Below are 57,440 nucleotides of genomic sequence, written 5' to 3'. Positions count from 1 at the left end.
GGGTCCATCGGCAGTCAGGCAGGCCATGCCCGGCCAGGGCATCCTGCCAGTCGTGCCAGAGAAAGTCGCGGTGCAGCCCGGCGCCGATGTGGTCCCAGGGCAGCACCTCGTGCTCGCCTCGATGGCGATACACGTACCAGTCGAGGCTGAGGCCGCTCGCTGCCATGGCCTCTTCCCACAAGCTCAAGTCGAAGCGCTCGCTCCACTCCTGGAACGTGCCGCCCTTGCGCCAGACGTACTCGATGACCGCCCCGACGCGGCGATCACCCCGGCTGACGATGCCCTCCGCTGTCGAAGCGGCCGGGTCGTGCCACTTCAGCTGCACTCGCCGGTTGCGACCCAGCGCCGAGCGCACCAACCGCACCTTGCGCGCCAACTCTTCGGGCGGGTTCTGCCCGAACCACTGGAACGGCGTATGCGGTTTGGGCACGAAGCCCCCCAACGACACCGTCACCGATGCGCGCTTGGTGTATTCCTGCCCGATCTGGGTGCAGGCAGCGGCCAAGTGGGCGATGGCCTCGGTGTCAGGGTCCATCTCCGAAGGCAGCCCTGTGAGGAAGTACAGCTTCATGCGATGCCAGCCCTGGCTGTAGGCCGAGCGCACCGCCCCGTACAGGTCTTCTTCGGTGATGAGTTTGTTGATGATCTGGCGCAGCCGCCACGACCCCGCCTCCGGGGCAAAGGTGAGCCCCGTGCGCCGGGCGCGGGACACTTGCGCCGCCACATCGACGGTGAAGGCATCGACACGCATGCTGGGCAGCGAAACGCTGATCCGGTTGGCATCAGCGCCGCCTGAGCTGTTGCCACCGGCTCCGCCGTCTGTGCTGTTGCCACCGGTGACCGTGTCACGCACGAGCTCGGCGATCCCGCTGTAATCGGCCGTGGACAGCGACATCAGGCTGACTTCGTCGTAGCCGCTGCGCTCGAGGCCTGCCGTCACCATCTCGCGGACCTGCGCAGCAGGGCGCTCACGAACCGGACGGGTGATCATCCCCGCCTGGCAGAAGCGGCACCCCCGGGTGCATCCCCGGAACACCTCCACCGAGAGCCGGTCGTGGACGACCTCGGTCACCGGCACCAGCTGCCGGCGGGGATACGGCCACTCGGCAAGATCGGCGACCGTGCGCTTGGCAACCAGCGCCGGCACGTCCGGGTACTTCGGTGTGACGGCGGCAAGTGCCGGCCCGTCGTAGGCGACGTCGTACATCGCCGGCACGTACACGCCCTCGATTCCTGCGAGGTCTCGCAGGATGGTGGCGCGCGTGCCCGGCCGCTTGCCAGCTCGCTTCCAGGCACCGACGGCTTCGGTGATCTCGGAAACCACCTCCTCGCCATCGCCGATGACGAAGAAGTCCACGAAGTCCGCCATGGGCTCAGGGTTGTATGCGCAATGACCTCCGGCACCGATGAGCGGGTCGGCATCACTGCGATGGGCCGAACGCACCTCCAACCCCGCCAGGTCGATGCAGTTGAGCACGTTGGTGTACACGAGCTCTGCTGAGAGGTTGAAGGCGATGATGTCGAATTCGCCTGCCGCTCGATGCGTGTCCACGGAGAACAGCGGCAGCCCCACGGCTCGCATCTCGGCCTCCAGGTCGATCCACGGTGCGTAGGTGCGCTCGGCGCTGGCGTCCGGGCGCTCGTTCAGCAGCTCATAGAGGATCTGCAAGCCCTGGTTCGGCAGGCCGATCTCGTACGTGTCGGGATAGGCCAGAAGCCACGACGTGAGGTGCGGGCCGACGGTCGGTCGTTGCATCCCGTCCTCGCAGCCGATGTACCTCGCCGGCTTGGAGACACGTGGCAGCAAGGGCTCGAGCCGGGGCCACAGCGTTGTCATTGCAACCTCAACGCTACCGGCCCTTGTGCTGAGTCAAGCGGTGTACGCCCGCTGCGGCTAGAGGGTGTAGCGCCGCGCTCCGACACTGATGACGATGCCCACTGCCGCGAAGGCGGTGACCGTGCCCGAGCCGCCATGACTCATGAGCGGCAACGGGATGCCAGTGATGGGCATGATGCCGATGGTCATGCCGATGTTCTGAAACACCTGGAACAGCAGCATGGAGAGGATGCCAACGGTGAGTAATCGCCCGAATGGGTCGCTGGCGACGCGGGCGATCTGCCATATACGCAGGGACATGTACGCATAGAGCGCGAGCAGGAGCGTGCCGCCGACGAGACCGAATTCCTCGCCCAGCGCCGTGAAGATGAAGTCGTTGTGCTGCTCAGGAACCAAGTCCAGGTTGGTTTGGGTGCCTTGCTTCCAGCCTTGGCCCCAGATGCCGCCCGCCCCAATGGCAATCTGGCTCTGACGCAGGTTGTAGGAGGCCTCCAGGGGTTCGAATTCTTGATCCAGGAATGCCGTCAAGCGGTTTCGCTGCGTCTCACTCAGCAGGCGGGGGCCTTGGAACGCGTCGATGCTGAACACCAGCACGAGCGCCAGGATTCCGGTGAGCGAAATGACCACGATGTGACGCAGCTGCGCCCCTGCGACCAGCAGCATGCCCATGGCGACGGCCACGAAGACCAGCATCGTGCCGAGGTCGGGTTGCAGGTAGATCAGGCTCATGGGCACCACGAGCAGCAGGCCCGCATTGAACAACGTGTCGAAGCGCAGATATCCCTCGTGGCTGGCGACGAACGCCGCTAGCGACACGATCACGACGAGCTTGGCGAACTCGGAAGGCTGCACCTGGAATCCCACGCCGGGCAGCACAAACCAGGACCGCGCATTGCGAATCTCGGGCCCCCAGAACAGCAGCGCCCCCAGCGCTCCGAGCGCCAACAGGTAGGCCGGAGTCGCGTAGAAGCGCAGCACCCGGTAGTCGACGACGGCAGCGATGATCATCACCACGATGCCGACTCCCACGAAGATCGCCTGGCGTCGCGCCACCGTCCACGGGTCGCCGCCTTCGAAGGAGAGACTCCGCCATGTGGAGGAGTAGTTCATCGCTATTCCGAGCAGAGCTACCGCTATGGCAGCCAGTGCCAATGAGTAGTCGGCGAACCACGCTGGCGACTGCAGTTCTCGCCGCGTCTGTGAACGGTTCAGCAGCCGCGCAATCATGACCCGGCCCCAACGGTGGGGAATGCTTCATTGCGCCGCAGCGACCCGCTGCGGCGTGGGACATTTGCCGGCAGCGCACCCTCGATCTGGTCCACGTCGGGGATGCCGTCGCCGTCCGCATCCGACGGCGTGTTCGCACGCGGCAGCTGTATGCCCCACGGGCAGCCTTCGGGCACATAGCCCAAGAACGCCGGATCGCCTCGCAGCGCCTCGGGCACCTCAGGGCACTCCGGCTGGGGTGGCGAGAATGCGATCTGGGGCTCGGGCCAGCGCTGCTCGTAGGCCCGCACTGCCTCAAGGATCCGTCGGGCCACAGGCGCAGCCGCCTCACCGCCGTAGCCAGCTTCTTCCATGACGACAGCGACGGCATAGCGGGGGTCGTGTGACGGCGCCCACGCAACGAACACCGCTGTGTCCTCCTTCTTGCGCCGCAGCACCGCGTTCAAACCCTGCGCTTGGGCCGTGCCGGTCTTGCCCGACACCGGGTAGCCCTCATGGTCATAACCCTCGAAGGCCCTCGCGGCGGTGCCTCGCAACCGGGAGTTCGTGACGTTGCTCAACCCTTCCCGCACCACCGCGCTTCCTGCGGGGAAGTCCACCACATCGAGCACCCGCGGTTCGAACGTCAGCACCGGCTCACCGAACGACTCAGCGCGCCGCGAGACCACCGCTTCGACGATGTTCGGCGAGAAGAGCGTGCCGCCGTTGGCCATCGTGGCGTAGGCGTTGGCGAGCTGCATGGGAGTCACGGCGACAAACCCTTGGCCGATGCCGGTGTTGATGTTGTCGCCCGGGAACCATCGCGCTGGTTCGTCGTAGGGGTTGTACGCCTCGGGACTCAACTCGAAGAGCGTCTGCTTCACGTCGCCGTCGGGCACGCGGCCCGATTTCTCGAACGGCAGCTGCACGCCGGTCGGCGACCCGAATCCGAGCGAGCGGGCCATGTCCTGGATAGCCCATTGCTCAGGACCATCGATCCAGTACAGGTCGTCGGACACCTTGTAGAAGTACGCGTCGCTCGAGCGAGTCAATGCGCCGGACAGGTCCAAGGTGCCGAGGGGAGCCCGATCGGCATTGAAGAACGTGCAGCGGCCGGTGCAGCCACGCGCATCGGGGATGCTGTAGTAGCCCACGTCGTGGAAGGCCGCCCGCGGCGAGATGAGCCCCGCATCCAGACCGGCGAGCGCCGTCACCGGCTTGAACACCGAACCGGGCGAGTAGGTGCCCTGCACAGCGAGGTTGTTGAGCGCGCCCGGTGCGTAGGGATTCTCGAACACCGACCGGTACTCCGCCAACGACAGCCCCTCGACCATCCACGTGGGGTCGTAGGTCGGGTGCGACACCATGGCCAGCACATCGCCGTTGCGCACGTCCATCACCACAGCAGCTCCGGTGAGCGCCGGGTAGAAGAAGCCGGAGTCCTCGCTCACTGTCTTGCGTGCTGCGATCAGTCCCTGCCGCAGGTATGACTCGGTGGCAGCCTGCAATTCGACGTCTATGGACAGCACGATGTCGTGTCCCGGTTCGGGAGGGACATCAGCCAAGATCCGCTGCACGCGGTCTTGCCGGTCGACCTCGAGCTTGGTGCGCCCGGGTTCGCCGTGGAGCTCGGCTTCGAAGAGACCCTCGATGCCCGCCCTGCCGACCCGTTCATACGGCAGGTAGCCGTCATCGATCAGCTCGCGGTGCTGGCGCTCAGACATCGCCCCGACGTAGCCGACGATGTGCGCACCCACCTCGTTCTGCGGGTAGACGCGCACCCAGTCCCACCTGGCCTCCACTCCGGCGATCGAGCGCTCCGCGACGCGCAGCAGACCGTCTTCGTCGAGACCGGTCGCGACGACCTTCGGGGCCAGCGGGTGCGTGCGCTGGTCTGCAAATCCCTGGCTGAGCCGCTCTGCAGGCACATCGAGCAGGTCGGCCAACTCGGTGAGCACCGCTTCGGTGTGCTTGTCGCTGTACCTCGAATAGTCATAGGTGACCACGCCGGTGCGGACGTTGTCGGCCAGCACCACGCCGTGTCGGTCGAGGATGCGGCCGCGGGTGGGTGGCGTGATGATGATGCGGACCTGGTTCGACTCGGCGGCCACCGCGAACTGCTCGGTTTCGAGCACCTGCAGGTACCACAGGCGGGTGAACAGCGCCCCGAACAGGCCCACCATCACGATGCCGATGAAGGCCATCCGCCGGCGGACCCGGTCATCCACCGCGCGCCGTGCTTTCTGGAGTGACGGTCATGCGCGGGCGGATGATGAGAGCCCAGCGAGTCGCTCGCTCGAGCAGCGGATTGGTCAGCAGGGACGCAACGCCGGTCACGATGGCGATGCGGACGATCGGTGCCTCTGTCACGTAGACGAGATCCATCAGCCAGCCGGCGCCAGCGAAGAGGCCGATCCCGCCCGCTGCCAGCAATGACGCGATCGCGGCGCGGGCGAGCCTGCCGGCCGAGGGGATCTGCTCGGTGATGGCACCCGACAGGTATCCCACCAGCGTCAGCACGAGCAGCGACATGCCGAAGGGCGTGTGAAGGATGAGATCGGACGCGAGGCCGCAGCCCCCGCCGAAGGTCGCCCCCGTGCTGCGGCCGCCCATCATGCCGCCCGCGACGGCCAGCAGGACCAGCGGATCGACGATGACTCCCGCCGGTGTTATGTGCGCCAGCAGACCCACATGGACGACGACGGCAACAGCCAACACCAGGGTCGATCGGGCCAGCGGCCCAGCACCGGCCATCATCGTTCAGCCTCGGGAGGCTCGCGATCCACGATCACGGGCTCGGGGACGTTGGGTTCGTAGAGCAGCACCTGTACCCAGCGAAGGCGCTCAAGGTCGGCAGCAGGGTGCACGGTGACCCGTTGCGCGCCCCGCACCGCATCCGGCTCGACATCGGTGACCGTGCCCACCAGCAGCCCTGCGGGGAACGTGCTGCCTGCAAAGCCGCTCGTCACCACGGTCTCCCCGGGAATGACGACGGTCTCCAGCTCGATATAGCTCACCTCCAGGTAGCGGCCCGGCCCCTGCCCCGAGGCCAAACCGCCATCCCCGGACCGGACGATGCGCACGCCAACATCGAAATTCGGATCAGTGAGCAGCTCCACGCTCGCCCAGGACGGGTCCGCCTCCACAACCCGCCCGATCAACCCGTCGCCGCTCTCCACCGGCATGCCCTCGCGGATGCCGTCACGACGACCGCGGTCCAGAAGGATGGTGCGTTCGAAGTTCGACACAGGCGCATCAATGACCCGCGCGGTGACCCGCGGAATCGCGCGGACCACATCGCGGGCATCCAAGAGCGCAAGCAGTTCTTGGCGGTCCCGTTCCAGCTCGCCGACCCGAAGAACCGATGCACGCGCCTCAGCCAACTCTCCTCGCAGCTGCGCGTTCTCTGTCTCAAGTTCGTCGAAGCCAATCAAGCCCTGCCACGCATTGCGAATAGGACCGGTCACCCAGTCGCCGAATCGCCGCACCGGTCCCAGCACTTCCTGCGTTGCCCCGCGGGCAGTGTCCAGCACACCGCCCGAACCACGTGCGTCGAGCGTGAGCAATGCAATGGCTGTCACGACGAGCAGGGCCAAACGGAGCCAAGTGCGTCTCCGAATGCCGGCGCGTCGGGCCACAGCCGGGGGCGTCAGCGCCCCTCGGTGGAGGAGTACAGCACTCCGTGGAGGACGTCGAACTCTTCGAGCGTCTGGCCTGAACCGCGCACGACGGCAAACAGCGGGTCCTCCGCGATGTGGACTGCAACGCCTGTCTCCGAGCGCAGTCGATCCGGCAGACCGCGCAGCATCGCCCCGCCGCCCGCAAGCGTGATGCCGTAGTCCATGACATCGGCTGCTAACTCCGGCGCCGTGTCGTCGAGGGTCGCTTTCACCGAATCGACTATCGCACTGACCGGCCCAGCGATCGCTTCACGTATCTCCAGGCTGTCGACGCTGACCGATTCAGGCAGCCCGCTGACCATGTCGCGGCCGCGTACCTCGGCGTAGATCTCCTGCTCCAGCGGCCACGCCGAACCGAGTGCGAGCTTGATCTCCTCCGCGGTGCGCTCGCCCACGACGAGGCCATGTTCCTTCTTGACGTGGGCGACGATGGAGGCATCGATCATGTTGCCGCCGATGCGAGCCGAGCGAGCCGTCACGATGCCGCCGAGCGAGATCACGGCCACTTCCGTGGTGCCGCCGCCGATGTCGACGATCATGCTTCCCTGCGCCGATTGCACCGGCAGCCCGGCGCCGATCGCCGCGGCCATCGGTTCCTCGATGATGTACGCGCGGCGGGCGCCCGCGTATTCGGCCGCTTCCTGCACTGCGCGCTGCTCCACACCAGTGATCCCCGATGGCACGCAGATCACCATGCGCGGCTTGGGCCAGCGCGTCTGGCTGACTTCGTTGATGAAGTGCCGAAGCATCTTCTCGCAGATGTCGAAGTCAGCAATCACGCCGTCCTTGAGCGGGCTGATCGCGGTGATGTTGCCCGGCGTTCGACCGATCATCCGCTTGGCTTCGAGACCGACGGCCAGCGAGTTGCCGGTCATGGAGTCGACAGCGACCACCGAGGGCTCATTGAGCACGATTCCCCTGCCGCGGACAAAGACGATCGTGTTCGCAGTTCCGAGATCAACAGCAATGTCTCGGCCTCCGAACACCGATCCACGCCGGCGGGGTCGGGATGGTCCGTTCGACGCCATCAGCCGCTCACCTCACTGATCGAGGCAGCGCTCTCGGCGGCCCCGTTGTTCGCTGTGTTGCTGGCTTGCCCGAGTGACGGGAAGAACAGCGCGATCTCCCGCTGGGCAGAGGCTCCGCTGTCGGATCCGTGCACCAGATTCTCGGTCGGGGACAGCCCGTAGTCGCCCCGGATGGTGCCCGGCGCTGCCGAGGCGGGATTGGTGGCACCCATGAGGGTGCGCACAACGGCGAACACGTCGTCGCCTGCGTCAGCGGGACCCTCGAGCACCATGACCACCGATGGCGAGCGGGTGATGAACTCCAGAAGCGGCGCGTAGAAGCTCTTGCCGGCGTGTTCGGCGTAGTGCTGCTCGGCCGTGTCACGCTCGATGACCCCGTGCTCCAAGGCCGCGATGGCGAGCCCCTTGCGCTCGAACCTGCCAAGTATCTCGCCGACGAGGCCGCGCTCGACAGCGTCGGGCTTGCAGATCACCAGCGTTTGCCGCATCGCTGTCTCCCTCGGCCTGGCTCGCGTCGTGACGCGATGCGCCGTCGGCTGCGCGTCCGAGGCTAATGCGGGTCAGCCCCCAGAAGTCGCCGCGCTTCAGCGGCAACGTACAGCGAGCCACTCACCACCATGATTCCGTCGGAACCGGCCAGTTCACGGGCAACCTGCACAGCTTCCGAGACGCTGTCTGTGTTGATGATCTCGAGCGGGTGCCGGTGGCCGATGGATGCCCCGTCAGCGCCTGCAGCAGATTCCACGGCCGCTGCGATCTCAGCAGGCGGCAGCGCGCGCGGCCACTGCGCCGCGGTGGCGACGACCGCGTCGAAGGAGCCGAGGCCGAGCGCTTCGCAGAACGCAGCGGGATCGTGCGGCCTGTTCGCCCCGATGACCAGCACCCCAGCGCTGTCGGCCCTGTCGGGATCGACCAGCAGCGACTCCGCCAGCGTGTCGCGCAACGCTGCGGCGCCGGCGGGGTTGTGTGCGCCGTCGATGACCACTGTTGGCTGGCGGGCGACGATCTCGAAGCGGGCTGGCAGCGCGATGTCGTCGAGCGCGGCCGCTATGACGTCGTCGTCGAGAGGGCGACCGAAGAAGGCCTCTACTGAGGTGATGGCGGTGGCGGCATTTGTTGCTTGGTGGGCGCCGTGGAGTGGCACGAAAAGGTCAGCGTGCTCGCCGAAGGGGGTGCGAACGGTCACGAGCTGGCCGCCGACTGCGGGCTGACGTTCCGCAACGTCCCAGTCGACGCCCCGCCGCCACAGCTCGGCCCCCTCCTGTCTGGCGGCGGCAGCCACGATGTCGCTGAGCTCAGGTGTCGTCTCGCCGCAGACGACGGTCGACCCGGCGGAGATGATCCCGGCCTTCTCTTGGGCCACGTCTGCCAGCGTGGGTCCGATGATCTCGAGATGGTCGGCACCCACATTGGTGATGACCGCCACCGTGGCATCCACCACGTTGGTCGCATCCCAGCGCCCGCCCATGCCGACTTCGATCACGTTCACATGCGCCGCGGAGGCAAACCAGTTGTACGCGGCGGCGGCCATCACCTCGAAGTAGTTCGGCCGTTCACCGCAGCGCTCGGTCACCATCGGTTCGAAGACGGCAATCTCGCTGATCGCCATCGTGAACGAGTCGTCGTCGAGCGGCTCGTTGGCCACCGCGATCCTGTCGTTGACACGATTGATGTGCGGCGAGGTGTAGCTGCCCGCAGCGAGGCCGCACGCCCCGAGCAGTGCCACGGCCAGCCGTGCCGTGCTGCCCTTGCCGTTCGTTCCGGTGATGTGAATCGCTGGCACGCTGTCCTGCGGGTCGCCCAGGACACCCATGAGCGTCCACATGCGGTCCAGCGTGGGCGGCGTTGCCTCGGGGCTGCCGAGCAGACGTTCGAGGTCGATGTGGGAATCCAGCCAGTCGACAGCGGCCTCGTAGTCGCGCAGCGGGCCGGCTGCTGATGCTGGCGGCCCAGGCTTCAAGATGCGCGGCGCGTCACGGTCGAACGGGGTACCAGCGTCGGGTTCACCTTGTCCAGCACCACCTTCCGGTCGACGATGCATCGAGCAACGTCGTCGCGGCTCGGCAAGTCGTACATCAACCCCAGCAGCACCTCTTCGAGGATCGCGCGGAGGCCCCTGGCGCCGGTGTTGCGCAACATCGCCTGATCCACGATCGCCTCGAGCGCGTCAGAGGTGAATTCGAGCTCAACGTCGTCGAGTTCGAACATGCGGCGGTACTGGCGCACCAGCGCATTCTTCGGCTCGGTGAGGATGCGTCGCAATGCATCGGGACCCAGCGGGTCAACGACTCCCACCACCGGGAGCCTGCCGATGAACTCGGGAATCAGGCCGAAGTGCCGCAGATCTTCAGGCAGCACATCCGGAAGGATGTCGAGCGCTGAACTGTCCGTGACGTTGCGCAGCGTCGCTCCGAAGCCGACGCCGCGCTCGCCGACGCGGTCGGCAATGAGGCGCTCAAGCCCGTCGAATGCTCCCCCGCAGATGAACAGCACGTTGCTGGTGTCGATCTGCAAGAACTCCTGGTGCGGATGCTTGCGGCCGCCCTGCGGGGGAACCGACGCCACGGTGCCCTCCAGGATCTTGAGCAGCGCCTGCTGGACGCCCTCGCCCGAGACGTCGCGGGTGATCGATGCATTCTCGGCCTTGCGTGCGATCTTGTCAATCTCGTCGATGTAGACGATCCCGGTCTCGGCACGCTTCACGTCGAAGTCGGCCGCCTGCAACAGCTTCAGGAGGATGTTCTCGACGTCCTCGCCTACATAGCCGGCCTCGGTGAGCGCCGTGGCGTCAGCGATGGCGAACGGCACATTGAGCATGCGCGCCAGCGTCTGCGCCATCATCGTCTTGCCGCAGCCGGTGGGGCCGATCAACAGGATGTTCGACTTGGCGATCTCGACGTCTTCCGCTGCGCCCGGGCCGGAGGGCTCGAGGCGCATGCGCTTGTAGTGGTTGTAGACAGCCACCGAGAGAATCGTCTTGGTCCTGTCCTGATCGATGATGTAATCGTCGAGGAACGCGAAGATCTCGCGGGGTTTGGGCACCGCCTCAAACGGCGTCTCCGTCGTCGTCTCGATCTCGTCGTCGATGATCTCGTTGCACAGGTCGATGCACTCGTCGCAGATGTAGACGCCCGGACCCGCTATGAGCTTGCGCACTTGCTTCTGGGACTTACCGCAGAACGAGCACTTGAGCAGCTCGCCGCCTTCGCCGAACTTCGCCACGCTGCACCTCCCTCCTGCGAATGAGCTTGCCGACTCTTGCACAGCGGTGCAACACCGGGGCATGCACACGAGCCGTCCGCCAAGGATGGCACAGCACGCGCGACAACACGTGACCCGTGGGGCCGCTGCGGCGGTGGCACGACGGGTTGCAGCCCGTTGCTGCGGGCGACACCGAACGGGGCTTTGCCGGCGCGCCGGTAGGCTCCGCGCTTCGTGAAGACGACGCTGACGCCGCTCGATCCAGCGGATTTCATCGGGCCCGCGCCAGTTACTGAACCCGATCCGTCGACCAGGGCCGACGCACCGGCGGGTGACGACGCCGGGAGCGCAATCGCCGAGAATGCCGACGTCTCCAACGGCGAGGACAACCCGAGCGACAGCGAGGTCGCGAGCGAGAGGTTCATCGGGCCTCGCGTCAAGCTGACCGTCGAGGTCGACGCCGAGACATTCGACACCGACATCGAGGCCGCCTTCCGCAAGCTTGCCCGCGAGGTGCGCATTCCCGGTTTCCGTCCGGGCCGTGCACCGCGTCGCGTGCTCGAGTCGCACTTCGGATCTGAGATCGGTCGTGCTCAGGCGCTCGAAGAGGCGGTGCCCCGTTACTACGCAGAGGCGGTACGTGACAATCACGTTGACGTGGTGAACCAGCCCGAGCTGGAACTCACCCTCGACGGCAGCGACGGACCGGTGGCGTTCGAAGCGACCGTCGAGGTGCGGCCGGTGGTGTCTGTCTCGGGCTACGAAGGCCTGCGGATCGAGATTCCCAGTCCGGTGCCGACCGACGAGGAGATCGATGCCCGAATCGACGAGACGCGCCGCCAGTTCGCCGATATCGCCGAGGTGGATCGTGCCGCTGCGCAAGGCGATCGCGTCACGATCGACATCGAGGGATCGGTGGAGGGAGAACCGCTTCCCGGGCTCGCTGCGCAGGACTATCTCTACGAGGTCGGCAGCGGCGGCATCGTTCCCGAGGTCGACGAGCATCTGACCGGCTGCGAGGCCGGCGCCGACTTGTCGTTCAGCGCGCCGCATCCGGTGCAACCGGAGATGGAGATCGACTTCGAGATCACCGTCAACACGGTGTCGGAGCTGGTGCTGCCCGAACTCACCGACGACTGGGTGGATGAGAACACCGAGCACGACAGCGTTGCCGAATTGCGCGACGCCACCGCCCGCCAACTGAGCTTCGGCCGCATCATGCAGGCCAACATGGTGCTGCGGGATGAGGCGCAGAAGCAGATAGCAGAACTGGTGGAGGGACCGGTTCCTGACGCCATGGTCAGCGGAGCGATCGCGGACCGCATGCAGGAACTGGGCAGCGGGCTGCAGCAGCGGAACATGACGATCGAGGAGTGGCTGGAGGCAACCGGCCAGGAGCCGGCCTCGTTCATCGGGGAGCTGCGAGACGACGCCGAACGCGGCGTCCGTCTCGACTTGGCACTGCGCGCCGTGGCAACGGCCGAAGCGCTGGAAGCCGACGACGATGACATCGACGGAGAGCTGGAGCGCATGGCGGCGACTGACGGCCGCAGCGCCGCCCAGCTGCGTGAGGTCATCGCCGAGACCGACGGGCTTGCACACTTGACCTCAGCGATCTGCAAGAGCAAGGCGCTGCAATGGGCGATTGAAGCCGCCACACTCATCGGACCGGACGGCGACACCATCGAGCGTTCGGCGCTCGAACTTCCCACGGCTGACGATGTCGGGGGAGCAGACGACACCGACGACGATCTTGACGGCACAGACTCTGACGACAAAGGGGACACACCGTGACAGCCGAATTCTCCGCAAGTTCGCATGACGCTCGTCCTCAGGGAGACCACAGCGTCGATCGATACCGCGCCAGCAACTACCTGGTGCCCACCGTGGTGGAGCAGACCAATCGAGGCGAGCGGGCGTACGACCTGTACTCCCGGCTGCTCAAGGAGAACATCATCTTCCTGGGCACGCCGATCGACGACGTCGTGGCCAACTTGGTGTGCGCACAGATGATCCACCTCGAGTCGGAGAACCCCGACAAGGACATCAACATCTACATCAACTCGCCGGGCGGCGACATCAGCTCGCTGTTCGCCATCTACGACACCACCCAGTACATCCGCAACGACATCACCACGATCTGCCTGGGACAGGCGGCCTCGGCGGCCGCAGTGCTGCTGGCCGCGGGCACTCCGGGCAAGCGGATGGCGCTGCCCAATGCGAGGGTGCTGCTGCACCAGCCCTACGGGCAGGCGATAGGTCAGGCGACCGACATCGAGCTGGCGGCCCGGGAGATCGACCGCATGCGTGAGCGACTCGAGCGGATCATTGCGCACCACACCGGCCAGGATCTTGAGCGCATCCACACCGATACAGAGCGTGACTTCATCATGGATGCCGACGCGGCCAAGGACTACGGGATCATCGACGAGGTGATCGCGAACCGCCAGGTGCTCGAGGACGGTCCGATCCGCGCCGCCTAGCTGGAGCGGACGACGGGAATCACTGAGCCCCCCGCAGCACACCATGTGCTGCCAGCATCATCAGCTCGGAAGGCTGAGGTTCTCTGGAGCGGACGACGGGAATCGAACCCGCATCATCAGCTTGGAAGGCTGAGGTTCTAGCCATTGAACTACGTCCGCGGCGACGGCCGAGGGTAGCGGCGCGCGGCGATCCAGTCAGTCGAGGTTGAACGGCAGCGAGGTCGTGGTGGCCGTTCGGTTGGTGCTGTCGACGCTGACTTGGAGCTCGGTGTCGGGCTCGAACCAGGGTGGGTCGAGTAGTGCTAGGCCGATGTTGGCGTTGAAGCGTGGCGAGCGTGCGAGGGCTCGCAGCGTGCCGACCGGGTGGCCTTCGGGGCTCTGAACCGAGCGTGGTGATCGCAGTGGTGACGGGGGGTCGCCTTCGATGACGAGCCCGACGAGTCGTCGCTGGCGGCCTGATGCCCTCCGCGCCTGCAGTGCCGCTTTGCCGATGAAGTCGTGGCCCGATCCGCCGCCGTCGACATCATCCAAGCTGACGAAGCGGCCGATGCCTGCCTCATCGGGGTCGGTGTCGGGATCGGTGTCGCCGCCGAATGACAGCAGGAAGCTCTCGATGCGCTCGGGGTTGTTCGGCGCTCCCACGCCGAGCCCGAAGGGTTCGCCTGCTTCCCACAGCAGGTCCCAGAGCTGCTCGCCTTTGGTGCCGTCCATCAGGAAGAGCTCGAAGCCGTCCTGGCCGGACCAGCCGGAGCGGCACACCACTAGGGGGATGCAGTCCTCGTCGCTGCCGCCTTGGGGGCGGTGGTCGTGGCGGACGAAACGGAAGAAGCGGATGTCGCGTACCCACTCCCCCAGTGCGGCGGCGACGACATCTGTGGCGCGGGGTCCCTGGATCGCTAGCGGCCAGACATCCGGCTCGGTGACCTCGACGTTGTAGCCACCTTCGCCGGCCACCGCCCGTGCCCACAGCAGCACGTCGCTGTCGGCAATCGAGAGCCAGAACGTCGTTTCGTCAATGCGCAGTGCCATCGGGTCGTTCACCAAGCGACCGTCGTGATCGCACATCGGCGCATAGCGGGCCACGCCCACCGGCAGGTCGCGCAGGTCGCGGGCACAGAGATAGGTGACCAAGCGGTGGGCGTCCGCCCCGGCAATCTGCACCTGCCGTTCGCAGCCCACATCCCAGATCGCTGCCGCCTGGGTGAGCGCCCGGTACTCCGCCGAGGGATCGTCGGTGCCGATCGGCAGGACCGTGTGGTTGTACACCATCGCCTTGGTCATGCCCGCCGCCGCGGCGCGGTCGGTGAATGGGGTGACCCTGGTTCTTGGGCCGACGATCAACTCCACGTGGCGTTAGCGGCCGAGCACCTGCAAGTGCCCTTGGTCGCGCAAGCGCTCGATGAACGCTTCGGTGTAGGCGTCTTCGGGGTCGTTTCGCACTGCTTGGTCGATGGCGTAGGCGTCATCGCCGACCAGGATGCGCCAGCGGCCGGCCAGGACATCGGTCAGGATGATCTCGGCCGCCTGCCCAGCGCTGGTCGGCGCGTCGTCACGGAACCGGGTGTTGCGGTCGTTGAGCATCGCTTCGACCTGCTCGTCGCTGAAGGCATCGAGGTCGACCCCCCGAGCCGCCATGTTCTTGCGGATGAGGGGAATGTCAACCCCGTGGGCGGAGAAGCTGTTCAGCGCGATCGAGGTGCCGATGTGCCCCGGCATCACCACGTGGGCGCTGACATGCGGTGCGTGCAGGGCCAGATCAACCTGCAGCGCTTCGGTGAAGCCCTTCACGGCGAATTTGGCGGCGCAGTACGACGTGTGCGGCAGCCCCGGGCCGACCGTGGCCCAGAAGCCGTTAATGCTGCTGGTGTTGACCATCGCTCCCGCCTCGGAGCGCACGAGCATGTCCATGAACGCCCGGGCGCAATTCAGCACGCCGTTCCAGCACACCTCGAAGGTCTTGTCCCAGGCGGCGCGCTGGTCGTCGATCACGAAGCTGCCTCCACCGCCGACGCCGGCGTTGTTGAACAGCAGGTTGATGTGGTCGGTGTCGTGCGAAGCGGCGACTTCGGCCGCAAATGCCGTCACGGCATCCGCGTCAGTCACGTCGCACTGGTGCGTGGTGATGCGCACTCCGCTTGAGCCGCTGGCGGCCATCTCTGCTGTGCGCGCCAGTTCGTCGGTATTGAGATCGCAGGCGGCAACGTGCGCACCAGCCGCGGTGAGCTGGCGAACAAGCTCACGCCCCATTCCTGTGCCGCCGCCGGTCACCACGGCGATGCATCCCGCAAAATCAGTTACTGCCATTGCTCAGCCCTCCGGAGGCCCATCGGCGAACATCGCCGCAGCCGCGGCCTCCATGTCCTCTGGGCTCACATCTCGCATATGGGTCGCTATCGACCACTTGTGCCCGAACGGGTCGCGGATGCTGCCGAAGCGGTCGCCCCAGAACATGTCCTCGGGCGGCATCAGCACCTCCGCGCCCATCGCCACCGCTTTCTCGATGGTCGCGTCACAGTCATGGACGTAACGGTGCATCGTCACGGTCGAACCGTTCAGTGCCGCAGGCGCAGAGGGCTCGCCTCCCCACTCCGGGAAGTCGTCAGCCAGGAAGAGCAAGCCGTCGCCGAGCACCAGTTCGGCGTGCATCACCTTGTCGCCGCCCGGCGCCATCTGGCGGTTGGTCTCCTGGGCGCCGAAGGCTGCCGTGTACCACTCGATGGCGTCGGCGGCGCCGCCTGGCGATCCGTCGGCGCGAGCCCCGATGGTCATGTAGGGCACGACGAATGGCCGGTCTGCCGGGATGGGATTCACATCACTCATGGGCGCGGACTCTAGCCACGGCCTGCTGGCCGCGATGCCGCCGCTGAGCGTTCCCACCCACCCCGCAAGGCTGCGAAAATCAGGGCCTATTGGAGATGGACATTCGGCACGTTCGCCCGACGCTGAGCGCTGCCGGCAAGGAGGACTCACATGAGGCAGGTCGACCACTGGATCGGAGGTCAGCGCACGCAGGGCTCGCCGAAGACGATGTTCGAGGTGACCGACCCGGTCGCCGGCAGCGTCATCGCCGCGGTGCCCATGGCCTCGCCAGGCGATGTGGATGCCGTCGTGAGCGCGGCACGCACAGCGTGGGAGGGGTGGCGGGAGGCCTCCATCTCGTCGCGCGCAGCGGTGATGTTCGCGTTCCGCGAGCTGCTCGAGGAGCACCGCTTGGAGCTGGCAGAGATGGTGTCGGCCGAGCACGGCAAGGTGCGGGCCGACGCCTTGGGCGAGATGCGGCGAGGCATCGAGGTGGTGGAGTTCGCTTGCGGTGTCGGCCAGCTGCTCAAAGGCGAGCGCACCGACGACATCAGCACCGAGCACGACGCCTACACGGTGCGCCAACCGGTCGGCGTGGTGGCAGGCATCACGCCGTTCAACTTCCCGGCGATGGTGCCCATGTGGATGTACCCGGTGGCCATCGCCTGCGGCAACTGCTTCGTGCTCAAACCGTCTGAGAAAGACCCGTCGGTGGCGGTGCGCATCGGCGAGCTGTTCGCCGAGGCCGGGCTGCCCGACGGAGTGTTCAACGTGCTCCACGGTGATGCCGATGCAGTGAATGCGCTGTGCGAGCACCCGGGGATCGACGCCGTGAGCTTCGTGGGCTCCACGCCCATCGCCCGTCACGTGCACCGCACGGCGTCGATGGCTGGCAAGCGAGTGCAGGCGCTCGGCGGGGCGAAGAACCACATGATCGTGCTGCCCGATGCCGACATCGGCCAGGCAGCCGACGCCGCCGTGTCGGCCGGCTATGGCTCAGCGGGCGAGCGCTGCATGGCCATCTCGGTGGTCGTGGCGGTGGGAGGGGTTGCCGACGACCTGTCAGAGGCGATCTGCGAGCGCATCGACGCGCTGCGCATCGGCCCCGGCCTCGACGCTGAACCCATGGACATGGGGCCGCTGGTGACCGCCGAGCATCGCGACCGAGTGCTGAGCTACATCGACCTGGGCGAAACCGAGGGAGCGGTGCTGCAGCGGGACGGCCGCGAGCTGGTGGTGGACGGCCACCCCGATGGCTACTGGGTCGGGCCCACGCTGCTCGATGAGGTCACCGCGGAGATGAAGGTCTATGAGGATGAGATCTTCGGCCCCGTGCTGTGCCTGGTGCGGGTGGACTCGTTCGAAGAGGCGATGGAGCTCATCGAGAACAACCAGTTCGGCAATGGCGTGGCTCTGTTCACCCGTGACGGCGGGGCGGCGCGGCGCTTCCGGCGTGAGGCCCCGGTTGGGATGGTCGGCGTGAACGTGGCCATCCCGGTGCCGATGGCGTACCACTCCTTCGGGGGCTGGAAGGATTCGCTGTTCGGCGACCACCACATGCACGGCCCCGAAGGCATCCGCTTCTACACCCGGCTCAAGGCCGTCACCGAGCACTGGCCCGACCCCGCCGACCGCGGCGTCGACCTGGGATTCCCCACCGCCCGCTGAGCTCCCGCCAAGCGAGACGGAGCTCGCTTGCGCTAGCCAGTCGGGAAGGCGGGATTTGAACCCACGACCCCCTGCTCCCAAAGCAGGTGCGCTACCAGGCTGCGCCACTTCCCGAGTCTGAAGAGCTGAGTCAGCAGGGCTGACGGTTCTGCTTCGAAGATCGATCGTACCGCTGGCGGTACGGAGGGCCTGCGTGGATTATTGGATCGACGCCGACGCTTCGCGTTGCCGGCAATCGGTGCGACTCGGTGAGGTTAGTCGTCGACGGCGATGACTTGGGTGGGGCAGCTCGCGGCTGCGGTTCGCACGGCGCTGTGGTGTTCGGCGCTGGGGCTGTCTTCGAGGAGCTGTACGAGACCGTCGTTGCCCACCTCGAAGATGCCCGGAGCGATCATCTCGCACGAACCGCTGCCGATGCACTTGTCGACGTCGATGGTGATCTTCACTGTGCCTCCAGCTCGTCAGGCATCTCAGTTGCCGGCTCCCATTCTTGTGAGCCGAACGCTTGCTCCCTACGCGTCAGCGCAACGCTACGCCACGTCGCCGCGGAACCGGCACCGCTTCGGCCCGCGCCTGCACCTCCCAGCAGTCGGGCACCGGCGGCTCCTGCCCGTTACTCTCAGCGGCGGCCGCGACCGGCCACGAGCGCAAGCGCTTCCCTACCTACAGGAGGACCACTGTGAAGATCGGCGTGATGATGTTCCCCACCGACAAGGCCATCGGCCCCGTCGAGTTGGCCAAAGCTGTTGAGGAACGAGGCTTTGAGTCGCTGTGGTTCCCCGAGCACAGCCACATTCCCACGAGCCGCGAAACGCCCTGGGGGGGCAACGAGGGCGCGCCGCCACTGCCCGAGGAATACTGGCGCACACACGACCAGTTCGTGTCGCTGGGTGCCGCTGCAGCGGTTACCGAGAACATCATGCTCGGCACCGGCATCACGCTCGTTGCCCAGCGCGACCCGATCTGGCTGGCCAAGGAAGCCGCCACGGTGGACCGGATCTCGAATGGCCGGTTCATCTTGGGCATCGGCTACGGCTGGAACAAGGAAGAGCTGCGGAACCACGGCGTGAAGTACACCGACCGGCGCGCGATCACCCGCGAGATGATGCTGGCAGTGCGCGAGCTGTGGACCAATGACGAGGCCGAGTTCCACGGCGATTGGGTGAACTTCGACTCGTCGTGGGCGTGGCCGAAGCCGGTGCAGGAAGGCGGCCCGAAGGTCATCCTCGGCGGTGCTGCCGGACCGAAGACCATCGCCGACATCGTCGAGTTCTGCGATGGCTGGATGCCGATCTCGGGCCGCTACGACTTCGACGTGCCGATGAAGCAGATCCTTGAGTCGGCGATAGAAGCCGGCCGCGACCCCGATGAGATCGAGTTCGGCCAGTTCGGCACGCCCCCCAAGCCGGAGATCCTGGAGAGCTTGGCGGAGTCGGGCTGCACCCGCGTGGTGCTCGGGCTCCCGCCGGCCGACGCCGACACGGTGCTGCCGATCCTCGACAAGTACACAGCGCTGCTGTAGCAGCTTCATGTTCCGCCGCGGGCCTCGGGCCTGCGGGATTGCACACTGCCGGGCCGCGCCAGCGGGAACAATGTGGCGGTGACTGACAGCGCGCCAGGTGTCGAACACCTCGATGTCGTCGATGAGGTGGGCCGCTACGTGCGCACCGCCCCACGGGATGAAGTGCATGAACGCGGCGAGTGGCACCGGGTGTTTCACTGCCAGATCGTGACGCTGCGCGACGGCGTGCCGACCGCGGTGCTGCAGCAGCGTTCTCGCGCCAAGGCGGCCTTTGCGGGGCTGATCGACGTCAGTGCGGCCGGACATCTCGCCGCAGGTGAGACACCGCTCGACGGCGTGCGGGAGCTCGAAGAAGAGCTCGGCCTGTCCCCCGCCAGCACCGATCTCGTGTCGCTGGGCGTTCGCAGGCTGGCCGATGACAGCGGGGAGGGCAGGTTGAATTGCGAGCTGACCAGTGTGTACCTGCTGCGCGACGACCGCCCGCTCACCGACTATGTGCTGGCTCGCGACGAGGTCGACGCGGTGCTCGACACGCCCATCGCCGACTTGCTCGCGCTGTTCGGCGGCGCGCCTTCGATCACGGTGCAGGGCATCTCGTCAGCCGGGCATGCCGGCGCCAGCGAGGTCACGCTCGAAGTGACGCTCGACGACTTCGTGCCGGGTGCCGAATACTGGGTGGTGCTGATGGTGATGGCGCAAAGGTTCCTCGCCGGCCAAGGCCCACTCGCCGTCTGATACGACGCCGGCCTCGAGTCCGACACCCCCAACGTCTCTGGGCGTTTGGCTCAGGCGTGTTCGGCGATGAGGGCCAGCATCTCTGCGCCGTAGGACTCGAGCTTGGCCGGTCCGATGCCCGGTACGGCGAGAAGCTCAGCGTCGGTGCGGGGACGCTGCGTGGCGAGCGCGATGAGCACTGCATCCGCTGACACGACATACGCCGGTACGCCGTCTGCGCGACTCCGCTCAAGGCGCCACGCGCGCAGCGCTTCGAACAGCGCCGCATCGCTCGGATCGGTCGGCGGTTCGGGCTTTGGTCGCCGGGCCGCTGGCCGCGAGCCGGTGCCCGGCAGAACCGCTGGATCGTCGGTACCGACACCACCTGGGGAACCGGGACCGCCCGAGGATGCTTCCTTCACCCCGCCGTCTTGCGCCAACTCGGATTCGACTGGTAGCGGCGGTGCGAGTTCGCTGAGCTCGGCCAGGAACGGCGACGGCGGATCGTCGCTGATGAAGGTCACGGAGGTAGCACAGCGAGTCAGCGCCACGTGGAAGACGCGGCGCTCTTCCTCGACATCGGGAGCGAGGCGGTGCGGCATCAGGCCCTCCGAGGCCTCATAGACGATGACGTGCGGCCATTCGAGGCCCTTCACCCGGTGAACGGTCGCGAGCCGGACACCCGGTTGCCGCGCCGGGTTCGCCGGGACTGCGCCGCGTGGCAAGCGGGCGTCGTCATTGCCGAAGCCGGCTGTGTCCGAGGCGCCGAATCCTGACAGACGGTCAGCCAACCACGCAGCGAAGCCGGCCGGGTCGGGATGCAAGTGGGCCACCGAAATCAACGCTCGCAGGTCGTCGCCGTGAGCGGATCTGTCCACGGAGCGGCGCGACGCGTCTAAGCGGGTGTCGAGGCTGTAACCCAAGCCCAGCTCATCCCGAACGATCTCCAGGATGGCCTCGGTGGAGAGCCGCTCGTTTGCCGTTCGCTGCCGCAGCATGTCGATGTCGTCTGCGTACTCATCGATCTTGGTCGCCGTGCGGTCGTCGCTGAGACGGCCCGCCAGCGCCCGCAAAGCGCCGAGACTGCGCTGCTCGCCGATCCACTCGATCACGCGAGGCGAGATTCCACGCGGCGGCCGGCGCGCCGCGTCCGACAGCGCTCCGCCGGGCAGCGCGTGACGGGGCGCGACGGCCAATCTGAGCCACGCCAGCGCGCCCGCGACACCGGTGCGCTCCATGAACCCGCGGCCCAGCGGAGCATCTGCTGCCACGCCCATTTCCCCGAGCACGATCTGCGGCACGAGCAGCGTGCTGTTGACTCGCGTCAGCACCGCGATGTCCGATGGCCGGACCCCGCCGTCGATCAGGGCTGCCACGGTCTCCCGCAGTGCCGCAGCCGCCTCCGGCCCGGTCCTGACGGCGAGTGCCGTTTCGTCACAGTTGGCGGCGGCGCTCGGGCCGCTGTCGTGTCCAGCGTCCGGCATCGTCGTCGACGCTGAATCGTCGGCAGACAACTCCACAGCGTCGCCGATGCTCTCCCCTGGCGCGGTGATCTGCTTGTCGATGCGGCGTTGGTTGTGCGACAGCAGGTTGACTGCGGCGCCCACCACGGGTGCCGGGCAGCGGTAGTTCATGTTCAGGTGGTGGCGTGCTGCGCCGGGAAAGTACTTGTCGAAGTCGATAAGCCACTGGGGCGATGCGCCCGCGTAGCCGTAGATCGTCTGGTCGTCGTCGCCCACAGCGAACACGTCGGCGCAGGGACCCGCCAGCAACCGGATCATCAGCAGGTGAGCGGGGGTCAAGTCCTGGAATTCGTCCACCAGCAGCGCACCGCAGGCACGGCGTGCGGCCGCGCGAGCTGCCGGGTCGGCCAGCAGGATCTCGATCGCCCCGATGATCTGCTGGTCGAAGTCGACCAATCCGTCGGCCGACAAGTCCTCGACATAGCGCGGCGCCAACGTCGAGAACTCCGGCACGTCAGGCTGGAAGTCGCCTTCGACATCTGCCGGGTCGCGCAGCCCCAGCCGGGAGGCGCTCAGTGCCTCCAGCCACGGTGCGAGCTGATCGGTCATCGCCCGCCGACGACGCTTGACGAGGCCGTCAAGGCGATCTCGCACACCCATCTCGTCGATGACCTCGACCCGGCTCCGGCCCGCCGGGCGGACGAAGGGGCCAGTGCCGTTGCAGACGGCTAGGGCGATGCTGTTCAGGGTCCGCACCTGTAGTCCGGCCAGGTCACGAGTGCGCTCTTCCATCTCGCGGCGGGCCCGGACGTTGAACGCCACCAAGCACACGGCCCCGGCGGCAACCCCCAGGTCCCTCACGAGATAGCGGGCCCGCTCGGTGAGCACCCGGGTCTTGCCCGAACCTGCCGGCGCAACGATGCACGCAGCGCCGCCCAGGTGGCCGACAGCCGCATGTTGATCCGCCGCCAAGTCGGCCCGTGGCTCGGCCGGCTGGACCCCGCGCAGGCTGCCCGCCGCCAGATTGGCCGCAGGTACTACCGGTGCAGCCAGTTCGAACGCCTCCAGCGGTCCACCGTCGCACCACACCGGCCCCGCGTCAGTGACCACATCGCCGAACACATCGCCATCGCTCTCGGTCCGCGTGTTCGACCCGGGCGCGGCGCCGAGCCGCAGCGCCGCCTCGACGGGAGCGAACCGGGCCTGCCCGGGTTGCCGTGCGTCGACGGCGTTGGCGGTGATCAGGTGCGCCAGGACCTCCGATCGCATGGTCATCCCCGGCGAAAGTTCCCACCAAGGTGACTGCCACACCGGCGACGGTTCGGGAAACTCACCGTCGAGCTCGATGACCAGCCGGTTCCGCCCCAGCCAAGCCTCACGCAACCGGCGGCCAGTCGCCGCGCTGATGTCGCCCAAGCTGACCCGCACCCGTTCGCAGCCAGACCATGCCTCGGGGACGGCGTCGCCAGAATGCACCAAGACGCTGCGCCCCAACTCGGGCGGGCCGGCGAGTGCGTCGGCGCTCAGTCTCATCTACCGCTTGCGCTCACGCAGGACGTGTCTTGGGCCAGCGCCGTGCCCGCGACCCGGCTGATGGCGCGGCATGTGCCTGCTAGCGGCCGACGCCGATGAGGTGCATCGCCTCCGCACGGGTAGCGGTGTTGCGGAACTGCCCTCGCACCGCCGAGGTGATGGTGAGCGACCCGGGCTTCTGCACCCCACGCATCGACATGCACTGGTGCTCGGCCTCGACAACCACGAGCGTGCCCCGAGGCTCGAGCACCTCCATCAACTTGTCGGCAACTTGGGTCGTCAGGCGTTCTTGCACCTGCGGCCGGCGGGCGTAGGCCTCCACCAGCCGGGCAAGTTTCGACAAGCCGGTGATCATGCCTCGCTCGCCAGGGATGTAGGCGACATGGGCACGGCCCACGAACGGCATGAGGTGGTGCTCGCACATCGAATAGAAGGGGATGTCACGCACCATGACCATCTCGTCATGACCGGTCTCGAACTGCACCTTCAGGTGATGCTCGGGGTCTTCCTGCAGGCCAGCGAACACTTCTGCATACATGCGGGCGACGCGCTTGGGCGTCTTCTGCAGGCCGTCCCGATCGGGGTCCTCGCCGATGGCGAGCAGGATCTCCCGGACTGCCTTCTCGATGCGGTCCGTGTCCACCTGCTGGTCGGTGACGGCACCGTTGGTGGCTGCGATGGACAGCACCTCAGCCCCGGCAGGGGTGCTCGAAGCAGCGTCAGCGTCGGATACTGAGCCGTGCGGCATCCGGTGAACCTACCCGCGTTGGCCGGGGACGCCATAGCGATTTGCGTCGCCGCCCGGTCCTGTAGAGCGGCCAATACCGAGGCGCCGACCGGGAACGACGACGGGCATCACGGCGGGACGTGACCGCGGCCTTGGCCAGCGAATTGTCCACGGCCCTCACCAAGGGCCGCTGTTAGGGTCAGCACAATGGCCATTTTCCGCGAGCTGAGGAGCACTTGGAGCCGGACGAGGATCCTGGCCTCAAGGTCGTACGGAGTTCTGAAGCGTGACAGGTTCCTCATGGCCTTCCCGGCCCTGACGCTGGCTTCCGTGGCCGTCATCTGCGTTGTGACGTGGGCAGCGGTATGGATTGCGACCGGCGGGCTCAATACCGCCACGGTCGACGATCCCGGAACATGGGCTGCTGAGCCCATGCTGTGGATCGGGCTCTTGGTGTCCGTCCTGCTGAGCACATTTGTGTCGGTCTTCTTCACCGCCGCGCTGACCTACGGCGCTTGGGAGAGTCTCCAAGGCGGAACGCCGACCTTCGACGGCTGCATGGCGGCCGCCAAAGCCCGTCTGCACGTCATCGTGCCGTGGGCCATCCTCGCCGGCTTGGTTGGGTTCGTCTTCGAATTGTTGTACCGGCTGCCCATGTTCTTGCGTCACATGGAACAGGCCGGTCGCCAGATCCCCGTGATCGGTCAGTTCGCCGCCCTCGGGGCATTGATCGTGGCCTGGGTACTTGAGCGCATCTGGTACTTCGTCACCTTCCTCGTCGTGCCGGTACTGGTGGTGGAAGAGACCGGCCCCGCTGCTTCATGCAAGCGCTCCTTCGGCCTGTTCCGCAAGACGTGGGGAAAGAGCCTCATCGCCCAAGTGGGATTCGAGCTCATCAGCTTCCTCCTCTTCTTGCCAGGTCTGGTGCTGATGCTTGCGGCCGTGGTCGTCGGCGTCTGGTTGGGAAACCTGGTGGCGCTGGTGCTCGGCGTCCTTGTCGGCGTGGCATGGCTGCTGACGGTGATTGTGGCCATGTCGGCCATCGTCGGCATCTTCAAGATGGCGCTGTACCTCTACGCGACGACTGGCGAGGTGCCTGACGAGTTCGAGGGCAGTGACCTCGAGAACGCGTTCACGAACAAGGCTGCTCGCAAAGCCGAACGAAAGGCCCGCAAGGCTCAAGGGAAGGTCCAGATGCGCCCCCGGCAGGACTCGAACCTGCAACCGGCGGGATAGAAGCCCGCTGCGCTGTCCAGTTGCGCCACGGGGGCGTGGGCCACGCGGACCCCGAGCCATCCTGCCACCCAACTGGCGCTGGTCCAAGGGATCACGCAGATAGCCCGCGAACTCGTCGGCCGCACGCGGGTCCTGACGCTTCGGCACAAGGCCTGAGACTGACCCGTACCCGTCGACTACGTCCGAGCGCTCAATGAAGCGCCTTGGGCCGATATGGTCCAGGTCATGGCGAACAAGACGTGGCATGTTTCGCTGTATCTGTTTCTCGAGGGCACTCAATTCCAACGCTCAATTCTCCGCATTCCGAAGGGCACGAGGCTCATCGAGCTACCGCAAGCGTCGACTCTGAAGTATCCGCACTTGGCCTATGTCGTCCGAAACAAGTCGAATACTCCGAGTTGGGCCCAGCATCTGAGTGACCATTTCAAGCTCGGAAACCTCAAGAACCAAGCAAGTTCGTTTGTACTTCTGTTTGAGGCATGCGAACGAATCTGGGCCATTTCGCATGGAAACGGTTACCACCTCATACCGCCGAATAGCATTGAACCCAGATTCGGCATTCGTGTCGTCGCCAATTGCATCGACCCCCTCGCTATCCAGACCGTTGATACGCGCACAACAGATGTCATCAGTAGGACCACGCGCGCGCAAATCTCACGAGGAAGCGCCATAGGCGACCTGGGCGTCACTGTAGATCGTGAACTGATTCAGTATCTCGCGGGCGCACCAACGGTTGGTGATGATGCTGAGTCGTGGGCCAGTCGACTTGCAGGATCTGACTCCTTGCAGGTCAGCGTTACCTGGGGCATTGACGATCTCGCCGAGCGTGCGGCTGAGTTCCTCGAGCGGTTCACGGCGACCGAGTACAAGGAATCGTTCGGATTCATTGACAACTACCGACCGCTCAGGACTGGAGATGCGCAGATTAGTGTCCTCAATAGGGAACTCGAGACACTCATCGCCGATCGCGATTCGCAGCGAGTGTCGCTCGCTGTCCCCGGCGTATTGGACGAAGAGAGTTTCGGTCGCTTCGTCATCAGTCACGTCCGAAAATCTCAGACAATTGATGAACTGAACCTCCCGGAAGTTTATCAAATTCTGGATGAGTGGTCTGTGGAGTCGTCGGAGATCCTGTCTAAAGTCAAGATTCGTATCGTCGACAAGGACGGGGAAATCATACGACCGGCAGAATCGCTCAGTCGATACATCACTGCGGAAGTACATCATAATGCTTCCACTTATGTCTTGCTCACAAACCAGTGGTTCTCCATTGATGATGGCTATGTGCAAAAGGTCAACAGCGAGATACAGCACCTCGTCAAGAATAGTCGTCGTCACTCACTGCCGGATTGGCAGCCTAAAATGACCGAGGCGCAATACAATCAATCGGCTGCTGAACTGCGTCAATGGCAAGTTATCGGGATTATATAGCTGACTAAGCAGAGTACGCTTATTCATGTCACACCCCCCTGCGACACTAGGGACATGGCAGAACACACGAAGGCCCCCGGCAAGAGCTTCCGCAAGGGAATCTCGCTCATCGAGATCGTGGAAATGTTCCCCGACGATGAGACAGCGGAGCGTTGGTTCGAGGAACAGCGGTGGGGCAAGGCGGGCGAGCCACACTGCTGCCCGCTGTGCGGCTCGAAGGATCGGCTGAACGCCACGAAGTCGGGCAAGCCGCTGCCGTACTGGTGCGGCTCATGCCGTCGCCATTTCAGCGTCAGGTCGGGCACGGTGATGCACCGGTCGAAGATTCCGCTGCGCAAGTGGGCGATAGCGATCTACCTGTGGGCGACCTCGCTGAAAGGCGTGTCGAGCATGAAGCTGCACCGCGACCTGGACATCACGCAGAAGTCGGCCTACTTCCTCGCTCAGCGGCTGCGCGAAGCGTGGTCGGACATGGGCGGCGACATGGCCGGACCGGTCGAAGTCGATGAGACGTTCGTGGGCGGCAAGGCGAAGAACATGCACGCGGTGGACCGTGAGCGCAGGATCACGGGCCGCGGCGGGATCGACAAGACCGCGGTAGCGGGAGCGAAGGACCGGGCCACGGGCAACGTGTCGGCTCGGGTGATCTCAGGCACTGACAAGGCGACGCTGCACAGCTTCGTGGCTTCGGCTGCTGCCCAAGGCGCGACGGTCTACACCGATGACCACAAGGGCTATCTGGGCATCCCCCACCCGCACGAGACCGTGCGGCACAGTGTCAGCGAGTACGTCAGCGGCATGGCACACACGAACGGCATCGAGAGCTTCTGGGCGCTGTTGAAGCGCGGCTACCACGGCACGTTCCACCACATCAGCCCGAAGCACTTGCAGCGCTACGTCGCTGAGTTCGCCACCCGTCACAATCTGCGTCCCGAAGACACGGCGACGATGATGAGCGAGACTGTCGCCCGCATGAACGGCAAGCGGCTCACCTACGCAGCCCTGACAGCGAACGCGCTGCCCGGCACCGTGGCCGAGCCGGACTACGGCGAGCCGTGGTAGGAGGAACCCCCCATGAAGCGAGAGATCACCCTGCCCGTCATCGACACGCCACCCGAGCGCATAGCGCAAGGGCTGTTCCGGCAGCGGCCCGCAGAGATCGCCGTGTCGAGCATCCCCGCCGTCAACGTCGCGTCAGTGCCCCAGCGCAGCCCGCTGCGGTACCCCGGCGGCAAGACGTGGCTGATCCCCCACATTCGGCATTGGCTAGCTGAGCCGTGCGGGGTGCTCGTAGAGCCATTCGCCGGTGGCGGCATCGTGTCGCTCACCGCCGTGATGGAAGGGCTAGCCGAGCGTGCGCTGATGGTGGACCTAGACCGCGACGTAGCGGCACTGTGGCGTGCCGCGCTCATGCACGGCGACGAACTGGCCGAGCGGGTGCTGACCTTCGACGTGACCCGCGAGAGCGTCACCGAGCTAGAGCAGCAGTGCCCCGCGTGTGTCGTGGCTCACGGGTTCCGCACGCTGGTGCTGAACCGCACCCGACGCGGCGGGGTGCTCGCACCGGGCGCGTCGCTCACCCGATCCGGCGAGAACGGCAACGGCATCGCTTCGCGGTGGTACCCCGAGACGCTCGCCAAGCGGCTCGCTGCAATCTCTGAGCACGCGGACCGGCTCACGTTCTGCGAAGGCGACGGTGCCGCGGTGCTGGAGATGACAGCCGACATCGACGGAGTGCGAATGTTCGTGGATGCCCCGTACACGGCGGGCGGCAAGCGGGCAGGCAGCCGCCTGTACGCGCACAACGCGGTGGATCACCGGCGCATCTTCGAGACGCTTGCCGCTGCGGGCACCGACTTTCTGATGACCTACGACTGCTGCGACGAGATCACCGAGCTTGTCGCTGAGCACCGTTTCCACGCGGTCACTGTCGAGATGAGCAACGGGCACAACACCCGCATTTCTGAGCTGGTCATCACACGGGACCGCCTGTTCGCGTGACCCGCTACGGGATCGCGGAGTGGTACGGCCACGACCTGCTCGACCTGACCACCACAGAGCGCAGAGACCACGCTGACGCCGCTGTGAACCGCCGCGAGCGGCCATGCCCCTACCGGCCCGGTCCGTGCAACAAGACGGGCGGGGTGTGCTCTATGCGGCAGTACGACGAACACCGCGGGCGCATCACGTCCGCAGCCGGGCGAACCGTCATCATGTGCCCCAGCCGCTTCGAGCAAGACCACCTGCTGCTCGAATGGCTGAACGAGATCGTCGGCTTCGGTGCCGATGCGATGCTCGCCCGCGAAGTGCCGTTCATGGTCGGCAACACCGGCAAGCCGGCCGGCAAGATCGACCTAGTGGTAGCCACCGAGCAGCACGATCTTCGCTGGTTCGGGCTAGAGATTCAGGCCGTCTATTTCTCCGGGCCGGGCATGGACGATGAGTTCGTGCGGTACCTGCGAGACGAAGGCACCGAGCCGCTGTACCCCAACGGGGTGCGCCGCCCCGACTGGCGCTCATCGTCGGCCAAGCGGCTCGCTCCGCAGCTACAGGTCAAGGTGCCCACGCTGCGCAGGTGGGGATCGAAGATCGCCGTAGCCGTGGACCGCCCGTTCTTCGACTCGATAGGTGGCCCATCGGCTGCCCCGTCGCATGACCTAGACGCAGGCGACGTGATCTGGCTGGTGCCCGAAGTCGTGGACGGGCAGCTAGCCCGGCGACACTGGGAAGTGCTGACGCTCGAAGCGTCATGCGAGAAACTGCTGGCAGCTACCCCGATCCCGCGAGCTGACTTCGAGCAGCAACTACGGGAGCGACTGCGACCGTTCAGCGCCGGTGCTTAGTCACGTATGTAATCCCCCAAGTTATAGATAGAAACATGATCCACTTTGGCGGGCCGAACCAGAAGAACGAGTTCGGCGACCTATGGAATTCCCGTTCCAAGTCTCTGGTCCATGTCAAGCGGATGTCTGACTCAGCCACGCTCAGCCATCTATGGGCGCAGGGAACCGTGGCAATCGAGATGTATCGGAACGATCAGAGCTATCGGGACAAGGTTCACAGACTGATTCCGACGCTGCCGCCGGATCTGACGAACACCACGCTCGTCTACGCCGTTGCAACGCCCAAGCGCGGAACGCTCACGGATGATCTCTTTTTCTTCTCGAAAGTCCGAGCTCTGCAGAGTCTTGGGGAGTTGCGCAACATGTACTGCGCTGTCGAGCTGGTGAAAGTTCAAATGGTCTAAGGCGCGATGCCCAGATGCGCCCCCGGCAGGACTCGAACCTGCAACCGGCGGGATAGAAGCCCGCTGCGCTGTCCAGTTGCGCCACGGGGGCTCGGGCCACGACGACCCAGCGCCATCCTGCCACCGAAGCGTTGCCGGTCCAAGGGTGCTGCCGCGCAGCAATGGGCCTCATCAGTACATTCGGGAGTCCGGCCTACCCATGGCGCCGTCCCTTGGAGGGAACCGAACGTGACCGAGAAGAACCCTGGCTTCCGCTTCGACACCAACGAACTCCAGTGGATCCACTACGAGGGTGGACCGCGCTTCGACTATCCGATCGACTACGACATCGCCGTGCTCGGCCATCAGGAAGATGTCGGGCGGCTCGACCTGCTTATTCGCTGGGCGCCCGATGCCTACTGCCACTTCCACCGCCACGTGGCGACAACCACCTCGCTGGTGCTCGAGGGTGAGCATCACGTCATCGACATCGACGTCGACGGCAATGAGGTGCACCACGATGTCCGGCCCGCCGGCACGTACTGCAGTGGCCCGGGCGGTGACGTGCACATGGAGCGTGGCGGCCCTGAGGGCTCACTTGTGCTGTTCTCGATGCACGAGCCCACGGGGCGGATGTTCGAGGTGCTCGATGCCGACTACAGCATCCTCGCCGAGAACACCATCAAGTCCTTCATAGAGCAGGACCGCGAACTCGCAAGCTGACCCTCGCTGCCATAGCGCATCGGCACATGCGAGCGTCAATCGCTCAGGCTTGCCCCCGCCGCTGCCTGTTGCATGTCATCAGCCAGTGCACGTGACAAGGCTTCGCACAGCCGATCGTCCGCCCAACCGGTCTCGTTGGCTTCACACACCAATCGCCACACTTCGAAGCCCAACGCCGTTTCGTCGCCCGCGATGAACGCGGCCGTCAGGTCCGCTTGAAGCGCAAGGGGGTCGGAACCTCCTGCATGCAACCACGCCTCGACAACATCGCGCGTGCTGTCCTCGGCGGTGTTCCGGCTGGGTAGCGATCGAGGGGCCGAGCCAGTCACGAATCCAACGGTACCCGGCGCTGCCCATCGGCTCCCACCGAAAATCGATTTCGCCGCTCGCCGTCGCTGGATCAGGATGTTCGCAGAGCGCTCACAGGACGCATCGCCAGCATGTCGGAACCGCCAAGTGCGCGCCTTCTCCTACTCGTAGCCATGACAGAGAACTCACACACGTCGCCCACCGAGGTCCGGCCCATCTTCAATAACTACGTGCTACCTCGTGTTCAGTCAGGTGAAGTTGCTGAGTTGGTGCAAAGCAGCGGTACAGCCAGCCCGTCCTCGGGACAGCCGCCCGGCACCCGTAGCGAGCGGGTCGTGTACCTCGATGGCGGAGAGCGGATTGCAGTCGCTCACCGGTTCGTCTTGCCCGACGGCAGCATCGGCGGATCTGGCCGGCCCGATCCCAAAGCTGTGCGGTTCGGCAGCGAGTGGCTCATCGCCGGCCCGGACTAGCTGCGTTCGTCGGGAGACTCGACAATCCCGGCTGTCACAGCCAGAACTGCGCGCCTGCGTCGACACAACCAACCGCGCCAGCACGATGAATCGTCGGCCACACGACGATCTCGTCAGGTCATCTCCGCCTGCGACGCGTCGCGATACGCCTCGGTGAGAGCGGCCAACAGCTCGTCGTTGAAATCCCGAACGGTGTTGCCCTTCCCGATCTGGACGTCGGCCAGTTCCTCTATCTGTCCGATGAAATGCGGCGCCCTCTTCTCGAACACACTGCGCCAGAACTGGAGAGACGCCCCGCCGTCGTTCCAGATCGTGACCAGCCCGACATTGTCGCCCATGAGTCGAGGCAGGAGGGTGTGACGCTTCGCCCCCTTTCCTTCGTACGTTGAGAGCCTGACAAGGCCTTGTCGCTCCAGGTCGCGTGCCCACTCGAGTAAGCGGTGCAGCCGTGCCTGCGATTCATCAGGAACCGAACTGATAGTGGCTTCAAACCGCTCGCTTCCGGTGTACAGCGTGCCGGAATCCTGACGGCGAGTTCGTTCGACAGTCACCTCGTGCCGTTCAGGCGTCACACGTTGAGGGAGCACGACCGAACTCCCGCTGATGTCGAACGCGTTGACTGCAACCAAGTCGATGACCAGCTTGTCAGTGACATGTTCCAAGTACGCCACCAGCGTCATCAGTTCTGGCGGTACCGAGTCCAGTACGAAAACAAGCCGGAATCGTCCCTCGCGAAGATGCTCATCGAGAGACTCCGTGAACTCGTCAGAATCGAAGGCGCCGCCTTCGGTCGCGCTCACCGCCGCCTCCAGCGAGTCATGACCGCGGGCTTTCAGGTAGCTGCCGAAGCGCTCCTCAAGATGCTCCCGCGTCATTCCGTGCAAACTCGCCGCATACGCCAAGATCTGCGAGACCACCGCCCGCCGGGCTTCGTTGTTCTGGGCGAGCTTTACCTCGATGATGACCGGCCTACCTGACGTCTCGACGCCGACCAGATCTGCGAAACCCGAGCCGAGCGGCGCTTCCTTGCCGAGGATCAGAAGTTGGGGTGCGCCCGACAGCGGCAGCATCTCAGGCGCTTGTTCGATCAGATCGTGCAGAGTGGCCTCGTCCGGAAAACCCGCCGGCGGGCTCAGCACCCAGCCGTCATCGTCTTCCGTCCAGATTCCGGGCATCGACACGTCTTGCTCCCCACTCTTTCAAGCGAAATTCAACACTTCGGCCATGTCGGATATCGAAAATCGACTGGCTAGCGCGACGGCCAGCGCAGGATGCCGATCTCGGTGCGGCCGTCGGATTCGAGGTAGTCGGGGTCGCCGGGGAAGGCGATCCGGTGCGGCCCTTCGTTGTCGTAACGGATCCGCACGTGCTCGTCGTCGCCAGGCGTGCCCCTGCCGGCGGCAGCGACCGCGTCGGCCACCGTTCCGAATCTGGCAAGGCGGTGCAGCATGCCGATGGTAGGCGTCATCATCACCATGTCGCCGGTCTCGTTGCGCCGGATCGCATCCGCAGGGCGAACCCACTGGTGCTCGACCGCCTCGTCGTGATCGGGCAGCGGCACTTGGCCGTCGGGCATGGCCGTCAGGAAGAACCGTGTGTCGTAGCGGCGAGGCGAGCCCAGCGGCGTCACCCAGCGGCCGATGAAATAGACGTTGTCGCCGTCGAGCAGAAGGTCTTCGTTGCGCACCGTCTCGATGAAGTCCCGCTCGCCGGCATTGACCTCGTCCCGGTACTGGGAGAACCGCTCGGCCACATCGGGCGGCGAAAGGTCGATAATGCCCGACGGCAGATCGCGGGGATCCTCCACACCGACCGGGTGGTCGTGATGGGCGAGCAAGATGCCCGCTTCCTCGAAGGTCTCCCGCAGGGCCGCAACCCAGAAGGCGATGCCGCCCCGCTCGATGCCGATTTGAAACGAGGCGTCGTCATCGGTCAGGCCCGAAACGGTCTCGTCGGCGATCTGGGTGGCATCTTCGGGGTCGACGGCGCCGCCGGGATACACCCACATGTCGCCCACGAAGATCGAGCGGGCGTTGCGCTTCAGCATCAGCACATGGGGATCGTTCTCGCCCGAGAGGATCATCACGGTGGCCGCATCACGCACGGGCACGGCCGCGGGGTCATAATCGCCGCCTGACCCCGGGGATTTGGCGCCGACCGAGGCGCGGCGCTCGGGTTGCTCACTCATCAGCGGCCGAAGTCCGGCTCAGTAGTCGATGCCCGCGCAGACGAGGCATTCTTCGCCGTCGTGGCTGGCGCGAGCCGCTGCCGCGTCCTCGTCGGTCTGGTATTGCGGCGTCGGGTGACGCTCGACCCGGTCGTCCTCGTAATCGCCGCCACCGGTTGAATCCGCACCTGCATCGGCGCTCGCTTCCGCCGGTTCATCACCGTTCGGCACGGCGCATTCGGGCAGATCGGCGGCCTTGGTGGACGGCGCGAAGACCCGGTCTTTCCAGCGGTCCGAATCCGACCAGCGGTAGTGCAAGTGGGCCATGGAGCCCGGGACGCGCAGATTCTCAAATGCAGCAAAGGTGTCCCGCAGGATCTGGAGGTTGAGTTCTGGCTCGTGCGGCTTGCCCGCCGTGCGCCCCAGCGGGTAGTCCAAGTAAGCGGCGCGGGGCGGCCAGGCCGCCCGTGTGATGTCGCGTGCGCTCGACATCGACAGCGTCGGGATTCCTTCGGCCTCGATGGCCCTTGCGATCAGACCCCCGGTCTGATGGCAGACCGGTCACACCGGCACGAGCAGCACCACGTCGAGCTCGTCGGTCACGCAGCGCTTCGCCAGCTCCGGGATCAGCTCCTCGCGCACACGCCGGGTGCTGTAGATGCCGCCCATGAGGGTGTAGGCGTTCGGGCCCAGCTCGCCGATCTCGCCGCCGTCTCGCAGCGCACGCAGGGCCTCGATGGGGAACACGCAGTTGATGTCGGAGCGGGCATCGGTCAGGTCGTAGGCGAAGTGCGTGGCCCGCAATTCGGAGATGTCGACATCGGTGGGAATCGCCCGGTACGTCGTGTCGTCGCGGTAATGGAACGCCGTCTGGCCTACCGAATAGACGCCGCCGGTGGCGACGAGGCCGACGCGGCACTCGGCGATCGGCTTGGTCAGCGGTGTCCACGGCGGCGGCGTCTCGCTGTGCACCCAGCGGTACTCGCCGTAACCCAGCCCGATGTACTGGGCCGTAATCCGCGGGATGTATTCAACAGGTGGTTGGCGGGCCGCGACAGTCTGAGTGCTCACGCTCCTACGGTACGCGGTCGGCACAGTTCCCGGCAGAAAACCGGCACCGGACGCCAATAATCCAGTAGCGAGGCCGCGCCGCCCGTGGCATCCTTGACCACCCCGTGCGGGTCGTAGCTCAGTTGGTTAGAGCGCCAGTTTGTGGCACTGGAGGCCGGGGGTTCGAATCCCCTCGATCCGCCCGCCGCTCGCCGACCGCTTGTGTCGGGGGGCGTCGTTAGCCTTGCGGGGCACCATGCGCCTCTAGCTCAATTTGGCAGAGCAACGGACTCTTAATCCGCAGGTTCTGGGTTCAAGTCCCAGGGGGCGTACCACCGGCTCGCCGGAGCGCTCCGGCGTGTGCACTGATGAGGTTGTCTGATGGGCCAAGGCAGCGAAGCCAGCGAACCGGAGTCGTCCGAATTCCACCCCGCGGCAGACGAGCTGATCGAACACAACCGGCAGGTGGCAGACGCCGTCAAAACACCCGGCATGGCGGCACCGCCCAGCCGTCACGTGGCCATCGTGACCTGCATGGATGCCCGGATCGATCCGCTGGAAGAGCTGGGCTTGACGGTCGGCGAAGCGCACATCATCCGCAATGCAGGCGGTGTGATGACCGACGACGTCATCCGGTCGTTGTGCATCTCCCAACAGCTGCTCGGCACCCGGGAGATATTGGTCATACACCACACCAAGTGCGGCATGTGCGGACTCGACGAAGCTGCCTTCAGCAACGTCCTCGGCCAGCGCCTGGGCACCCGGCCAAGCTGGCCCATCTGTTCGTTCGCAGACCCCGCCGACGACGTGCGCGCCGCCATCGCAACGCTGCGAGCCTCACCGTTCATCGAGCACGACACCGCCGTCCGCGGCTTCATCTACGACGTCGAAACCGGCCTGCTCAACGAGGTCGCTCAGCTCCCCTGATACCCAAGCCGCCCTCACGGCACAGCCGGTGCGCAACGAGCTCAAGGCCAGGCCGGCTCCAGCGCCTGACCCACTCAGCGAGTTATGGACACCGAGTGGCTCTGCCCGGAATCGGCCGTCACCGAAACGGTGTAGCCGTCGACCATCACGGCATCGCCGACCTGCAGCAGCGGGAATTCGTCCAACAGACCGTCGCCGCTGTCGCCCGCGACCTTGATCGGAAGATCCCCCGCGCCGAGGCTCGGGGTGACGGTATACACGAGCACTCCCTCAACGAGCAGGCCGGGCCGCATGACGCGAGTCGTCGGTGACTGTGGGCCGACTGTCTCTGTGAACGACCGCGCAGCGTCGTAGCCCAGCCGTCGACGGCTCTCGACCACGAGCACCTTCCCCGGACCCAGCGGGATCACGGCCATGACGACTCCCCCGGCCGGCGAAGCCACGGGATCCAAGTCGACAGTCGCGGTGGCATCGGTGACACAGAGCACCTCGTGATCGGCCAGCCATCCCAACTGCCATCGACTCCACGCCAGCATCTCCTCGTACACCAGCCGCGAGGTGAATGACGTTGTCGTTGTACCGTCGGCATGGCGGCGCGTCTCCTGCAGCCGCGGATCTGTGGGCGACGCCGGAAAATACGACTCAAGATTCATGCGGCCGAACACGGTGCGAACCCACGCAGGGTCATTCGAAGTCGGAGGTTGATGCTGGTCGCCGTAGGGATAGAAGTCGGTCAAGCCCAATGCGTGCCCGACCTCATGCGCTGCAGTCGGACCCCAGCCTCTCGACGGCCGCCCAGAGGCAATCCGGAAGATGTTGGCGGCAGCGAGCTGCATTTCGTTGCCATCTGCTGTGACGCTGCCTCCCGCGATACCGCCGCCGAAGTGCTCGCTCGGAAACACTACGAAGAACACATCGGCGTCCGCGAAGTCGGCTGAGTCCTCGGCCAGTGCAGCGACCTCGTCGAACAGGTTGCGTGTCTCAGCGCCGGGTGCTTCCCCCCGGTCGTCGTCTGCCACCTCGGTGACATACGAGCCATATTCGGCAGGCAAGCGGAGCCAGCCATGCCGCGCCGTCGTGACGATGTCGAGCCGCCCGTAGCTGACGTCTTCGAGGTATTTCTCCATGTACGGCAACCCCAACTCGGCCTCCTCCCGGGTAGTGCGCGAGGCCGTGGCATCGGGAAACTCGGCGAAGACAACTGCCACCTGCAGGCGCTGAGTTGCCGAGGGCGCCCACGACGGCAGCGGGAAGCCTGCCGTGACGACATCAGCCGGACCTGGCGGCTGGCATCGGTCGAGCGCACTGGCGGCGATCGCGCGACCCTTGGCTGCCGCAATCCGGATTTGTGTGTCTCGGTGCGTGTTGCCGTCCAGGCGGTAGGTCGAATATGCGATTCGCTCGCCGTCGGGCGACCATGCGGGCTCGATCTCGGGCCCGGCGGCGTCGGTGACCTGCACCGTTCGCAGGTTCTGCGAGTCGATCGCGTAAATGTCGGACTCCCGAGAGTCGCCGCGTACGAATGCGATACGGGCACCGTCAGGTGACCACGAGAGTCCCTCGTGATGTATCCCTGTGGCAAGCAGGCGGATGTCGGTGCCGTCCACATTTGCGATGTGCAGGCTCCCGCTTCTGGCGTAGGCCAAGCGCTTGCCGTCGGGCGACCATCGAACCGAGTCGTAGCTCCCGTGTGCTGGCTCGAAGACCGTTGATGGCTGTGAGCCCCGCCGTGGCTCAATCGTCATGATGCCCTGCTTGCCGGCGAGAATGCCTCCCGAGTCGAGTTGCTTGGTGCCAACCTCTCGCACGAACGCGAGGCGGGTCCCGTCAGGCGACCATGCGGGCGACTCATCGAACACGGTTCCCGTCGTGATCTGCGTATTGCCGCTGCCATCTGTGTTGACGACGTAGATGTGAGAGATCCAAGGAACCTGCGAAAAATCCTTCAGCACGTAGGCGATGCGACTGCCATCGGGAGACCAGGCGACGTCATCGACGCTGCCCGGGCCACTCGGTGGACGCAGAATCCGGCGTTTACCGCTGCCGTCGGGACGCGCGATCCAGACAGCGGACTGCTCGTGGAATGCGATCCGAGCACAGTCGGGCGACCAAGACGGCGAACCCGAGATGGAAGTGGGGCCAACGACTCGGATGTCCTCAGCACTGTCTGAGCCACCGCAGGTACCCGCTGGCAGGACGGTCGGCACGGGGGCCGGCTCGTCAGCCTCCTCGGCCATCTCGCCAGCGAGATATGTGTCGATTGCCGCCTGTGAGACCGCGGCGTCGCCGCCAAAGACGGTCATCTGCAGCTCATCGACCCCGTCAGCTTGACGGGCGCTGTCGAAGAATGCTGCTGTCTCGGAGGGAATCGCACCCGGGTCGCTCAACAACAGCGGAGCACACTGCCGAGCCAGCAACGGCGCCGCACTGAACGAGTCGAACGGCACCCGGGCACGGGCGAGACCGACCGCGGCGCCCCCGAAGCACGAGCCGCCCGAGTGCTCGGCCATGAACCTCGCTGTCTTGACCGCCGTGTCGTACCGGGTGGCACCAGACATGCGGCTGATGGCGATGCCCAGCGAGTCGATGGAGTTCTCCACCGCAGTCGACAGCGCAGCAGTCCCGCCCATGAGCACGACGTGACGGATGCCTGATTCGCTCAGGTACGACTCGACGCGCGAATCCAAGCTGGCTTTCGGGCTCAACAAGACAGGATGGCGGCCCTTGGCCGACAGCGGGCCGGCGACGAGCGCGTCGGCGAACACTTCGCCGCTCGCGACGATCGCCGTCGGCCCGAAGTCGCCGAGCGATCCTGCAGTTCCGGCGCGACGCGCCACCTCAACACCCGTCGCGTACTCGTCGGCACCGCCGAGCCACTCGACGTTCAGCCCTGCCGTCTCAAGGGCCGATGCGACCGACGCCGAGATGGAGCGTGTCTGAGCATCGGCGCCAGCGCTCACCAGGAGCGCTTCGGAGGCACCGACGCGCCGCAAGAACTCCAGCGCATCGTCTCGCAGTTCACCGGGCGGCGTCATGAGTACGGGCGCTTCGAGCCGTCCCGCGATGGACGCAGCAACGACGGCTTCGGTCCAGCTTCGGCCCGACACGATCACGACCGTGTCGAGACTGCCGTTGGCATCTGCGGCAACGGCTTCGGCCACGAGCAGGGAGGTGGCATAGCGATCGGCGCCGCCATATCGAGTGACCGTGACCTGCGCCAACGGATCGGTCTCGTCAGCTGCAGCCACTGGCGCCGGGGCTCCGAGCGCTAGGCCGGCGCCTGCGATGAGTGCAGTAATCGCTGCAGCGAGGAGCCGTCTCATAGATGTGCCTCTCGCCGAAGCTACGCGGAGGCCGGGGCGGTGGGCCAGCCGGGGACGCCTTCGTCGCGCTCGACTCCGGTGCTGTTGAGCAGCCCGCTCACCATCCGGTAGCAACCCGCTGCTGCAATGAGATGCACCATCTCGGCCTCGCTGAAGTGGGCAACCGCCTCGGCCCAAGTGGAATCGGACACGCAGTCGTCGGAGTACAGGTCGTCTACCACCTGCAAGAGCGCTGCCTCGGCGGCCGTCCAGTTGCCCTCGGGAATTGGCCGGGTGACGAAGTAGATCTCCTCGTCGGTCATGCCCTCGGCTTGGGCGATCAGCGTGTGCTGGCCGAACTCGTAGACCGACTGGCAGTTCCAGCCCATGCGCAGCACGGCAATCTCGACATCGCGACGCGACAGGTCGCCCTTGTACAGGATGGCCAGCGCGTACTCGCCGAACGCCTTGGAGATGGGACGGCTGTGGGCGATGGTCGCAATGACGTTGACGGCGTTGGCGAATGAACTCTCCATGGCCTCGCGGGCGCGCTCGGCCACCTTGGGGATCGGCTCGAGGCGTCGGGAAGTGGGTCGTGGCAGGTGCATGAGCGGGCAATCCTCTCGTCAGTCCCGCGAATGTACGAGAAGTTGCCCCGGTCGTTCACTGGCGCACGTGCTTAGGCTGCGGGCATGACCGAGCCAGCCATCTCGACCTTCCCTGTGCCCGACATCTCGGACATGCCCGACGACCTGCGTGAGCGCATCGAGCTCATCCAGTCCAAGACCGGCTTCGTACCAAACGTGTTCCTCGCGCTGGCGCACCGGCCCGAGGAGATGCGGGCATTCATGGCGTACCACGACGCGCTCATGGAGGGCCCGAGCGGGCTCAGCAAGGCCGAGCGGGAGATGATCGTGGTGGCCACCAGCGGGGCCAACAACTGCCTCTACTGCGTGGTCGCCCATGGCGCGATCCTGCGCATCCGCGCCAAGGATCCCCTGCTGGCCGATCAGCTGGCAGTCGACCCGTCCAAGGCCGACCTCACCGACCGGCAACGGGCGATGATCGACTTCGCCCTGAAGATGTGCAGCGAGCCGTGGTCAGCTTCTGCCGCTGATCACGAGGAGCTGCGGGCTCACGGATTCAGCGACGACGACATCTGGGACATCGGTGCCATCACGGGCCTGTTCGCCCTTTCGAACCGCATGGCCCACCTGACGTCAATGCGGCCCAACGACGAGTTCTTCACAATGGGGCGCTAGCAGCTCGCTCCCCGAGTCCCCGCAGACCAGCTCCGCTCAGCGGGCACCGAGAAACGCCCGGCGCACTTCGGCATCCGCCAGCAGATCCTCCGCAACACCTTCGTAGGTGATCTCGCCGAGTTCGATCACATAGCCGCGGTGGCTGGCCTCGAGCCCCTGGCGGGCGTTCTGCTCGATCATCAACACGGTCAGGCCGATGTCGTGATTGAGCTGCGCGATCACCTCGAAGATCTGGTGAGTGACCAGCGGTGACAGCCCGGCGGACGGCTCATCCATGAGCACCATGCGGGGCGACCACATCAGCGACCGGCCGATCTCCAGCATCCGCTGCTCGCCGCCGGACATCGTGCCCGCCTCTTGGCGCGCCCGCTCGGCCAGCCGCGGGAACAGACCGAAGACATAGTCGATGCGGTCGCGGACCTCGGCCCTGTCGCTGGACAGGTACATCCCCAGTTCAAGATTCTCGTAGACGGTCATCTGCGAGAACAGGCTGCGCAGCTGGGGCACGATGGCGATGCCCGCGGTGCTGAGGGCCTCTTGGGGGGCGATATTGGTGATGTCACGGCCCGCGCAGATGACCTTCCCGGATCGCACCGGCACGAGCCCGTAGACGGCACGGAACACGGTGGACTTGCCGGCGCCATTGGGGCCGATCACGCACACGATCTCGCCTTGACGGAGTTCGAGGCTGACGCCGCGCAAGATGTCCTGGCCCGGCAAGTATCCGGCGTGCACGTCGCGGATTTCCAGCAACGGGCTCGTCGACTCGGTGGCGGTCATCGGCTCGGGTCCTGCGGGGTGCTTGTCGTGGCAGTGCGGCTCCCGGACCCGCCGTCGCCTGCAGCGGCTCCGAAGTACGCCTCGATGACCTCTGGGTCGTTCATGATGTCGGCAGGAGCGCCTTCGGCCAGCTTGCGACCCTGGTCCAGCACGACGACCCGCTCGCAGAGCTCGGCGATGAACTGCACGTTGTGCTCGACAAGCAGCAAGGCAACGCCCCGAGAGGCGTTCACCTCGACCAATCGATCCTTGATCTCGTTGATGAGCGTCGGGTTGACGCCAGAAGTAGCTTCGTCGAGCAGGATCAGCCGCGGCTCGCTCATCAGCGCCATGCCGATCTCGGCCAGGCGTCGTTGACCTCCAGAGAGCGTGTCGGCCCGCTCGTCTCGAAGCGGTCCAAGCGCCAGGAAGTCGATGAGCTGATCGGCCCGGCGTCGGGTCTGCGGGTCGGTCCGGCTGAGCATGCGGCGCAGCCCGAGGCCTGCCCAGCTCGCGCTGAGCTCGATGTTCTCGCGCACCGTCAGTGCGCCGTACACCCGGATGATCTGGAAGGTCCGGGCGATGCCGCCCCGAGCGATCTGGTGCGGTGCCCGGCGGGTGATGTCGTCGCCGTCGAAGCGAACTTCGCCGCTGTCGGCTCGCTGCACGCAGCTCAGGCAGTCGAACAAGGTGGTCTTGCCGCTCCCGTTCGGTCCGATGAGCCCCACGATCTCGCCAGGTGCGACCGAGATGTCGACATCGTCCACCGCGACCAAGCCGCCGAAGCGCTTCACGATTCCGGTGGCCTCGAGCAGAGCCGTCATGGCCGGTCTCCCGCTGGGTTGTCGGCACCGCTGCGCTCGACATCGCGGCCGGCTCGCGACGACCGCTGCCAGAGGTCGGTGACGGCCACGCCCCGGCGGTCGAACCAGCCCACCAGTCCCCGTGGCATGAACAGCACGATGACGATGAGCAGCACTCCCTGCGCAATGAGGTGCAGATCGAGCAGGTTGGCCCACAGCACCTCGCGCAGCCAGTAGAGCGCCGCCGAGCCGACGATGGGGCCGGCCACCGTCCCGATGCCGCCCAGCATCGTGCCCATGATCGCGTCGAGGGTCCTGACTTCGGTGAACGCGATGTCGGGGTCGACGAAGGTGTTCTGGAACGCCCACAGCCCGCCGAACAGCCCGGTCGATGCGCCGGCGAAGCTGAACGTGGCGACTTTGAGACGCGTGGTCGCTATGCCCCGCATCTCGGCTCCCACCTCGTCTTCACGAATGGCGACCAGTGCCGTCCCGACACGGGTGCGTCGAAGCCACCACACGAACACGGCGAGCGCTACAACGAGCGCCAGCTCGACGAAATAGAAGAGCGAGCGGTTCAGGTACGGCGGCAGCGTGAGGCCCACGCCTCCCCCGGTGAGCCCGCCCCAGATGCGCACGATCTCGCGCATCGCCACGAACGTGGCCAGCATCGCGACGGAGAAGTACGGGCCCTTGAGCCGCATCGTGGCCCGCCCGATGAGTGCTGCGGCCGCGCCGGCCACTACGACGCCGAGCGCGATCGCCGGCACGGGCGGCCAGCCGATGCCCAAGCCGTTGCTCTGCAGCGACATCATGATCGCTGTCGTGTAGGCGCCTAGGCCGAACCACACGGCATGTCCGAAGTCGATGTAGCCGGTGAACCCGCCGGTGAGGTTCCAGTTGATCGCCACGCCGATGCTGGTGAACATCAGCGTCATCGTGAACAGCATCGAATCGCTGGTGCCGGGCCACAGCGGGAGCACGACCAGCCAGGCGAGCCCCACGGCCACCAGTGCCCCGATCAGGCGACGAGCCGTGCGTTTGATGCCTCCGGCGGAGGTCATGTCGCCGTCGCATTCACGGGACGCAAGCCGCCAAAGATGCCCTGGGGCCGCAGCACCAGCGCAACCACGAGGATCACGAACGAGGCCACCACGGCCAGATTGGTGCCCACACCGCCCACGTAGATCGCCAAACCCGCTTCGACCAATCCGAGCACCATGGCGCCGCCCAACGCCCCCCGGATCGAGCCCAGACCGGCCACTGCGGTGATCGCGAACGCCTTGAGCGTCAGCGGCGGTCCCTGGAACGGCTGGATGGCCAACACCGGGCTCACCAAGGCCCCGGCGGCGCCCGTGATGCCGATGCACAGCGCGAAGGTGATGACGTACACCTTGCCGACATCGATCCCGACGATGCGGGCTGCCTCGCGGTTCTGCGCCGCCGCGCGGATGCTCTTGCCCAGCTTGGTGCGCGCCAGCAGCACGCTGAGGCCCCCGAGCACACCGAGTGCGACGATCAGGATCCAGAACTTCGTCACCGGCACAGTCAGGCCGTCGGCGAGCCGCCAGCTGCCGTCGAGCGCGGTGCTCGTCCTGCGGAAATCGGCAGAGAAGATGAGCTTCATCACGTTCTGCAGGATGATCGCCAGCCCGAACATGACGAGCAGCGACACCAGGTGCGGCCGGTCGATGACGCGGTTCACCAAGCCGCGCTGGGTGAGGTAGCCGAGCGCCGCCATCAGCACGAACACCGCCGCCACCGAGACGAACGGATCGATGCCCCACCACTCGTCGGCGAGCCAGGCCAGGTAGGCGCCGATCATCACGAACTCGCCGTGCGCGAAGTTGATCACGCCCATCACGCCCCAGATCACGGAGAACCCCAGCACCAGCACCGCGTACATGCCGCCGAGCGCGATGCCGTTGACCAGCGCCTGCGGCAGCTGCCCCCACGCCGACGATTCGCCGGAGATGCGGCCGGTGCCGTCACCGAGCGGGTACTGGAGCTGGGCACGGGCCGCAGACCCCGGGGCCACGACATGGATCTCGCCGTGCTGAACCTGCACCATCCCCATGGGCTTGCTGTCATTGACGCCCCGGTCGTCGAAGCTGATCGGCCCGTAGAACGTGTCTGCCGACAGCGTGCGCAACGCGTTGCGCACTGCGTCGGTTTCGGTCGACCCTGCGGCTTCGATGGCCAGGTGCAGTGCGAGCGCCGCTGCCGTGGCGCTTGCCGCCTGATACACGGGCGGCTCGCCCCACAGCTGCTCGTAGTAGGCGGCGTAGTCGACGGCGCGGCCGAAGTACGGGCCTTCGTAGGCCATCGTGGCTTCCCACTGGGTGGGACCGAGCACCCCGTCGACGTCGACGCCGAGCTCGTCGATGAGCTTCGGGTTGGATGGGCCGACCGTGATCAGCATGCCGTCGGGCTCGAAGCCCAGTTCCTTGGCGGAGTTCACGAACAGGACGGCGTCGTTGTAGTGCCCGCCGCCGACGAAGATGTCTGGGTTCAGGTCGCGGAACTTGGTCATGATCGCGGAGACGTCCTGGATGTCCTTGGGGTAGGTCTCGGTTGCCAGCACCGTGACGCCGTTGGCCTCGAGATGGCGCTGTGCCCCTAGCGCGACAGCGGTGGGGAATGACGTGTCCTCGTGGGCGATCACCGCGGTCTCAGCACCTTGGTTCGCCAGCGCCTCGACGCCCGAGCGGGTGTAGTCGCTGGCGATGGTGGCCACGAGGAACAGGTTCTGGAAGCCCCGTTCGAACATGGTGTCCGAGGTGCCGTTGCCCTCCACCATGATCACGTTGTTGGCTTCCGCGATGGCGCTGGTGCCGGTGGTCAGGCCGCTTGAGTAGGGGCCCAGCAGGAAGTCGACTTCGTCCTCGTCGATGAGGCGTTGGACCAGGTTGCCGGCGGTGTCGGCGTCGGACTCGTCGTCGTAGTAGATGATCTCGGCCCGGTAGCGGTCGTCGCCGATGCGGATGCCCCCGTATTCCTCGTTAACCCAGCGCTCCCAGGTGTCGTACCCCTGCCGTGAGTCCTTGCCTTCCACGGAGTACTTGCCGGTTTCGCTGAGTGCCGCGCCGAGCCGCACGGTTCCGTCGAACTCCGCCGGCGTACCGGAGGCACCCTGCGGCGCCGAAGATCCCGCTCCGTCACCGCGGCTGTCACAGGCCGCCGCCAACGGGAGCGCGCAGGCCAACGCAGCGAGCAGCATCACCCTCAGAAACCGCACGTCAGCGCTCCATGACGGCCGACCCTGTGCACCAGCACATCCCGCTCGAACGCTAGGTGGTCACCCGGCTCCGGTGGTGCCTCTGGCGCTGGCGGGGAGCGATGACGTACCAAGCCCGTGGGATTCAGAAATGTTGCTAGAACCGGTCCCGTGGAACCGAAGGCGCTGCCGGGCCCGGCGTCTGAGCGAATGTCGAAGCAGCGCTCCCGCGACACGGGACCGGAACGGCTCATCCGCTCGGCACTGCACCGACGTGGTATGCGCTACTTCGTGCACCGCCGGCCGCTGCCCGACGTGCGCCGAGAAGCCGACCTGGTGTTCCCTCGCCTGCGGGTGGCAATCTTCGTGGACGGCTGCTTCTGGCACGGCTGCCCGGAGCACGGCACCAAGCCCCGCCGCAACGCCGAGTACTGGGAGACCAAGATCGCCCGCAACCGAGCCCGCGATGCCGACACCGACGCCCGCCTGCAAGCGGCCGGCTGGACCCCAGTCCGCATCTGGGAACACGAACCCCCCGACCAAGCCGCTGACCAAATAGAACAACTCATCCGAGCCCGAGCCCGCAGCCTGGGCCGGTAGCTCGCCCGTCTTGTTGGCCAGCACTCACAGGTGTGTGCAAGACCGGCAGTCGTGACTGTGTGAAACCGGCAGTCAGACCTGTGCAAAAGCGGTAGTCGTGGGTGTGTGAAATGTGCATTCGCGACTGTGCAGAACCGGTAGTCGACGCCATCCCCACCAGCAATCGCTGGGATGGATGCGCTGGGCGACCACGCAGACAAGAACGCCCGATCACCACCGCCTATGGCATCGATGTTGCGCCCGATCACCTATCGCCAAAATCGGTGGAAGCCCCGCAACCGAAGGCATAGTCTCGTTGACGTGGTTGTGACGCTGAATCTTTCCGAAGATGGCATGGCGAGACTCCGAGCCGAGGCCGAGCGTCGTCAAATCAGTGTCGACGCCGTCATCGAGGAATGGGCCGTTTCGCTGCCTTCCAACGATCGGCCTGCCAAGCACCGGCAGCCCAGTTTCGTAGCCATGGGAACCTCCAGCTCGGGTCGACGAGCTGCGGAGGCCGACAGCATGCTCGCCGAGGGCTTCGGCAGCGATCTCTCGCATTGATCGTTGATGCCAGCGTCCTCCCGGCGATTGCAGACCTGGTAGATCCGGATCATCAGTCCTGCGCGGATCCCGTCAGCCACGATCCGGATGAACTCCGTGCTCTATCGCCTGTCCTTGAAGAGGCGCAGTACCTGATCGGGCGTCAACTGGGTACGCCCTCGGAGAAAGATCTCTTCCGAGCACATACAGTCACCAGAGATTTCGAACGACGACGAGTTCTCAACACTACTTTAGGCGCCATCAGTTCCCGTAACGGCGATGATGGGTTCTTCTGCCTTAGTTCCATCCCGCACTTTGAAGCTGACGTATGGATAGTTGTCCCTCCGAGCGGAGGCCGGCGGGACAATCCGCATCGCAAATATGCACGTTTCCTTCGAGATAACCTCTGAATCGGCAAGCTTCAATTCCGTGATTGGATGAAGCAGAATTGCACCGCGACCAGGCTGCGCTAGATTCTCTGCGGCAGAGTCCTGATATTGCGCTTTAGTCGGGATACCGGCAATCTTTCTCAACGCCTCGCGATGTTTGGGGTCACTAATGTTCTGGAATAGAGGGTCACGTTGTCGACGACGATACGAAACACCCACTCTGCCATACTCTGGAATATCCATTACAGCAGTGGTATTGAGCAAAGGGACGACAATGGCCCAGTCATTGATTACCGATGCGGATTCCTGCAGAAATGCCAAGTCTGCTTCGAAATGATCACTGTAGCCCCACCTGTGTAGCGCGAGAGACTCCAACACAGCCTCATGTGACATGAGACCTAACTTCGCCTGGTAACTCCCTAGGTTGGTCTTCTGGGGGAACATCAGGATGACATCGCTTGTGGCTTGCCGTACCAATGACAGCATAACATTGGAATTATGCGCGATATCGGCCGACACCGTCGGATAGGCAACTGGCTCAATCTCTTGCAAGCGTCGAACTTCAAGATATGCATTGAACATCTTGTTGGGAGCAGTCGGACGTAGCCACGGCAAGTGCTGCGTCACCAACGGAGCCACTTGTGCCGGCGTAATCTGGGGCCGGCCATCTACCAATTCAGCGTATCGGCGCAGCTCCGCTCGAAACTCTTCTTCCGCCAATACTACCGCACCGAATGCTTCATACAAGTCGTAGGCCCGGGATTTGGTTTCTACGTTGCGGTCGATATAGAGCCGGACCAAGTCTCTATAGCCGTTGCGAAACCCAAACCATCGCCCCATTTGCATCAATGTGTCCGACTGATGGGTCTTGCGCCGATAGTAGGATACTGTCAGTCCCTCGATAGTGAACCCTCTACTCAACTTAGCTCCGCCAACCAGGACGCGCCATACTTCACGCTTATCGAAGTCGACTTCTTCAGTCGCCATGTCCCTATTGCTGTTGACTATTATTGCTACATCACTACCCTCAGTCATCTTCCGTACAGCTTCTGCGAGATGCGGCGCGAGCTCATCAAACTCGTCAGGAAGGGCGTTATCACCGACTAGCGCTGACGTCGGAACTACATCTGCTTCATACAAGTGACGCAGCTCTTGAACACCAGTCGGACTATTGAATGCCGCAGTTCGCCATGCTGTGTTGATTTCTTGCGCGAGCCGCTGATGCTCCACCTGCTTAACCGACTCGTGCACGAGCATCGTGTGGTGGCGGAAATTCATACCATACGTAGATTGCCGCCACAATTTGATTGCACCAGACAGGACGTACATACGCAGCGCATGTAGCAATTCTCCTTGACGTTCGGCGGCTTGCTCCTCGGTGGCATTCAGGTCGCGAATATGTGCGCGTTCCTTTGGTCCGGGCACGATGTTGCCGTCATCGTCTAAGTCCGAGTCAAGGTCATGAAAGTCCAGCGCACCCATATAGCCAGGCGGGCGCCTCAGTGCAACAACATAGTCCTTTGGAAATATGTCCTGGCTATCGTCGGGATCAACGAATACGTTTGCAAAAGGGGTCGCTGTGTATCCGATGTACTGTGCGCGAGGCAGCAACTCGAGTATGTCCGCGATTAGTTTGTTGATAGCGGTCCTTTCTCTTTTGCCTGCATTCCACTTCGCCGGGTTACGCGTGTTGACTGATGCGAGGTCCGACTCGTCGTCGATGATCAACGCCGGAATCTCGCCCAATAGGGGTCGTATTGTCTTCAGGTCAGTGACCAAGCGTCGCAATACTGTTGCATTCTTCTTGACAACCGCTAGGCGTGCGGAACAGCGATACAGGTTCTTTGGATCGTTCAGTGGTAGAGAGTTATCCCACTTTTCGAACTCTAGCGCTGTTATGCCCGTCAACAAGCGACGATAGTCTCCAGTCCTGTTGCTGAATCGATGATTGGTGAGACGTATGACATCAGGTCGATTCAGCTTGGACGGAAGAACGCCGTGTTTAAGGAACTTCGGCCACTCAGGATCGTCTTGATAGTCAACTGTCGACAATAGCTCTATGTCATCTGGGTCGATGTTGCGAAGGATGTTCTCTGAACCGACCAATTCCATATCAAGCCGGCGCTGAGTTTGTTCCCGCAAGAGGTCGATGGTACCCGTCATGACAATGAGCAAACGATAACCCGAGTCGATGGCTTTCGCGAGGACGCCTGCAATATTTGCCGTCTTGCCGCTCTGCACATAGCCAACTACGAGGCCCTTGGACTGGAATGACTCGTGACGTGCGGGATCTGACAGGCGTCGCACAACATCTGTCGTTGCAGAGCTCAATTCCGAGACGGACTCAACGCCCCAACCTTTGTGGCGCAACAGATAGTCTTCGTAAGCTGGCCAATAGAACTGTCGTTGCTGCTGAAGTTCAGGCGTATACCACGGTTCATATTCTTCTGAAATGATCAGATTCTGTTCGAGTGAGATGGGAAACCATGTTGTTAGTGACCCACGCTCCGAAGCTGGGATATCGAGCGCATCATAGATCGCCGTCCGACGCTCATTTGATCGCTTTCTCGTTCCGAGCACCCAGGCTGCATCGCTATCATCGTCATCCCATAATGCAACCTGCAGTTGGAAGGCTTGCCGTAGCGGTTCATTGGGCCCTGCTATACCCAGGTATTCGATGAGGAGGGGCATTGAGACGGTGATTCCTCCTTCGGACGCTTCGAAGCTGAGCCGCGGTGCCAGCGGTCTAGGGCCGGAAACTCTCATCCCGGCGAGTACACCCAGGTAACATTGTTCTTGTTGTTGATCCATTGGAATATTAAATGTCCCGCAATTCTCTCGGCGGAGGTTCTGGCGTTAGCCCGGCTGTGTGGAGCACATAGCTGACCCTGCTGAACCGTTCGACCGGTAGTTCCGCCAGTTTCAAACTGCGCGGTGTCAGCGCTGGAAAGCTCTCATCCACTCTGTACGAGAGCGTTGGCCCTCGCTTCGCGAATCGGCGCGTATAGAGATGGCCTTGGTTTACGTCCCATCCCAGATGCATTAGCTGCTCGATGAAGCGCATCTTCAGCCTAAGGTCTGACAGGAGGCCGCTAGTGTGTTCGATCAACGCAGGCAACGTGTTACCGCCGACCCCGGTGGTCGTAAGCTGCACCGAAACCAGCCACAGTTCTCGATCAGGCGACGGCTCCAACTGCGTCAGGCTCGAGATATGATGGCTACGGTCCTCAGTCAGCGTTGTTTTGATTTCGAGGTCAATGTTGTCGAGGCCAAAATCGTGCTCCTCAGAAATCGGACCCCTCCAAGAAGCTACGGCAGCCTGGGCTCCGACGTTGCCGATCAGATGACCTAGTATCAGTAGCTCACCAAACAAGCCAAGTTCTTGATGGTCGCTTAGCCTGCCAAGAGCACTAAGAAGTTCTTGGTGGGACTCGATTGCGCGTTGTATCGCGTCCCCCATCTCGCGTCCATCAATTTGCACAAAATCTGCAATTGCAGTCAGCATCGAGTATGCACCGCGAAGCACATGCCTGCCGGTCACTGCAAGCTCGACCCATTCGCCGGACGCATCGGTTCCTACTCGAATGTCTAGGTGCCGGTACCGTGTCAATTCTGGCACTTCATGTGCAGAAGACCACGGGCCGCGTACGGCTATTCGGTTCTCGGATGGTTCGATGATCAGCCGAACTTCTGGGGTACCGCTGATAACGATAGCAGCGGGCGCATCTGCCTCCAGATATGTGACGAGATTCGACCAGGTCAGATGGCGCTCATTAGGGACAGACATCAGCTTGCCTGAGCCTCTGCAGCTGCCATTAGGACTGCATTCCAGAGTTCCAGGTTGTCTTTCTGTTTTGCGCCCAAGTACTCACCTCTGAACAGATCGTGGACCAAGAGATAAATTGTGGCCTTGAGCAAGGGCGCATCGTTGAGTGAGCCAGCCCAGCCGCCGTTGACTGCCCAGCGGTAGTTGAGGTTCAATTCAATCGTCTGATTGTCAAGGTTGATTCGGAAGAACTGGTCGTCCTCAAGATTCTGCCACCTGATACTGACCGGGTCTGCACCAGGTATGAAACTCAGTTCAGTGCTGATTGCCTGTCGAAGTCTTGGCGCGAATCCTCGCCCCGGAGGAAGGACCGGTCGCCGGGTGCCCACAGGGGTACGGCTCTCCCGCAGTCGCTCATATGCATCGTCGCAATACGACCGAAGGTTGAAATCGCGATCGTGCGCAGACTCAATCGCATGGACGAATGGCTCCACAACACGTATCTCAGTTTTCTCTGGATTCATCGATAGCAGGCCAGCTAACTCGTCGTTTACATCGACAGCAACTCTGGCCAGCCGATAGCGATCATTTGGTTGAATTACTCCGTTCCATCCTCCCGACTGGAGTAGCCTGTCATTTCTATAGAAGTAGAAGCCTTGGCCCTTGTGATGCAACCTGTATGGCACCTTGAATGCCGGCAATTCAGACCTGGGTGGCCACAGATGGCACTGGAGCTCGACACTGTGCTCTTCGAAAGACGCAAGCAGCAACTTCGGATAGCTAGCTCGACCTGTTCGGCGGTATCCAAACGGATCGATCGGCACTGCGGTTTGGGAGAGACCTGTGCTGCCAATCTCTGCATCCTCGATGTCGAGGGTGATCGAGACGGTCTCGTTGTGAATGAGTCGGTGAAACACAAGACCTAGGTGATCTCTGACTCTTGGTAGCACCTGCTCCAAGTATTGATCGGTTGTCGAGGCATCTTGGGCGGCAGGGAAGTTCGTGACCCCATCCCATCGGACCAGCGTGCCGGATTGAACGGTCAGTGGACTCCAAGATCTGTTAAGCGCCGTTGCCGCAAACTCGGCTTCCACTACGTCGCAGATGAAGTCAGCACTTACGTTGTCCTTCAGCCACCTGCGTCCGCACGCCACAGAACCGCTGGTTCGGCTGATGACGGTCAGACTCCGCGCCTGGCCGAGCGAAGCGGCCTTCAGGCCCAGCCCGAAATGTCCCAGATCGCTCGTCTTGTAGTCACGCCGTTTTCCCAGCGCCATCGCGTCGTCGAGGTCGTCGTCCTGCATTCCACGCCCGTTGTCCACCACGCACAGGCTCACAAGGCGCGCGCCGCGCCGAACAAAGCGAACGAGCACCTGCGAGGCTCCCGCGTCGATGGAGTTGTCCACGAGATCGGCGATGGCAGCTTCGAGTGCGTAGTTCAGCCCGATCGCCTCCATGATCTTGGGATCGGGCGGAATAACGGTGGCGCCTGCCACCCGGACCTCGTCCGACCAGTCGCCGCGGCTCTGTTCAGACACCATCCAACCCGGCCTCTGCGATGAGGGTGTCGAATTCCGGCAACATCGCTAACACCGCTTGGGCCGCGGCGCGGCGGGATGCGGCCATGAGGTCGCCGTCCGGGGGCTCACCAGCTTGATTCGCTCGACGCTGGTGTGCATCAGCGACAACCATGTAGACGCCGAAACCCAGTGCGTAACGATTCTTGAGCTGACGCACACCCTGGTCGCCGATCGATCGGGCGCGCATAGAGCTATAGGCCTTGAGGGGAGTGAAATCCTCATTGAGCTTCAATAGAAGGCCCTCTACCTCCGCTCCTGCGAACCGCTCGTAGCCGTCACCAAGCTCTGCGAACGTCGACGCCGGCACCAGCTCTGCCTCGCCGGGCGTGTTTGCGCCCCACTCTGCTTCAGCCTCATGCGTGGTCCACAAGGTTGCGATCGGCATCGTGCCGCGTACGCGCTTGCCGTTATCGGGTTTCGGTGCCGGCGGCTCGGGTCGATCGTCTTCATCAACGATCTCAAGGCTCGCTACGTACTCAAGAGCATCGTGGAGATGTCCGTGACCAGACACCCATGGCTCGATTCGGACCGTCAGAGTTGCTGTCATCAGTTCCGCATCGGCCGGTACCGCCACCGAGACACGTAGACGACCCCGGCGCAACTCGCCGACGGTCAGGTCCTCCTCTGGATCGATGTCCAGATGTGTGGTCGTCGCCTTGCACACCGCCCGCTTGGGAATGAAGCCATCACGCGCATCGAGTGAGTAGTAGATGCCGTGGGTCCGTCCTCTCTCGAGACGCAGCGAGTCTCGACCAGACAGGGTCGTGGGATCGTCCAAGAGATTCAGCGGGCGGTCTGGACGTTTGCGTCGTTTTCGCTTCGGATCAGGCGCGGCTCGCCAACCTCGCGACTCGGCGGCCTTCGCAATGCGTTCCGAGAGGTCTGCTGTGGAGCCGTCGCGATTGCTTCGCCGAATCGACTCACGAATCATCTCGTTGTTGGCCTCTTCCAACTCATCCCAGTCGTTGAGGAACGAGACGAGTTCCTCCTCCAACCGGACCGCGTGCGGGTTGCGCAGGAGTTCCGTCCGATCTGCCGTAAAGAGACTCGTTCGCAACTCCAGCGGCAGCGGGTCCGTGTCCAGCACAACAAGAATCCTGTCGGCCAGCTTGTGGAGGTTCGTGCGATGTCGGAACTCTGGAGAGGTCCAGTGCGCGTGCACCTGGCCGTTGGAATTGAGCAGCAGGGCGTGGTTGCGGGCGACGAATCGACGCCGGGTCCCGGCGTCGGTGCCGCTGGCAAACAAGTAGAACTTGACCGGAAGCTGGTAGGTGCGCCCGTCATATCCGAAGGGCAATTCCTCGGACCCCTCCGTGCGATCAGATCGCGGGTTAGTTGCAAGGCGCCGGCTGAGCCCCCGCAGCTGCGTCAGCCGCGAGCCACGAGACTCCAGGACAGGGGCAGTCAGCTGGATCGGCAGCGGAGGATCGAACAGTCGAGTGTCGATCATGGTGTCAAGGGATCTCTCGTCTCCAAGACGTGAGACGAAGATCCCCTCGCCCCGGAATCCAACCACTGCGAGGCGTGTCCCGCTGTCGAAATCGGAACACGCTTCAGCTGGCAGCACGAGCGGGTCAGCGTCGTCGCCGTCCGCGCTCCATGGGGACACCACCCTGTACAGCGCGGTTTGCGTCTGCCGGTTCCCGACTCGTTGCCAGCGAATGACGGCTAGCACCACGCCCGCTTGGTCGGCCACGGCAGATCGCGACATGACGACCCAGCCGTGCGCATTCGGCAAGACTGTGAGCCCACCTCGCCCGAATGCGCCCATTAACCACAGCACGCCATCCTTTCGAGACGACCCGACACGCAGCAGCGAACCGGCGATCTCCTCCGGACGCATGCCGATACCAAGGTCTCGGAATACGACGGTTCTTTCGCGCCGCCTGTCAAGGCCCGCCGATCTCAACTCCACTTGTGCCTTGGCCGCTGCATCAACAGAAGCACCAGGGCCGAACAGCTCCCTAACTGCCGCAGCGGGGGTACTGAAGAGCTCTGCAGAGGCCTCTGGGTCGAGGACTTCGTCACCGAGTTGCTCGAACGCTTCCCGAAGGATCAGAGCATCCAGCATGTTCGTCACCAGCTCGGTGAGCTTGTGGTCGAAGTTGCCGCCAGCGGCCGTGAACAGTCCTCGGTTGCCCCAGCGATCACCGACGGGACGCTCGTGCGGGGCGTACGGCTCCATTCGTCTCCAGAGCGCATCTAGCTGCGCTGGAGTCTCGACGGCTAGGGCCTCCTCGTACAGCCCTCGTGCCTCGGCAGGGCTAGGGCGCTTAGCGAGCACGACGCAAACGCCGCTCCAGTCCGGCAGTCGATCCGCTCATGCTGCCATTGCTTCGCGCACGGCGGTCGTGTCGGAGAGTGCCGACAGAATGTGGCGCCCGAGGGCCTCGCCCAAGGGGAGCGGCACGGCGTTGCCAAGCTGTCGGGCGATGGCAGTCTTCGAGCCACACCACTCGTAGTCGTCAGGGAACCCCTGGAGTCGAGCAGCTTCGTGGTGAGTGATGGGCCGGTGAGCCGTCGGATGCAGATACCGACCTTTCTCGGGCTTGAAGAACTCGGTACGGATGGTCACGGAAGGCTGATCCCACAGCAGTCGGCCCATCACATCTCCAGCTCCTGTCCGATGTGACCTCCAGCAGGGAGCTTGAAGGCTGTAGGGAATATTGAACCTGTTGCCCCCTTCAGGGATCGAGCGGTAGCGCATGAGGGACCGATGCGTGAAGTAGCGGGTGAGGTGCAACTCCTCCCCACGGAAAGGTCCTGGCACCTGCTGTCCGCCAAATTCAGTGTGACGATCTGGAAGATCTCGTTGCTGCACGTCGTCTGTCAACCCCTGAAATGCCTCTCGAACATCCGAACGCTGCGGGGATTGAGGGGGCTCTCCCACAGGCCGCCGCCCGCGCCGCCTTCCGATGACGATCGCTCTCCGGCGTCGCTGCGGTGCCCCATAGAGGGAGGAGTCCAGCACGAACGGTTCGATCTCATAGTCCGCAAGACGCTGATCCGGCAGACAGGCATCCTCTAGGCCCGAGAACTGCTCGGACCTCAGAAACTCGCGCACGTTCTCGAGCACGAAGAACTCGGGACGTAGCACCGCGACCGCCTCGACGTATTGCTCCCATAAAGCGTTCCGATGGTCTGCCACCTCTTGCTTGCCCAACGACGAGAACCCTTGACATGGCGGTCCACCTAGTACGACATCTGCCCCGTCTGGATGGTGCCCGCCTTCGAGCCAGTCTTCGATGGTGCCGAGGAAGACGTGATCGGCGCCGAAGTTCGCGGCGTAGGTAGCAGCCGCATCAACGTCAGAGTCAACGGCGGCAACCGGTCGAAACCCGCCGAGATCTGAGTTCGCCCGCAGGAATCCGGCAGTGAGGCCGCCGCAACCAGCAAAGAGATCGACGATGGTGTAGTCAGCGCTCATGGCGTAGCCACCCCTTGCCGGCGATGGAGAGAAGAGGATCGAGTTATGTGCATTTTCGATCAGCCTCCTACTGCTATGGGCAACTGTGTACCCCACTCACTGCGGCACGCCGCGGTAATGAGTCGCTATCTCTGACTTGGTCGAACCACCACCTTGCCGAGGGGGTGTGACAGCGCTTCGGCCCGAGACACTGCCACAGAACGGCGGCGCAGGCATCTGCGTTGCCACGATTCGGCGCTAGTGCTGGAGCGCTAGAAGCCGAGAGCGGTGAGGGGGTCGGTGTAGGGGAGGTCGAGGGCGGCGGCTACGTGAGGCTCGGTGACGCGGCCCTTGTAGACGTTGAGGCCCGCCCGCAAGTGGGGGTCGGTGCGCAGGGCGTCGAGGCCGTTCTCGGCGATTGCCAGCACCCTTGGCAGGGTGGCGTCGCTGAGTGCCCGGGTTGAGGTGACCGGCACGGCGCCGGGCATGTTGGCGACGCAGTAGTGCACCACGCCATCGATCACGAACGTCGGCTCGGCATGGGTCGTGGGCTTGGATGTCTCGAAGCAGCCGCCTTGGTCGATGGCCACGTCGACCACAACCGATCCGGGACGCATCTGCTTGATCAAGTCGGCCGTCACGAGCTTCGGTGCCCGGGCGCCGGTCACCAGCACGGCGCCGATCACCAAGTCGGCGTTCTGCACCTCAGTCTCGACGGTGGCCCGGGTGGACGTGACCGTGACGACCGACGCACCGAAACGCTGCTCGAGGTGATCCAGGGCAGCCGGGTCGATGTCGAGCACCCGCACGTCGGCACCCATGCCGATAGCGATCTCGGCCGCATTCTCGCCGACTACTCCCCCGCCGATGATTGCCACGCGCGCCGGCGGCACACCGGGCACCCCGCCGATCAGCAGGCCGATGCCCCCATGTGCGGTCTCGAGCGCCCACGCCCCCGCCTGCACGGCGAGTCGCCCGGCGACCCGGGACATCGGTGCCAGCAACGGCAGCCCGCCAGGCGAGTCGGTCACGGTCTCGTAGGCGACACAGGCCGCGCCCGAATCCACCAGATCGGCCGTCTGGTCGGGATCCGGCGCGAGATGCAGGTAGGCGAACAGAATCTGGCCCGCGCCGAGCATCTTGCGTTCGGACGCCTGCGGCTCCTTGACCTTGACAACCAGCTCGGCCTTGTCCCACACCTCGCTACAGCTGCGGATAAGCGCGCCGGCAGCCTCGTATTCGGCATCGGACACGCGGATGCCGGCACCGGCGCCACTCTCAACGAGCACTTGGTGATCGTGCAGCACCAGCTCGCGCACGGCGTGCGGCGTCAGCCCGACGCGTTGCTCGCCCGCCTTGAGCTCACGAGGCAATCCGATCAGCATGCGGTCACCTCCCGAGCAGGTGCCCAATTCCCCATGCGCCCGCTGAGGGGGCGCACCCCGTTCAGGCCACGAAGCCCGGGCGAAGTCTACGATTCCGCCGATGGGCACCCGCGACCAGGGGACCGACACCGATACAGCTGCGGCGGGTGGCGTCAGCACTGACGGCTGGACGCTGCCCGATCTCGTGCGGCAAGCCGCGGCCTCCCACGGCGACAGAGAGTTTCTTGCGTTCGAAGACGGCCGCACGCTCAGCTTCGCCGAGCTCGACAGCCACACCGACCGGCTCGCTACCGCCCTCGATGATCTCGGCCTCCGGCCAGGCGACCGGTTGCTGGGTCTGCTCACGAACAGCCTCGAGTTCATGCTGCTGATGATCGCCACCCACAAGCGGCGGGCGATCTTCGTGCCGATCAACACCGACTTGCGCGGTGCCTTTCTGGAGCATCAGGTCAACAACTCAGAGCCCCGCATCGTGGCCGTCGACAACGGGCTGCTCGAGCGCTTCGATGACATCGAGCCCGGCTCGCTCGAGCCGTCCGAGACTGACATTGAGGCCACGATCCTGGTCGACGACGGCGCTTACGGCGCCGGTGCCGGGGGTGTGCTCATGGGCTCGGTGGAGGTCTCCATCGAAGAGCTGCTGGACACCGAGGTGCGTCCCGAGGCCGTGCTGGCGGCCGAACCCAGCGATGTCTGCACGATCATGTACACCTCGGGCACCACCGGGCCCGCCAAGGGTGTGCTGATGCCCCAGGCGCACTGCTACCTGTTCGGCCTCGGCACCGCCCGGAGCCTCCAGATCACCCCGGACGACCGCTTCTACTGCTGCATGCCGATGTTTCACGCAAACGGCCTGTTCATGCAGGTCTTTGCGTCGCTCCACGCCGGCGCCTCCGTGTACGTGGAGAAGCGGTTCAGCGCCGGGAAATGGCTCGACACGGTGAGGCGGCACCAGATCACGCTGACGAACGCCCTCGGGGTCATGCCCGAGTTCATCTGGCGCAGCCCGACCACGGACCGCGACCGTGACCATCAACTGCGGGCCG

The 57,440-nt window shown here is 64.7% G+C and carries 49 protein-coding genes and 6 tRNA genes (2 of these 55 cut by a window edge); 20 read left to right on the top strand and 35 right to left on the bottom strand.

The genetic code is table 11. The features are described 5' to 3' along the window. The 9 genes from ACOGI8_RS06110 to clpX form a co-directional block, all read right to left on the bottom strand. Positions 1–1,837: the 5' portion of a TIGR03960 family B12-binding radical SAM protein gene (locus ACOGI8_RS06110; protein ID WP_419855990.1), read on the bottom strand. Its footprint begins 182 nt before the window's first position; 1,837 of the gene's 2,019 nt are visible here — the first part of the coding sequence; it begins with the start codon at positions 1,835–1,837; the stop codon falls past the left edge of the window. Between the two features lie 57 nt (positions 1,838–1,894). Further along, positions 1,895–3,064, bottom strand: coding sequence for a rod shape-determining protein RodA (gene rodA / locus ACOGI8_RS06105; RefSeq protein WP_419855989.1), 1,170 nt, complete (start codon positions 3,062–3,064; stop codon positions 1,895–1,897). Next, entirely contained in the window at positions 3,061–5,271 is a 2,211-nt protein-coding gene (mrdA, locus tag ACOGI8_RS06100) for a penicillin-binding protein 2 (RefSeq protein ID WP_419855988.1), read from the bottom strand. The genes rodA and mrdA overlap by 4 nt, the downstream gene beginning before the upstream one ends. Further along, complete coding sequence (locus ACOGI8_RS06095; RefSeq protein WP_419855987.1) at positions 5,264–5,800, bottom strand: hypothetical protein; 537 nt, start codon at positions 5,798–5,800, stop codon at positions 5,264–5,266. The genes mrdA and ACOGI8_RS06095 overlap by 8 nt, the downstream gene beginning before the upstream one ends. Beyond that, the gene (gene mreC, locus ACOGI8_RS06090) at positions 5,797–6,681 is read right to left on the bottom strand and encodes a rod shape-determining protein MreC (RefSeq protein WP_419855986.1); all 885 of its coding nucleotides are present in this window, start codon (positions 6,679–6,681) and stop codon (positions 5,797–5,799) included. Before mreC ends, ACOGI8_RS06095 begins: the two co-directional genes overlap by 4 nt. A gap of 11 nt (positions 6,682–6,692) precedes the next feature. Further along, complete coding sequence (locus ACOGI8_RS06085) at positions 6,693–7,751, bottom strand: rod shape-determining protein (protein WP_419855985.1); 1,059 nt, start codon at positions 7,749–7,751, stop codon at positions 6,693–6,695. Further along, positions 7,751–8,239 carry a nucleoside-diphosphate kinase gene (ndk, locus tag ACOGI8_RS06080; protein ID WP_419855984.1) on the bottom strand — a complete coding sequence of 163 codons (489 nt, stop codon included), beginning with the start codon at positions 8,237–8,239 and terminating at the stop codon, positions 7,751–7,753. The genes ACOGI8_RS06085 and ndk overlap by 1 nt, the downstream gene beginning before the upstream one ends. Positions 8,240–8,301: 62 nt before the next feature. Beyond that, positions 8,302–9,711, bottom strand: coding sequence for a bifunctional folylpolyglutamate synthase/dihydrofolate synthase (locus ACOGI8_RS06075; RefSeq protein WP_419855983.1), 1,410 nt, complete (start codon positions 9,709–9,711; stop codon positions 8,302–8,304). Continuing rightward, the gene (clpX, locus tag ACOGI8_RS06070; RefSeq protein ID WP_419855982.1) at positions 9,708–10,973 is read right to left on the bottom strand and encodes an ATP-dependent Clp protease ATP-binding subunit ClpX; all 1,266 of its coding nucleotides are present in this window, start codon (positions 10,971–10,973) and stop codon (positions 9,708–9,710) included. Before clpX ends, ACOGI8_RS06075 begins: the two co-directional genes overlap by 4 nt. 213 nt (positions 10,974–11,186) lie before the next feature. Between clpX and tig the strand changes: the two genes are divergently transcribed. Together tig and ACOGI8_RS06060 are read left to right on the top strand one after the other, a co-directional pair. After that, positions 11,187–12,746, top strand: a complete 1,560-nt coding sequence (gene tig / locus ACOGI8_RS06065; protein ID WP_419855981.1) for a trigger factor — start codon at positions 11,187–11,189, stop codon at positions 12,744–12,746. After that, on the top strand, positions 12,743–13,435 hold the full coding sequence (locus tag ACOGI8_RS06060) for an ATP-dependent Clp protease proteolytic subunit (protein WP_419855980.1): 693 nt from the start codon (positions 12,743–12,745) through the stop codon (positions 13,433–13,435). Before tig ends, ACOGI8_RS06060 begins: the two co-directional genes overlap by 4 nt. An 84-nt stretch (positions 13,436–13,519) precedes the next feature. Here ACOGI8_RS06060 and ACOGI8_RS06055 read toward each other — a convergent pair. The 4 genes from ACOGI8_RS06055 to ACOGI8_RS06040 form a co-directional block, all read right to left on the bottom strand. Further along, a tRNA-Gly gene (locus tag ACOGI8_RS06055) sits at positions 13,520–13,594 on the bottom strand. A gap of 36 nt (positions 13,595–13,630) precedes the next feature. Next, positions 13,631–14,782, bottom strand: a complete 1,152-nt coding sequence (locus ACOGI8_RS06050) for a glycine cleavage T C-terminal barrel domain-containing protein (protein ID WP_419855979.1) — start codon at positions 14,780–14,782, stop codon at positions 13,631–13,633. 6 nt (positions 14,783–14,788) lie between these two features. Next, positions 14,789–15,739 carry an SDR family NAD(P)-dependent oxidoreductase gene (locus tag ACOGI8_RS06045; protein ID WP_419855978.1) on the bottom strand — a complete coding sequence of 317 codons (951 nt, stop codon included), beginning with the start codon at positions 15,737–15,739 and terminating at the stop codon, positions 14,789–14,791. A gap of 3 nt (positions 15,740–15,742) precedes the next feature. After that, a complete protein-coding gene (locus ACOGI8_RS06040) occupies positions 15,743–16,255 on the bottom strand; it encodes a VOC family protein (protein ID WP_419855977.1) in 513 nt (170 codons plus the stop codon). A 150-nt stretch (positions 16,256–16,405) separates the two neighbouring features. On the opposite strand from ACOGI8_RS06040, the gene ACOGI8_RS06035 reads away from it, so the two are divergent. Next, positions 16,406–17,902 carry a CoA-acylating methylmalonate-semialdehyde dehydrogenase gene (locus ACOGI8_RS06035; RefSeq protein WP_419855976.1) on the top strand — a complete coding sequence of 499 codons (1,497 nt, stop codon included), beginning with the start codon at positions 16,406–16,408 and terminating at the stop codon, positions 17,900–17,902. A 40-nt stretch (positions 17,903–17,942) separates the two neighbouring features. On the opposite strand, the gene ACOGI8_RS06030 is transcribed toward ACOGI8_RS06035, so the two are convergent. Both ACOGI8_RS06030 and ACOGI8_RS06025 read right to left on the bottom strand, forming a co-directional pair. Continuing rightward, positions 17,943–18,016 (bottom strand) — tRNA-Pro (locus tag ACOGI8_RS06030). Between the two features lie 140 nt (positions 18,017–18,156). Next, entirely contained in the window at positions 18,157–18,348 is a 192-nt protein-coding gene (locus tag ACOGI8_RS06025) for a ferredoxin (protein ID WP_419855975.1), read from the bottom strand. A 233-nt stretch (positions 18,349–18,581) separates the two neighbouring features. Between ACOGI8_RS06025 and ACOGI8_RS06020 the strand changes: the two genes are divergently transcribed. After that, positions 18,582–19,424: an LLM class F420-dependent oxidoreductase gene (locus ACOGI8_RS06020; protein WP_419855974.1), complete on the top strand. Its 843-nt coding sequence runs from the start codon at positions 18,582–18,584 to the stop codon at positions 19,422–19,424. Positions 19,425–19,502: 78 nt separating this feature from the next. Then, on the top strand, positions 19,503–20,159 hold the full coding sequence (locus tag ACOGI8_RS06015) for an NUDIX hydrolase (protein ID WP_419855973.1): 657 nt from the start codon (positions 19,503–19,505) through the stop codon (positions 20,157–20,159). Between the two features lie 50 nt (positions 20,160–20,209). Here ACOGI8_RS06015 and ACOGI8_RS06010 read toward each other — a convergent pair whose 3' ends face one another. Both ACOGI8_RS06010 and folE read right to left on the bottom strand, forming a co-directional pair. Continuing rightward, positions 20,210–23,134 carry an ATP-dependent DNA helicase UvrD2 gene (locus ACOGI8_RS06010; protein ID WP_419855972.1) on the bottom strand — a complete coding sequence of 975 codons (2,925 nt, stop codon included), beginning with the start codon at positions 23,132–23,134 and terminating at the stop codon, positions 20,210–20,212. Positions 23,135–23,213: 79 nt separating this feature from the next. Further along, positions 23,214–23,882 carry a GTP cyclohydrolase I FolE gene (gene folE, locus ACOGI8_RS06005; RefSeq protein ID WP_419855971.1) on the bottom strand — a complete coding sequence of 223 codons (669 nt, stop codon included), beginning with the start codon at positions 23,880–23,882 and terminating at the stop codon, positions 23,214–23,216. 186 nt (positions 23,883–24,068) lie between these two features. Between folE and ACOGI8_RS06000 the strand changes: the two genes are divergently transcribed. Then, positions 24,069–25,097 carry a DUF6159 family protein gene (locus ACOGI8_RS06000; RefSeq protein ID WP_419856371.1) on the top strand — a complete coding sequence of 343 codons (1,029 nt, stop codon included), beginning with the start codon at positions 24,069–24,071 and terminating at the stop codon, positions 25,095–25,097. Here ACOGI8_RS06000 and ACOGI8_RS05995 read toward each other — a convergent pair. Next, positions 25,059–25,132 (bottom strand) — tRNA-Arg (locus tag ACOGI8_RS05995). The genes ACOGI8_RS06000 and ACOGI8_RS05995 overlap by 39 nt on opposite strands. Positions 25,133–25,322: 190 nt before the next feature. Here ACOGI8_RS05995 and ACOGI8_RS05990 point away from each other — a divergent pair. From ACOGI8_RS05990 to ACOGI8_RS05970, 5 genes are read left to right on the top strand one after another with little or no spacing between them, the layout of a single operon-like run. Further along, the gene (locus ACOGI8_RS05990; protein ID WP_419855970.1) at positions 25,323–26,528 is read left to right on the top strand and encodes a DUF6119 family protein; all 1,206 of its coding nucleotides are present in this window, start codon (positions 25,323–25,325) and stop codon (positions 26,526–26,528) included. Positions 26,529–26,582: 54 nt separating this feature from the next. Then, the gene (locus ACOGI8_RS05985; RefSeq protein ID WP_419854310.1) at positions 26,583–27,590 is read left to right on the top strand and encodes an IS1595 family transposase; all 1,008 of its coding nucleotides are present in this window, start codon (positions 26,583–26,585) and stop codon (positions 27,588–27,590) included. Between the two features lie 12 nt (positions 27,591–27,602). After that, positions 27,603–28,529 carry a DNA adenine methylase gene (locus ACOGI8_RS05980; protein ID WP_419854311.1) on the top strand — a complete coding sequence of 309 codons (927 nt, stop codon included), beginning with the start codon at positions 27,603–27,605 and terminating at the stop codon, positions 28,527–28,529. Further along, entirely contained in the window at positions 28,526–29,371 is an 846-nt protein-coding gene (locus ACOGI8_RS05975) for a NotI family restriction endonuclease (RefSeq protein ID WP_419854312.1), read from the top strand. Before ACOGI8_RS05980 ends, ACOGI8_RS05975 begins: the two co-directional genes overlap by 4 nt. 35 nt (positions 29,372–29,406) lie before the next feature. Further along, on the top strand, positions 29,407–29,775 hold the full coding sequence (locus tag ACOGI8_RS05970; protein ID WP_419855969.1) for a DUF6119 family protein: 369 nt from the start codon (positions 29,407–29,409) through the stop codon (positions 29,773–29,775). A 17-nt stretch (positions 29,776–29,792) separates the two neighbouring features. On the opposite strand, the gene ACOGI8_RS05965 is transcribed toward ACOGI8_RS05970, so the two are convergent. Next, a tRNA-Arg gene (locus tag ACOGI8_RS05965) sits at positions 29,793–29,866 on the bottom strand. 137 nt (positions 29,867–30,003) lie between these two features. Here ACOGI8_RS05965 and ACOGI8_RS05960 point away from each other — a divergent pair. Then, positions 30,004–30,477, top strand: coding sequence for a cupin domain-containing protein (locus ACOGI8_RS05960; protein ID WP_419855968.1), 474 nt, complete (start codon positions 30,004–30,006; stop codon positions 30,475–30,477). Between the two features lie 482 nt (positions 30,478–30,959). Then, positions 30,960–31,259 (top strand): hypothetical protein, encoded by a 300-nt coding sequence (locus tag ACOGI8_RS05955; RefSeq protein ID WP_419855967.1) that lies wholly within the window; start codon positions 30,960–30,962, stop codon positions 31,257–31,259. Between the two features lie 113 nt (positions 31,260–31,372). Here ACOGI8_RS05955 and ACOGI8_RS05950 read toward each other — a convergent pair whose 3' ends face one another. The 4 genes from ACOGI8_RS05950 to ACOGI8_RS05935 form a co-directional block, all read right to left on the bottom strand. Next, on the bottom strand, positions 31,373–32,398 hold the full coding sequence (locus tag ACOGI8_RS05950) for a hypothetical protein (protein ID WP_419855966.1): 1,026 nt from the start codon (positions 32,396–32,398) through the stop codon (positions 31,373–31,375). A 110-nt stretch (positions 32,399–32,508) separates the two neighbouring features. Next, on the bottom strand, positions 32,509–33,447 hold the full coding sequence (locus tag ACOGI8_RS05945; protein WP_419855965.1) for an NUDIX hydrolase: 939 nt from the start codon (positions 33,445–33,447) through the stop codon (positions 32,509–32,511). Between the two features lie 18 nt (positions 33,448–33,465). Then, a complete protein-coding gene (locus tag ACOGI8_RS05940) occupies positions 33,466–33,918 on the bottom strand; it encodes a hypothetical protein (protein ID WP_419855964.1) in 453 nt (150 codons plus the stop codon). Between the two features lie 69 nt (positions 33,919–33,987). Then, the gene (locus ACOGI8_RS05935) at positions 33,988–34,497 is read right to left on the bottom strand and encodes a glycine/sarcosine/betaine reductase selenoprotein B family protein (protein ID WP_419855963.1); all 510 of its coding nucleotides are present in this window, start codon (positions 34,495–34,497) and stop codon (positions 33,988–33,990) included. Between the two features lie 106 nt (positions 34,498–34,603). Between ACOGI8_RS05935 and ACOGI8_RS05930 the strand changes: the two genes are divergently transcribed. From ACOGI8_RS05930 to ACOGI8_RS05920, 3 genes are all read left to right on the top strand, one after another. After that, positions 34,604–34,679 (top strand) — tRNA-His (locus tag ACOGI8_RS05930). Positions 34,680–34,734: 55 nt separating this feature from the next. Continuing rightward, positions 34,735–34,811 (top strand) — tRNA-Lys (locus tag ACOGI8_RS05925). Positions 34,812–34,857: 46 nt separating this feature from the next. Further along, a complete protein-coding gene (locus tag ACOGI8_RS05920) occupies positions 34,858–35,403 on the top strand; it encodes a beta-class carbonic anhydrase (RefSeq protein ID WP_419855962.1) in 546 nt (181 codons plus the stop codon). A 74-nt stretch (positions 35,404–35,477) separates the two neighbouring features. Here ACOGI8_RS05920 and ACOGI8_RS05915 read toward each other — a convergent pair whose 3' ends face one another. Both ACOGI8_RS05915 and ACOGI8_RS05910 read right to left on the bottom strand, forming a co-directional pair. After that, a complete protein-coding gene (locus tag ACOGI8_RS05915) occupies positions 35,478–38,726 on the bottom strand; it encodes a cell wall-binding repeat-containing protein (protein ID WP_419855961.1) in 3,249 nt (1,082 codons plus the stop codon). A 20-nt stretch (positions 38,727–38,746) separates the two neighbouring features. After that, positions 38,747–39,313 (bottom strand): carboxymuconolactone decarboxylase family protein, encoded by a 567-nt coding sequence (locus tag ACOGI8_RS05910; protein WP_419855960.1) that lies wholly within the window; start codon positions 39,311–39,313, stop codon positions 38,747–38,749. Positions 39,314–39,397: 84 nt separating this feature from the next. Between ACOGI8_RS05910 and ACOGI8_RS05905 the strand changes: the two genes are divergently transcribed. After that, on the top strand, positions 39,398–39,967 hold the full coding sequence (locus ACOGI8_RS05905) for a peroxidase-related enzyme (protein WP_419855959.1): 570 nt from the start codon (positions 39,398–39,400) through the stop codon (positions 39,965–39,967). Between the two features lie 36 nt (positions 39,968–40,003). On the opposite strand, the gene ACOGI8_RS05900 is transcribed toward ACOGI8_RS05905, so the two are convergent. Genes ACOGI8_RS05900 through ACOGI8_RS05885 form a run of 4 tightly spaced genes read right to left on the bottom strand, consistent with a single transcriptional unit; the run spans position 40,004 to position 44,767 of the window. After that, positions 40,004–40,747 (bottom strand): ABC transporter ATP-binding protein, encoded by a 744-nt coding sequence (locus ACOGI8_RS05900; RefSeq protein ID WP_419855958.1) that lies wholly within the window; start codon positions 40,745–40,747, stop codon positions 40,004–40,006. Next, positions 40,744–41,550, bottom strand: coding sequence for an ABC transporter ATP-binding protein (locus ACOGI8_RS05895; protein WP_419855957.1), 807 nt, complete (start codon positions 41,548–41,550; stop codon positions 40,744–40,746). Before ACOGI8_RS05895 ends, ACOGI8_RS05900 begins: the two co-directional genes overlap by 4 nt. Continuing rightward, positions 41,547–42,593 carry a branched-chain amino acid ABC transporter permease gene (locus tag ACOGI8_RS05890; RefSeq protein ID WP_419855956.1) on the bottom strand — a complete coding sequence of 349 codons (1,047 nt, stop codon included), beginning with the start codon at positions 42,591–42,593 and terminating at the stop codon, positions 41,547–41,549. The genes ACOGI8_RS05895 and ACOGI8_RS05890 overlap by 4 nt, the downstream gene beginning before the upstream one ends. Beyond that, positions 42,590–44,767 carry an ABC transporter substrate-binding protein gene (locus ACOGI8_RS05885; protein WP_419855955.1) on the bottom strand — a complete coding sequence of 726 codons (2,178 nt, stop codon included), beginning with the start codon at positions 44,765–44,767 and terminating at the stop codon, positions 42,590–42,592. The genes ACOGI8_RS05890 and ACOGI8_RS05885 overlap by 4 nt, the downstream gene beginning before the upstream one ends. Before the next feature lie 189 nt (positions 44,768–44,956). Here ACOGI8_RS05885 and ACOGI8_RS05880 point away from each other — a divergent pair, with 189 nt between their 5' ends. Together ACOGI8_RS05880 and ACOGI8_RS05875 are read left to right on the top strand one after the other, a co-directional pair. After that, entirely contained in the window at positions 44,957–45,346 is a 390-nt protein-coding gene (locus ACOGI8_RS05880) for a very short patch repair endonuclease (RefSeq protein WP_419856370.1), read from the top strand. Positions 45,347–45,646: 300 nt separating this feature from the next. Then, on the top strand, positions 45,647–45,889 hold the full coding sequence (locus ACOGI8_RS05875; protein WP_419855954.1) for a hypothetical protein: 243 nt from the start codon (positions 45,647–45,649) through the stop codon (positions 45,887–45,889). Positions 45,890–46,119: 230 nt separating this feature from the next. Here ACOGI8_RS05875 and ACOGI8_RS05870 read toward each other — a convergent pair whose 3' ends face one another. From ACOGI8_RS05870 to ald, 6 genes are all read right to left on the bottom strand, one after another. Further along, positions 46,120–48,948, bottom strand: coding sequence for a Z1 domain-containing protein (locus ACOGI8_RS05870; RefSeq protein WP_419855953.1), 2,829 nt, complete (start codon positions 48,946–48,948; stop codon positions 46,120–46,122). Positions 48,949–49,075: 127 nt separating this feature from the next. Then, entirely contained in the window at positions 49,076–50,044 is a 969-nt protein-coding gene (locus tag ACOGI8_RS05865; RefSeq protein WP_419855952.1) for a PD-(D/E)XK motif protein, read from the bottom strand. Then, entirely contained in the window at positions 50,044–51,564 is a 1,521-nt protein-coding gene (locus ACOGI8_RS05860; RefSeq protein WP_419855951.1) for an ATP-binding protein, read from the bottom strand. The genes ACOGI8_RS05865 and ACOGI8_RS05860 overlap by 1 nt, the downstream gene beginning before the upstream one ends. After that, positions 51,554–53,788, bottom strand: a complete 2,235-nt coding sequence (locus ACOGI8_RS05855) for a hypothetical protein (protein ID WP_419855950.1) — start codon at positions 53,786–53,788, stop codon at positions 51,554–51,556. The genes ACOGI8_RS05860 and ACOGI8_RS05855 overlap by 11 nt, the downstream gene beginning before the upstream one ends. Before the next feature lie 135 nt (positions 53,789–53,923). Next, on the bottom strand, positions 53,924–55,030 hold the full coding sequence (locus ACOGI8_RS05850; RefSeq protein ID WP_419855949.1) for a DNA cytosine methyltransferase: 1,107 nt from the start codon (positions 55,028–55,030) through the stop codon (positions 53,924–53,926). A gap of 251 nt (positions 55,031–55,281) precedes the next feature. After that, a complete protein-coding gene (gene ald / locus ACOGI8_RS05845) occupies positions 55,282–56,394 on the bottom strand; it encodes an alanine dehydrogenase (RefSeq protein WP_419855948.1) in 1,113 nt (370 codons plus the stop codon). 100 nt (positions 56,395–56,494) lie between these two features. Between ald and ACOGI8_RS05840 the strand changes: the two genes are divergently transcribed. Next, positions 56,495–57,440: the 5' portion of an AMP-binding protein gene (locus tag ACOGI8_RS05840; RefSeq protein ID WP_419855947.1), read on the top strand. Its footprint extends 740 nt past the window's final position; the window shows 946 of its 1,686 coding nt (coding positions 1–946); its start codon is at positions 56,495–56,497; the stop codon falls past the right edge of the window.

This window comes from Candidatus Poriferisodalis sp., from assembly GCF_965204195.1.
Taxonomy (GTDB): domain Bacteria; phylum Actinomycetota; class Acidimicrobiia; order Acidimicrobiales; family Poriferisodalaceae; genus Poriferisodalis.
Note: the sequence above shows the minus strand (reverse complement) of the source record. Positions and strands in the feature narration are given on the sequence as shown.

Bases quoted from the DNA above. Each gene is read 5' to 3' on its own strand.
- rodA (WP_419855989.1), bottom strand. From the start codon at position 3,064: ATGATTGCGCGGCTGCTGAACCGTTCACAGACGCGGCGAGAACTGCAG.
- ACOGI8_RS06095 (WP_419855987.1), bottom strand. From the start codon at position 5,800: ATGATGGCCGGTGCTGGGCCGCTGGCCCGATCGACCCTGGTGTTGGCT.
- ACOGI8_RS06085 (WP_419855985.1), bottom strand. From the start codon at position 7,751: ATGGCGTCGAACGGACCATCCCGACCCCGCCGGCGTGGATCGGTGTTC.
- ndk (WP_419855984.1), bottom strand. From the start codon at position 8,239: ATGCGGCAAACGCTGGTGATCTGCAAGCCCGACGCTGTCGAGCGCGGC.
- ACOGI8_RS06045 (WP_419855978.1), bottom strand. From the start codon at position 15,739: ATGGCAGTAACTGATTTTGCGGGATGCATCGCCGTGGTGACCGGCGGC.
- ACOGI8_RS06040 (WP_419855977.1), bottom strand. From the start codon at position 16,255: ATGAGTGATGTGAATCCCATCCCGGCAGACCGGCCATTCGTCGTGCCC.
- ACOGI8_RS06035 (WP_419855976.1), top strand. From the start codon at position 16,406: ATGAGGCAGGTCGACCACTGGATCGGAGGTCAGCGCACGCAGGGCTCG.
- ACOGI8_RS06010 (WP_419855972.1), bottom strand. From the start codon at position 23,134: ATGAGACTGAGCGCCGACGCACTCGCCGGCCCGCCCGAGTTGGGGCGC.
- folE (WP_419855971.1), bottom strand. From the start codon at position 23,882: ATGCCGCACGGCTCAGTATCCGACGCTGACGCTGCTTCGAGCACCCCT.
- ACOGI8_RS06000 (WP_419856371.1), top strand. From the start codon at position 24,069: ATGGCCATTTTCCGCGAGCTGAGGAGCACTTGGAGCCGGACGAGGATC.
- ACOGI8_RS05990 (WP_419855970.1), top strand. From the start codon at position 25,323: ATGGCGAACAAGACGTGGCATGTTTCGCTGTATCTGTTTCTCGAGGGC.
- ACOGI8_RS05985 (WP_419854310.1), top strand. From the start codon at position 26,583: ATGGCAGAACACACGAAGGCCCCCGGCAAGAGCTTCCGCAAGGGAATC.
- ACOGI8_RS05980 (WP_419854311.1), top strand. From the start codon at position 27,603: ATGAAGCGAGAGATCACCCTGCCCGTCATCGACACGCCACCCGAGCGC.
- ACOGI8_RS05970 (WP_419855969.1), top strand. From the start codon at position 29,407: ATGATCCACTTTGGCGGGCCGAACCAGAAGAACGAGTTCGGCGACCTA.
- ACOGI8_RS05955 (WP_419855967.1), top strand. From the start codon at position 30,960: ATGACAGAGAACTCACACACGTCGCCCACCGAGGTCCGGCCCATCTTC.
- ACOGI8_RS05945 (WP_419855965.1), bottom strand. From the start codon at position 33,447: ATGAGTGAGCAACCCGAGCGCCGCGCCTCGGTCGGCGCCAAATCCCCG.
- ACOGI8_RS05940 (WP_419855964.1), bottom strand. From the start codon at position 33,918: ATGTCGAGCGCACGCGACATCACACGGGCGGCCTGGCCGCCCCGCGCC.
- ACOGI8_RS05920 (WP_419855962.1), top strand. From the start codon at position 34,858: ATGGGCCAAGGCAGCGAAGCCAGCGAACCGGAGTCGTCCGAATTCCAC.
- ACOGI8_RS05915 (WP_419855961.1), bottom strand. From the start codon at position 38,726: ATGAGACGGCTCCTCGCTGCAGCGATTACTGCACTCATCGCAGGCGCC.
- ACOGI8_RS05910 (WP_419855960.1), bottom strand. From the start codon at position 39,313: ATGCACCTGCCACGACCCACTTCCCGACGCCTCGAGCCGATCCCCAAG.
- ACOGI8_RS05905 (WP_419855959.1), top strand. From the start codon at position 39,398: ATGACCGAGCCAGCCATCTCGACCTTCCCTGTGCCCGACATCTCGGAC.
- ACOGI8_RS05900 (WP_419855958.1), bottom strand. From the start codon at position 40,747: ATGACCGCCACCGAGTCGACGAGCCCGTTGCTGGAAATCCGCGACGTG.
- ACOGI8_RS05895 (WP_419855957.1), bottom strand. From the start codon at position 41,550: ATGACGGCTCTGCTCGAGGCCACCGGAATCGTGAAGCGCTTCGGCGGC.
- ACOGI8_RS05890 (WP_419855956.1), bottom strand. From the start codon at position 42,593: ATGACCTCCGCCGGAGGCATCAAACGCACGGCTCGTCGCCTGATCGGG.
- ACOGI8_RS05880 (WP_419856370.1), top strand. From the start codon at position 44,957: ATGTCGAAGCAGCGCTCCCGCGACACGGGACCGGAACGGCTCATCCGC.
- ACOGI8_RS05870 (WP_419855953.1), bottom strand. From the start codon at position 48,948: ATGCCCCTCCTCATCGAATACCTGGGTATAGCAGGGCCCAATGAACCG.
- ACOGI8_RS05865 (WP_419855952.1), bottom strand. From the start codon at position 50,044: ATGTCTGTCCCTAATGAGCGCCATCTGACCTGGTCGAATCTCGTCACA.
- ACOGI8_RS05860 (WP_419855951.1), bottom strand. From the start codon at position 51,564: ATGGTGTCTGAACAGAGCCGCGGCGACTGGTCGGACGAGGTCCGGGTG.
- ACOGI8_RS05855 (WP_419855950.1), bottom strand. From the start codon at position 53,788: ATGGAGCCGTACGCCCCGCACGAGCGTCCCGTCGGTGATCGCTGGGGC.
- ACOGI8_RS05850 (WP_419855949.1), bottom strand. From the start codon at position 55,030: ATGAGCGCTGACTACACCATCGTCGATCTCTTTGCTGGTTGCGGCGGC.
- ald (WP_419855948.1), bottom strand. From the start codon at position 56,394: ATGCTGATCGGATTGCCTCGTGAGCTCAAGGCGGGCGAGCAACGCGTC.